Source organism: Streptomyces yokosukanensis, from assembly GCF_001514035.1.
Classification (GTDB): domain Bacteria; phylum Actinomycetota; class Actinomycetes; order Streptomycetales; family Streptomycetaceae; genus Streptomyces; species Streptomyces yokosukanensis.
In genome coordinates, this window is the sequence record NZ_KQ948207.1 from 225017 (window position 1) to 280862 (window position 55846).

The following is a 55846-nucleotide window of genomic DNA, read 5'->3' on the forward strand; positions in this document are numbered from 1 at the left end:
CTCGGATCACCGTACGCGCCGCTGCGCGGAGCGGTCGCCGGGCTCGGTCCGTTGTCAGTGGTGGGCCTTACGGTTTGATCAGTGAGGACCTGCCGGAACGGCCGCGGGTCCGTCCCTGGGGAGGGGTCTGCCATGGCCACGGCGTCCGCGGTGTCGACGACGTATCTGGAGCTGTCGCAGGAGGGCGACGGCGCCCACAAGTTCTACGAGGTGACCGTCGACGGCCTGGTGGTGACGGTGCGGTACGGCAGGATCGGCGCGGCCGGGCAGATCCAGACGACGACGTTCCCGACCGCCGAGAAGGCCAGGGCGGCCGCCGCGAAGAAGGTGGGGGAGAAGGTCCGCAAGGGCTATGCCCCGGCCGTCCAGGGGCAGCGCGCCCCGCGCGCCGTGACCCGGCGTCAGGTCACCTCCGCCCCGTCGACCGCGCGCGCCGTGGCGCCCGTGCTGTGGCGCTTCCGGACCGGTTCCGCCGCGTTCGGCATCCATGTCGACGACGAGCACTGCTGGGTGGGCAACCAGTCGGGCGACGTCTACACCCTGGACCACGAGGGCGCACTGCTCGCGCGGTTCAGCCTGCCGGACGGGGTGAAGTGCCTGGTCGCCGACGACTTCTGGATCTACGCGGGCTGTGACGACGGCAAGGTCTACGACCTGTCCTCCAAGCTGCCGTTCGCCGCGTACGACATCGCCGCCGACGTCGACATCTTCTGGCTGGACATCCACGAGGGCATCCTGAACGTCTCGGACCGCGCCGGCCGGCTCACCGTCATCGACCACGAGGACGAACACCAGTGGGCCCGGCGCAGCCAGGGCGAGCACGCCTGGATGGTCCGTGCCGACGACCGCGCCGTCTACCACGGCCACCACCGGGGCGTGACCGCCTACGCACCCGACGGCGGCGGGGAGTTGTGGCACACCACCACCCGGGGCAGCGTGCTCTTCGGCTGGCAGGAGGACGACGCCGTCTACGCCGGTACCGGGCACCGCGTGGTCCAGCGGCTGTCGAAGGCGACCGGCGTGATCGAGGCGACGTACACCTGCGACAGCCCGGTGTACTCGTGCGCCACCTCCCCCGGCGGCCGGTTCGTCTTCGCCGGGGACTCCGCCTCGTCCGTCTACTGCTTCGACCAGGACGGCACGCGCCTGTGGAAGCTCGGCACGGGCGGCGGCTCGGCACTGTCCATGCAGTACCGCGACGAGCGGCTGTACCTGGTGACCACCGAGGGCTCGCTCGTGTGCGTCGACGCGAGCGAGTCGGCCATCACCGCGGCCCAGCAGGGCACGGTGCCGGTCGCGCGGGACGTCAAGCTCGCCGCCGCCCTGCCCACCTACGCGCCCGCCACCGCCGTCGCCGCCGTCTCCACGGTCACCCGGGCCCCGGCCGGCGCCGTGGTGGTCGAGTGCGTCCAGGACAGCGGCCGCCTTCGCGTGCACGTGGTGTCCGAGGGCTACGACGCCTCCTGGAACGTGCAGTTCCCGCGCGCCATACGGGAGCCGGGCGCCCGCTACGTCGTGGACGCCCTGCACCCGGCGGCCGGCGGCTTCTACCGCGTCCGCGGCGACATCCGCCGCCTGCTCTGACGCTCCCGCTCTCCGCCGCCCGCCCGACGGCCGCCGCGACGCGGACGGCACGTCCCGGCGGCTCCCGCCGGCCACCCCAGCTCGGGAAGAGGCGCTTGCCGCACCCGGCGAGCCGGGCGGCGCGTCAGCGCCGGGTGGTCGCCGCCTCCGCCAGCACCTCCCGCGCCAGGGACAGCGCCTCGGCCCGGTCCTGCGGTACCAGTCCGATGCGGGTACGCCGGTCCAGAAGGTCGGACTCGTCCAGGGCGCCCTCGTGGCGGACGGCCCACAGCAGTTCGGCGCGGGTCACCGGGTGGCCCGGCACGGGCTCGGCCAGGGCGGGGTCCTCCACCGCGAGGGCGTGGACGGCCTCGGCCTCGGTGCCGTAGCGGCGGACCAGCCGCTTCGGTGCGGACAGGGTGCGCAGCCGTTCCGGCGCGGCGGCGCCGACCAGGGGCAGTGCGGCGGTGGGGGAGGGCGCGGCGGAAAGACCGCGGGCGGCGGTGGCGGCGTCCACGGCGTCCTGCGCCATCCGCCGGTAGGTGGTCAGCTTGCCGCCGACGATCGTCGTGATGCCGTCGGGAGTCGTCAGCACCGCGTGCCGCCGGGAGATGTCGGAGGTACGGGCGGGCGCGCCGGCGCGGCCCTCGTGCCCGGACGTGTCCAGCAGCGGGCGCAGTCCGGCGAAGGCACCGACGACCTCCTCCCGGGCCACCGGAGCGTCCAGAACCGATCCGAGCACGTCCAGCAGGAAGCCGATGTCGGTCTCGGGCACCTCCGGGACGTCCGGGATCCCACCCTCGACCGGCTCGTCGGTGAGGCCGACGTACACCCGGCCGTCACCCTGGGGCAGGACCAGGACGAAACGGTTGGTCTCGCCGGGGATCGGGATGTGCAGTCCGGCCGGCAGGGCGCCGAGCCGCTCCGAGCGCAGGACCAGATGGGTGCCGCGGGACGGCCGGATCCGGATGCCCTCGACGAGGTCGCCCGCCCACACCCCGGCCGCGTTGATCACCGCGCGGGCCCTGATCTCGCCCTCCTCGCCGGTGAGTTCGTCGCGGACGCGGGCGCCGGTGCCGGTCAGCTCCAGCACCCTGACCCGGGTCAGCACCCGTGCCCCGCGCGCGGCGGCCGTCCTGGCCAGCGCGGTGACCAGCCGGGCGTCGTCGGTCACCTTGCCGTCCCAGGACAGCAGTCCGCCGCGCAGCCCGGCCGAGCGCACGGAGGGTGCCAGATGCCGGGCCTCCGTGGCCGACAGCCGACGCGGGGCGGGGAGCACCTGCCGGGGCGTCCGGGCGGCCATCCGCAGCACGTCCCCGGCCCGGAATCCGGCCCAGGCCAGCGAGGCCTGGGACCTGGACACCAGCGGGGTGAGCGGCAGGACGAACGGCTGGGCGGCCACCAGGTGCGGGGCGGTGCGGGTCATCAGCACCCCGCGCTCGACCGCGCTCTCGTGCGCGACGTCGAACTGCGCGGAAGCCAGATAGCGCAGCCCGCCGTGGATGAGCTTCGAGCTCCAGCGGGAGGTGCCGAAGGCCAGGTCGTGGGCGTCCACGGCGACGACGTCCAGCCCGCGGGCCGCCGCGTCCAGTGCGGCTCCGGCCCCGGTGGCGCCGAGTCCGACGACGAGGACGTCGGCGACCCTGCCGTCGGTGGCCTCGGCCAGTTCCCGGCCGCGGCGGTGTGCGTTGAGGGACGAGCCGGTGTGGGCGCTGGGGTGGCTCATGGCGTCAGGGTCCTCTCCAGGAGGGTGCGCAACTCGCCGAGGAAGGCGGCGGAGTCCAGCTCCGGATCGTCCTCGTCGGTCATGGTGCGCAGGGACAGGGTGAAGGACTGCACGGTCAACAGCAGGGCACGGGCCTGCCGTTCGACATGGCCGGGGCGTACCGACCCGTCCGCGTGGCCCGCGCGCAGTGCGTCGGCCAGCAGGGCCAGCAGCGCCTCCTGGCTCGCTCCGCGCCGGTCGAGGACATAGGGCAGCAGCAGTTCCGGATCGACGTCGACGATCTTGTGGAAGAGCGGGTGCGCCCGGAACGCCTCGATTCCCGCCACCAGTCCGTCCACGATCCGGGTGAGCGTGTCGATGCCGGCGGCGGGCTCCGGGATCGCCCGGGTGGCCACGTCGATCCACTCGCGGGTCATCAGATCGCCCACCAGGGTCCGCAGGTCCGGCCAGCGCCGGTAGAGCGTCATCCGGGAGACACCGGCGCGGCGGGCCACGTCGGCGAGGGTGGTGCGGCGCACTCCGACGGCCAGTACACAGTCGCGTACCGCGTCGAGCACGTGATCGTTGTCCGAACCGTTGTGACGAATAGGCGTCATGTGTCACAGTGTAACGCCCTGGGGGCCGGACGGAAGCGGCACACCGTCGCCCCGGGCACGGCCGCCGGGCCGTCGCGCGAACCGAGCACATCGACCTGTGAGGACGACCGTTCAATGGACATGCTGTGGAACGGCTGGGGCGACCCGGCCAAGGCGGCACCGCTGCCCGACTCGGTGACCGGACTGCTGCGCGACCTGCTCGGCGTCAAGCCCGTCACCACCCCTGCCCTCGGCCTGGACGACCTCCGCCTGCCCGGCACCACGGCCGACCCCGCCGCGCTCGAAGCGCTCGCCGAGGCCGTCGGCGGCGACCACGTCCGCACCGACAGCGAGAGCCGCATCCGCCACACCCGCGGCAAGTCCACCCCCGACCTGCTGCGCATGCGCGCCGGAGACTTCTCGGACGTGCCGCAGGCCGTGGTCCTGCCCGCCTCCCACGACGAGGTCCTCGCCGTGCTCCGCGTCTGCGCCCAGCACGGCCTCGCCGTCGTCCCCTTCGGCGGCGGCACGTCGGTCGTCGGCGGACTCGCCCCCCGGCGCGCGGCGTTCATCGCCCTGGACCTGCGCCGTATGAACGGCATGCTGGAGCTGGACCCCGTCTCGCGCACCGCGGTCCTCCAGCCCGGCCTGCGCGCCCCCGAGGCCGAAGCCCTGCTCGCCGAGCACGGCTTCACCCTCGGCCACTTCCCGCAGTCCTTCGAATGGGCCACCATCGGCGGTTTCGCCGCCGCCCGCTCCAGCGGCCAGGCGTCCGCCGGATACGGGCGCTTCGACGAGATGGTCCTCGGCCTGACCCTCGCCACCCCCGAGGGCACCCTCGAGACCGGCCGTGCCCCGCGCTCGGCCGCCGGACCCGACCTGCGCCAGCTGATCCTCGGTTCGGAGGGCGCCTTCGGCGTCATCACCGCCGTCGTCGTACGCATCCGCCCGCTGCCCGAGGTACGCCTCTACGAGGGCTGGCGGTTCGCCTCGTTCGAGGAAGGCGCCGCCGCCCTGCGTCGGCTCGCCCAGGACGGTCCCCGGCCGACGGTCCTGCGGCTGTCCGACGAGACCGAGACGCTCATCGGCCTGGCCCAGCCCGACGCCATCGGCGGCGACCTGGCCCAGAGCGAGGCCGGCTGCCTGGCCATCGCCGGCTACGAGGGCACGGCCGAGGACACGGCACAGCGCCGGGAGCAGGCGGCGGCCGTCCTCACCGCCTGCGGCGGCACCCTCGTGGGAGCGGAACCCGGCGAACGCTGGGCCCACGGCCGGTTCTCCGCACCGTATCTGCGGGACGCCCTGCTGGACGTCGGCGCCTTCGCCGAGACCCTGGAGACCGCCACCTTCTGGTCCCGTGTCCCCGACCTCTACACCACCGTGCGCACCGCACTCACCGAGACCCTCACCGAGGCCGGCACGCCGCCGCTCGTCATGTGCCACATCTCCCACGTCTACGAGAACGGCGCCTCGCTGTACTTCACCGTCGTCAGCGCGCAGGGTGAGGACCCGGTGGCCCACTGGGCGCCCGCCAAGCACGCCGCCAACGAAGCGGTGCTGGCAGCAGGTGGCACCATTTCCCATCATCACGGCGTCGGCATCGACCACCGCGACTGGTACGTCCGCGAGGTCGGACCGCTCGGCGTCGCGGCGCTGCGTGCCGTGAAGCGGTGCCTGGACCCCGAGGGCCTCCTCAACCCAGGCGTCCTGCTCCCCACCGACTGACCCCGCCCGAACCGACCGACCCGATCCGACACGATCCGATCCGATCCGATCCGCCTGCTTCGGAGGCACACCGATGCGACAGTTCACCGCCGTCGTCAACCCCACCGCGGGCGGCTCCACCGGGGCGGCGACACTGCTGCAGCTGGCCCGGCTGCTCCGTGAGGCCGGGGCCGAGCTGGAGACGGAGTACAGCCACAGCCTTCCCCACGCCCAGGACATCGCCCGCCGCGCCGGAGAGCGCGGCCGGATCGTCCTGGCCGTCGGCGGCGACGGCATCGCCGGCGGCATCGGCGGGGCGCTGAGCGGCACCGGAACCGTCCTCGGCCTGGTCCCCGCGGGGCGCGGCAACGACTTCGCCCGCGCCCTGAAGCTGCCCGACGACCCCGCCGCGCTGGCCGACATCCTGCTGCGCGCCGAGCCTCGGCCGGTCGACACCATCGAGGTGGAGTCGGCCGTCCACCCGCGCACCGTGGTCCTGGGCAGCGTCTACGCGGGAGTGGACGCCGTGGCCAACCGGCACGCCAACCACGCCCGACTGCTGCGCGGCGCCGCCTCCTACTACGCGGGCGGCCTGCGCGCCGTCACCACCTGGCGCGCCGCCGACTACCGCATCACCGTCGACGGCGAGGACCACACCCACCGCGGCTACACCGTCGTAGCCGCCAACTCCCCCTACTACGGCTCCGGCCGGCTCATCGCCCCCGACGCACGCGTCGACGACGGACTGCTGGACGTGGTGATGATCCGCGACGCACCGCGCCGGCTCTTCTTCGCCCTCATGAACGAGCTGAAGACGGGCGCCCACGTCCACCGCCCCGAGGTGCGCGTCCTGCGCGGGCGCGAACTGCGCATCGAGGCCAGCCGGCCCGTCCCCTACGGCGCCGACGGCGAGGTGGATGCCACCCTCCCCGTCACCGTGCGGGTACGGCCCGCAGACCTGCCGATGCTGTACTGACCGCGCGCTCGCCCTGCGGGACACACATACGTGTGCCCACGAATTCCCGGCGCGGATCGAGAAGTGGCACCGCGTCGGTGCATGACCGGCCGGCCCTGGGTAGGGGGAGGGGAACCCGGCCGAGCGTGCCGGGGGAGGGGTTGGTCCGCCATGGCGCTGGAGCCCGCCGAGGGCGTGGTGCAGGCCGTCGTCCTGTACGACGGACGGCTGCTGCTGGTGGCCGACGGCGACGGCTGGGCGCTGCCGTCGGGTGATCCCCAACCGGCCGAGCCGGCCGAGGCCACCGCCGCGCGGGTCGTCTACGAACTCACCGGGTACCTCGTCGACGGCACCGAGAGCCTCGCCCCGCGCGCCGGCGCACGGCCGGACGAGGCGTCCGCCGTGGTGTGCCAGCTGCTCAGCGAGTCCCCGTCGGACTCGGCCGGCCGCGCGCGGGAGCAGGTGCGCTGGGCGCCGATCCCCGAGGCCGACGGTGCCGCACTCCCGGCAGCCGTGCGCGACTACCTTCGCGGCCACACCCCCGCGTGAGACCGGCCGGTCCCACCGGTCACCGATCCGGCGCCGGGTCCGCCGCCGCGTCCGTCGCGTGCGTCAGGAAGCGCTGCCGGTCGACGACCGCCCGGTCGATCTCGCCCGTCGCGACCAGCCGGCCCGCGCCGTCGACGGCCCGGACCACGAACGTGACATGCCCGCCCGCCCCGGAGGCGACGGGTTCGGCGCTCACCTCGATCCGGCCGCCGACCGGTGTGGCCCGCAGATGCCGGATCCGCACCCCCGTGCCGACGGTCGTCCGGCCGGACCCGGTGAAGCGGGCGGCGGCCCGCACGGTGGCCGCCTCCAGCCACGCGATCAACCGCGGGGTGGCGAGAACGGGCACGTCCCCGCCGCCCACCGCCACCGCGGTGTCGGCATCGGTCACCTCGTGGTGCATACGTTCACGCTAGTGCCCCGACGGGCAACGTTCGCCCCGGCGGCCCGCACGCGCCCGCCCTCCGGCCCCGCCGACCGCACGATCGACACGCCGGGCCGGCACATCAGGTGCGAGCGCCCCGCCGGCCTCACCGGCGGGGCAGCTCCACCACGTCCACGGTGTCGCCGGCCGGTACACCGCCCGGCGGGACCACCGCGAGACCGTCCGCCAGAGCGAGGCCCCGCAGCATCGCCGGACCGTCGAACGGCAGCGGCGTCACCTTCTGCCCCGCGGTGAACACCGGCAGCAGCCGGGTGTCGCGCGGATGCCCCGGCAGCGCCGAGCCGGCCGTCAGCTGGACCGGCTCGGGCGCGCAGTGCCCGCCGAGGTGGCGCAGCAGCGGCTCGGCCAGGGTGACCATGCCGGCCACGGCGGCCAGCGGGTTCCCGGGCAGCCCGACGAGCCGGCGCGCCCGCCCGTCGGCGGTGGCCGGCAACTCGGCGAGCAGCATGGGGTGACCTGGGCGTACGGCCACGGAGTCGACCAGCAGCCGGGCATCCAGCGCGCGGAGCGTGTCGTGCAGGAAGTCCACCGGTCCCGACGCGGTGCTCCCGGTGGTGACCACGACATCGGCGGGCGAGCGCCGCACGGCTTCCCCGAGCGCGGCGAGGTCGTCGGCGACCCGTTCATGGCTGATCAGCTCGGCACCGCAGGCCCGCAGCCACGGCGGCAGCAGCGGGCCGAGCGCGTCACGGACCCGTCCGCCGCGCGGCACGCCCTGGGCGAGCAACTCGTCGCCGAGGACGAGCAGTTCCACGCTCGGACGGCGGTGCACCGTCAGCCGGTCGTACCCGGCCGCCGCCGCCAGGCCCAGCACCCGCTCGGTCACGGTGGTGCCGGCGGGCAGCAGCGGTTCTCCGGAGCGGCATTCCTGGCCCCGCGGACGGATGTCCTGGCCCTCGGGCACCGGGGCGGGGGAGCGGTCGTGGAGCAGGCCCCGCTCGGTGTCCGCCGCACCGTGCTCGTGCCGCAGTACGGCGGTCGCGCCCGCCGGCAGCGGTGCGCCGGTGGCGAGGGGGACGGCCGAGTCCGGCCCGAGCGGTCCGGGCTCCCGGCCGGCCAGGACGCCCGCGCCACCGAGCCGCCACGGGCCCGGTCCGGACACGGCCCAGCCGTCCATCGCGGCCGTCGCGAAGGGCGGCAGGTCGGTGAGGGCCACGAGCGGTTCGGCCAGCGCGTGTCCCAGGGCGTCGGCGAGGGTGCGGGGGACCGCCGGCAGCGGCTGCCCGGCGCACGACCGGGCGATCGAGCGGGCCCGTTCCCAGGTCCGGGCGGCCCGGAGCGAGCCGGGCTCGGTCTGCGATCCGTGCGGTGCCGGGCCATCGGCCGTCCGGGATGCCGTCATGCGGATCATCGTCGAACAGCCGTCCGAGGAAGTCAAAGAGGCCTGGTTTGTCTGCCGATAGGCGGCGCCTATCTGATAACCCGCACTTGTCAAATGATCGAGAACACCTCTTTGACGCGCTGCCGCGGAGGGGCGGATGCTGCCGACGCGTGCCTGGAGGACAACGGAAAGAGGCGGACCGGATCATGAGCGAGATCGAGGACCCCGGCGACGATCTGTCGGTCACCCCGCCCAAGCGCTGGGCGACCGGTGTGCCGGCGGTCACGCACGCACTGGAGTATTCGCTGGGCCAGACGACCGTACGACGCACCGCGCTGACCCTGCTCAACATCAACCAGGTCAAGGGATTCGACTGCCCGGGATGCGCCTGGCCCGAGCCCGCGCCCGGCCGACGGCACCGGAACGAGTACTGCGAGAACGGCGCCAAGCACATCAGCGACGAAGCCACCTCGCGGCGGGTCACCGCCGAGTTCTTCCGCCGGCATTCGATTGCCGAACTCGGCGCCAGGTCCGACTACTGGCTCAACCAGCAGGGCCGGCTGACCGAGCCCATGGTCAAACGGCCCGGCGCCACGCACTACGAGCCGATCGGCTGGGACAAGGCGTTCAGCGTGCTCGCCGGGGAACTGCGCCGGCTGGACTCCCCGGACGAGGCCCTGTTCTACACCTCCGGCCGGCTGAACAACGAAGCCGCCTTCCTGCTGCAGCTCTTCGCCCGCGCCTACGGGACCAACAACCTGCCGGACTGCTCCAACCTGTGCCACGAGTCGAGCGGCTCCGCGCTGCAGGAGACCCTGGGCATCGGCAAGGGCAGTGTCTCCCTGGACGACATCCACACCGCCGACCTCGTCTTCGTCGTCGGACAGAACCCGGGCACCAACCATCCGCGGATGCTGACCGCGCTGGAGGAGACCAAGCGCAACGGCGGAAAGGTCATCGCCGTCAACCCGCTGCCGGAGGCCGGACTCATCCGCTTCAAGCACCCGCAGAAGGCCCGCGGAGTGCTCGGCCGGGGCACACCGATAGCCGACCAGTTCCTGCAGATCCGGCCCGGCGGCGACCTCGCCCTCTTCCAGGCGCTGAACCGGCTCCTGCTGGAGGCCGAGGACGAGCGCCCCGGCACCGTACTCGACCACGCGTTCATCAGCGCCCGCACCACCGGCTTCGCCGACTTCGCCGACCACGCGCGCAAGGTCCCGTGGGAGGACGTCCTCGCCGCGACCGGGCTCACCCGAGAGGAGATCGAACGCGTCCACGACCAGGTGCTGCGCAGCGAGAAGATCATCGTCTGCTGGGCCATGGGACTCACCCAGCACAAGCACGGCGTCCCGACCATCCGTGAGGTCGTCGACTTCCTGCTGCTGCGCGGCAACATCGGCCGGCCGGGCGCGGGGGTCTGCCCGGTGCGCGGCCACAGCAACGTCCAGGGCGACCGCACGATGGGCATCTGGGAGCGCATGCCCCGGACGTTCCTCGACGCCCTGGGCCGCGAGTTCGGGTTCACCCCGCCCGCGCACCACGGACTGGACTCCGTGGGCGGCATCCGGGCCATGCGTGACGGCACCGCGAAGGTCTTCCTCGGAGTGGCCGGCAACTTCGTGCGGGCCACGCCCGACAGCCATGTGACCGAGGAGGCGATGCGGCGCTGCCGGCTCACCGCACACATCTCCACCAAGCTCAACCGCTCGCACACGGTCTGCGGGGACATCGCCCTCATCCTGCCCACCCTCGGCCGCAGCGACCGCGACATCCAGGCGTCCGGCGAGCAGTTCATCACCGTCGAGGACTCCATGAGCGAGGTGCACGCCTCCCGGGGACGCCTCGCGCCCGCCTCCCCGCACCTGCTCAGCGAGGTCGCGATCATCAGCCAGCTGGCCCGCGGCACCCTGGGTGACACACCGGCCATCCCCTGGGAGGAGTTCGAGGCGGACTACGACACCGTCCGCGACCGCATCGCCCGCGTCGTACCGGGCTTCGAGAACTTCAACGCCCGGGTGGCCGAGCCCGGCGGCTTCCGGCTGCCCAACCCCGTCAACCGGCGTGTGTTCCGCACGCCGAGCGGCAAGGCGGTCTTCACCGTCAACGAGTTCACGATGCCGGACATCCCCGAGGGCCATCTGCTGCTGCAGACGCTGCGCTCCCACGACCAGTGGAACACCGTGCCGTACGCGATGAACGACCGCTACCGCGGTGTCCACAACGCCCGCCGGGTCGTGCTGGTCAACCCCGACGACCTGGCCGCCCTCGGATTCGCCGACCGCGACCGGGTGGACCTGGTCGCCGTCTGGCACGACGGGCTGGAACGCCGCGCGGAGGACTTCCGCGTCGTCGCCTACCCGGCCAGCCGCGGCTCCGCCGCCTCCTACTATCCCGAGACCAACGTCCTGGTACCGCTGGACAGCGTCGCCGACATCAGCAACACCCCCACCTCCAAGGGCGTGCTGATCCGCATGGAGCCCACCCGCGCCGGCACCACCCCCGCCACCTGAAGCCGAGGCCTCCCCGCCGCCCCGCACGGACGGCTCCGCGCGGTACGTCGGGGAGCGGGCACGCCGGTGCCGTCGCGGCTACCGGCCCGGGTCGCCCGGCACACGCTCCAGTGCCGAGGCCACATCGGTGGAGCGGGCGATGTCCGTCAGGGCCCTCGCCATCACCGAATCCGGCTCCCGGGCGGCGGTCACCAGCCCCACCGGCACCGCCGCGGCGGGCTCGACCAGCGGTACCGCCCGCATGCCCGGCGGAACGCCGAACACATGCAGCCAGGCGTGCGGCACGACACTCGCCCACCGTCCCGTCCGCACATGGGCGAACAGCGCCGCCACGGAGTCGGTCTCCAGCCGTGGCGAGGGCTGTGTCCCGGCCCGTGCGAACAGCTCGTCCAGCACCCGGCGCCCCTGCATCGCCCCGGTCAGCAGGCACAGCGGCAGCCGCGACGCCTCCGCCCACGTGGCCGTCGTACGCCGGGCCAGACCGTCGGCGGCCGTGAGCAGCAGGACGTACCGCTCCTGGTACAGCGCAACGGTGTGGAAGTTCGCCGACAGATCCTCCCGCAGATAGGTGATCCCGGCGTCGAGCTCGAAGTTCTGCAGCTGCCGCAGGATGTCCACGGACTGCAGATCCGCGATCACCTCCACCGTGACCAGTGGATGCGCCGCGCAGAACGGACCGGTCAGCTCGGCGACGGCGGCGGACGCCGTCGGCACGGAACCGATCCGTATCCGGCCGCTCAACCCGCTGCGCAGAGCGTCGACCTCGTCCTTCAGGGCATCGCGGTCGGCGAGGATCCGCTGCGCCCAGACGACGATGCGTTCCCCCTCCGGGGTGAGGCCCTCGTACTTGCGGCCGCGCCGCACCAGCGGCATGTCGAGTTCCTCCTCCAGCTTGCGCAGCGCCTCCGACAGTGCGGGCTGGGAGACATGGCAGGCCTGGGCGGCACGCGCGAAGTGCCGCTCCCGGGAGAGGGCGACGAGGTATTCCAGCTGACGAAAGAGCACGGCACGGGTGTACCCGACCGCTGCTCGCAAAGCCAGTCCCGGACCGCGCGCACGGCCCGCGCCGTGCCGGGTACGACCTGCCGAGTCGGCGGGGCGGCGCCATGCTGGTGCGAGGACCTGACAGCGACCCGGCGCCGAGCAGGCCGAGGAGTCCCACGGCGACCGGGGCCCTCCGAGGCCTTGTGAGGAGGCGGACTCCCGTGGTCGAACCGCAGCCCGTCATCGTCCCGCCGGCCAGAGCCGCCGTGTTCCTCGTCGTCACCGTCGTACCGGGCGGTGAGGACACGGTCCGCGACCTGCTCGAGGACGTCTCGGCCCTGCGCCGCTCGGTGGCCTTCCGCGCGCCCGCCGAAGAACTCAGCTGTGTCGTCGGCATCGGATCGCAGGCATGGGACCGTCTGTTCGGCGGCCCGCGCCCACGGCAGCTGCACCCCTTCGTGGACCTCCTCGGGCCCCGCCACCGAGCCGTCGGCACACCCGGCGACCTGCTCTTCCACGTCCGCTCCCGCCGTATGGACCTCTGCTTCGAACTGGCCCGGCTGCTGGGCGAGCGACTGGAGAAGGCGGCCACGGTGGTCGACGAAGTGCATGGCTTCAAGTTCTTCGACGAACGCGATCTGCTCGGCTTCGTGGACGGCAGCGAGAACCCGGAGGGAAGGGCCGCGGAGGACGCCGTGTTCATCGGCGACGAGGACGCGGACTTCGCGGGCGGCAGCTATGTGATCGTGCAGAAGTACCTGCACGACATGACGGCCTGGAACGCCCTGTCGGCCGAGGAACAGGACATGGTCATCGGACGTACCAAGCTGGCCAACATCGAACTCCCCGGCGATGTGCAGCCCGCCGATTCCCATGTCGCCCTGAACACCCTCACCGACGACAACGGCGTCGAACGCAAGATCGTGCGGGAGAACATGCCCTTCGGCACCATCGGCACCGGCGAATTCGGCACCTACTTCATCGGCTACGCCCGGACCCCGGACGTCACCGAGGACATGCTGAGGAACATGTTCCTCGGCCGCCACCCCGGCCAGCACGACCGGATTCTCGATTTCTCGGTGCCGGTCACGGGCTGCCTCTTCCACGTGCCCACCCTGACCTTTCTCGACGACCTGCCGGCCGCTCCGCGGGGCGCCACCGGCTGAGGCCGCGACCCAGTGTCACCGGCGACGACAACGCGTGCCCTCCGTTTGCGGTGCCGTGCCCGGCGGGGTTCAGTGATTACGGACCCCGGAACAACGACCCCTGTGGATCGCCGCCCCCGCGGATCACCGCCCCGTGGATCAACGGCCTCCCGCGTCCAGGAGCAGTCATGTCGATGTCGTTCGGTGCACCGTTCGGTTCGTCGGATCCCTTCAGCGAGTTGTTCAATCGGTTCTTCGGGACGTCCCCGGCGTCATCGCCTCCCGCGGTGCAGCGCGTACCGATCGGCCGCCTGCTGACGGACTCCTCGCAGGAACTGCTGAGCCTCGCCGCGCAACGGGCGGTCGAAGACGGTACGTCCGATCTGGACACGGAACATCTGCTGTGGGCGGCCACGAAGGTCGAGCCGTCCCGCAGGCTCCTCTCCCAGGTGGGCATCGATCCCGACGCGCTCGCGGCAGAGATCGCCAAGATCCTTCCGCGCGAGTCCGGCGAGCCCTCCGCGCAACCGGGCCTCACCCCGGCCGCCAAGCGCACACTCGGTGCCGCCTACGCCCAGTCGCAGGCCGCCGGAGTGTCGTACATCGGCCCCGAGCACATCCTCGGCGCGCTCCTCGGTGACAGTGACACGGGTGCCGCCAAGCTGCTGCGCGCCGAGGGCAAGGACACACAGCGACTGGCGGACCTGACCGAGCAGGCCGCCCGCGCCGACGCCCTGCCCGCCGAACGGAAACAGCCGGCCACGACGCTGGACGAGTACGGCCGCGACCTGACCGAAGAGGCCAAGGCGGGCAAGCTCGACCCGGTGGTGGGGCGTGGCGAGGAGATCGAGCAGACCGTCGAGATCCTCTCCCGCCGCTCCAAGAACAACCCCGTCCTCATCGGCGAGCCCGGCGTCGGCAAGACCGCCATCGTCGAGGGACTCGCGCAGCGGATCGTGGCGGGGGAGGTGCCCGACACCCTGAAGGACAAGAGGGTGGTGGCGCTGGATCTGTCGGGCATGGTGGCCGGGGCGCAGTACCGCGGGCAGTTCGAGGAACGCTTGAAGAAGGTCATCGAGGACGTCCAGGCCGCCAAGGGCCAGATCATCCTCTTCATCGACGAGATGCACACCGTCGTGGGCGCGGGCGCTACGGGCGAGGGGTCGATGGACGCGGGCAACATGCTCAAGCCCGCGCTCGCCCGCGGTGAGCTGCATGTGGTGGGGGCCACGACGATCGACGAGTACCGCAAGTACGTGGAGAAGGACGCCGCGCTGGAGCGCCGCTTCCAGCCGGTGATGGTGCCCGAGCCGACGGTGGAGGAGACCGTGCAGATCCTGGAGGGCCTGCGCGACTCCTACGAGGCCCACCACCAGGTCCGCTTCGACGACGCGGCGTTGGCGGCCGCCGCCGAGATGTCCGACCGCTACATCACCGATCGCTTCCTGCCCGACAAGGCGATCGACGTGATGGACCAGGCCGGGGCGCGCGTGCGGTTGCGCGGCGCGGGCCGTTCCACGGAGATCGTCAGTCGTGAGGACCGCATCGCCAAACTCCGCCGCGAACTCGAACACGCCGTGTCCGTCGAGGACTTCGAGAAGGCGTCCGAGGTGAAGCGGCAGGTCGCCGAGGTGGAGGGCGAACTCGCCGGCATCGAGGAGCGCCGTGAGGGCGTGGTGTCGGTGACGGCGGCGGACATCGCCGACGTGGTCTCGCGTCGTACGGGGATCCCGGTGTCGCAGCTGACGGCGAGCGAGAAGGAGAAGCTGCTCAAGCTGGAGGAGGAGATGCACGCCCGCATCGTCGGCCAGGACGAGGCCGTCACCGCCGTGTCCCAGGCGGTTCGGCGCAACCGGGCGGGCATGGGGGATCCGAACCGGCCGGTGGGATCCTTCCTCTTCCTCGGCCCCACCGGAGTCGGCAAGACCGAACTCGCCAAGACCCTGGCCGCGTTGCTGTTCGGGGAAGAAGACCGGATGATCCGGTTCGACATGAGCGAGTTCCAGGAGAAGCACACCGTCGCCCGGCTCGTGGGCGCCCCTCCCGGATACGTCGGCTACGAGGAAGCGGGCCAGCTCACGGAGAAGGTACGCCGCCGGCCCTACAGCGTGGTGCTGTTCGACGAGGTGGAGAAGGCGCACCCGGACGTCTTCAACACACTGCTGCAGATCCTCGACGACGGCCGGCTCACCGACGCCCAGGGCCGCACGGTGGACTTCCGGCACTGCGTGATCATCATGACCTCCAACATCGGGGCACACCGGATCCTGGACCACAAGGGCGATGTGTCGGAGCTGAAGGACGAGTTGATGGAGGATCTGCGGACCAGGTTCCTGCCGGAGTTCCTGAACCGCATCGACGACATCATCATCTTCCACGGGCTGACCCAGGACGATCTGGGGGAGATCGTGGAGCACCTGCTGGAGCAGAGCAGGCGCCGCGTCCACGCGCAGGGGATGACGCTGGAGGTGACCGAGGCGGCGAAGAAGCTGCTGATCGCCCACGGTCATCAGCCGGAGTTCGGCGCCCGGCCGCTGCGCCGCACCATCCAGGCGGAACTCGACAACCGAATCGCCACCCTGCTGCTCAGCGGCGAGGCCGAGCCGGGAGACACCATCGTCGCCGACGTCCAGCACGACTCGCTGCACTGCATCGTGCGCAAGAGCAGCGGATCCGGCGAGCCCGCCGAGGCCGGCGCCCCGGCGGCGGAGCAGTGACGGAGGATCCCATGACGCACCATCACCACAAGTCCAACGAACAGGTCGAGGGAGACCCGGACACCGGTCACGGACGGGGCATGCCGCGCCGGCCCGACGAGGCCCGACTCGAAGAGCGCACCCGGGAGGACCGACGGGAGGCGGGACTGCCGGTCGGGAAGTGGGAGGACTCCGGGACCCGGCAGGAGGAGGAACCGGCCGAGACCGACCACGAGCAGAGCTGACACCGACACGGTGTCCGGGCGCTTGCCCCCATCAGATTCCCTCTCCCCACAGGAGGTTTCGATGTCCTCGAAGCGACGCCGGAAGAAGAAGTCGCGGCGCAAGCACGCCGCCAACCACGGCAAGCGGCCCCAGTCCTGAAGACAGGGAGGGCGCCGGCCCCGGATGCTGCCGGCGCCCTCCCTGGGAAACAGGCCGGTGCACCGGCAGACTCGGACCCATGCGACCGATGACGCCCCCTCGCGCCCCTTCGAACGCGGTCACGTCGAGGTGCACGGCATGACGTCCGCCGTGGTGGTCGGCGGTGGGCCCAACGGGCTCGCCGCAGCCGCCCTGCTCGCCGAGGCGGGACTCGACGTCACGCTGCTGGAAGCGGCCGACGAGGTCGGCGGCGGCACCCGCAGCCATGAGGCACTGCTGCCGGGTCTCCTGCACGACCACTGCTCGGCCGTCCACCCCACGGCCGTCACCTCCCCGGCCCTGCGCGCGCTCGGTCTCGAACGACACGGGCTGCGCTGGCTGACGGCGGACATCGACTGCGTGCACCCGCTGGACGACGGAAGCGCCGGGGTACTGCTGCGTTCCGTCGAGGACACCGCCCGCATGCTCGGCCCCGACGGCGCCCGCTACCGCGCCCTCTTGGCCACTCCGGTACGGCACTGGGACGCGCTGGCGCGCGAGGTGATGGGTCCCCTGCTGCGGATCCCCTCGCAGCCACTGCTGCTCGCCCGCTTCGGGCTGCCCACCACCCTTCCCGCCACCCTCCTCGCCCGTCTCTTCACCACTGCGCGGGCACAGGCCCTGTGGGCGGGCGTCGCGGCGCACTCCTTCCGCCCGCTGTCCCGTCCGTTCACCTCGGCGATCGGGCTCGGGATCCTCACCGCGGGCCACGCGGCCGGCTGGGCCGTGGCCGAAGGCGGTTCACAGTCCATCGCCCGCAGCATGGAAACGGTGCTGCGCGAGCACGGCGGCACCATCCACACCGGCGTCCGCGTCACCGACCACCGGCAGCTCCCGCCCGCGGACGTGACCCTGCTCGACCTCGACCCCGGCCAGATCGCCAGCCTCTACGGGGACCGGCTCCCGGCCCGGGTGCGCGGAGCCTACCTGCGCTTCCGGCGCGCACCAGCCGCCTTCAAACTCGACCTGGCCGTCGAAGGCGGCGTGCCCTGGACGAACGAGCACGCGCGACGGGCCGCCACCGTGCACCTCGGCGGCCGGCTGGCCGAGGTGGTCCGTGCGGAGCGGGATGTGGTGGCCGGCCGCATGCCGGAGCGCCCGTTCGTGCTGGTCGGCCAGCAGTATCTGGCCGACCCCTCCCGCTCGGTCGGCGACGTCCACCCCGTGTACACCTACGCGCACGTCCCCTACGGCTACGACGGGGACGCGACCGGGGCGATACTCCGTCAGCTGGAGCGGTTCGCCCCCGGCGTCCGCGAGCGCATCGTGGGCCGACAAGCCACCCACCCCGCCGGGTTCGCCACCGCCAACCCCAACTTCACCGGCGGCGACATCATCACCGGTGCCCGGACGACCCCCCAGCTCCTTCTCGGACCCCGCCCGACCCTCGACCCGTACGCGACGGGCCTGCCCGGTGTGTTCCTGTGCTCGGCGGCGACCCCGCCCGGCCCCGGTGCGCACGGCATGTGCGGCGCCGGAGCCGCGGCCGCCGCACTGCGCCACCTGGGCGTCAGCGGCCACGGCGCCCCGACGTCGGGTCGAGGTGGACGCACCTGACCGCAGGACCGGGCGCACCGGATACCGCGCGGGTTGTACGTGGCCTGCTGCTACCGCGGCCGGTGGAGCCAGGATTCAACTCCTGGGTTGGCGTCGGCGAAGGCTCCGATGCGTACCTTCTGTGGCGTGCCGAGAGGCACTCGACAACAGGGGGAAGAAACCATGCGAACGAACCTCGTCACCAGGACGCTCCTCACCGCCGCGACCGCCGCGACCGCCGTGGCCCTGGCCGCCGGCAGCCTCGCCGCCGCGGGCACCAGCTTCGCCGCGCCCTCGGCCGCCCACTCGGCGGTCACCACCGAGGCCGTAGCCCCGCAGGCGGTGAACAACCTCGGTCTGAACGCCACTCAGGCCAAGAAGGTCCAGCGCTGGCTGAAGACGTACTGGGGTTACACCGGCGGCATCGACGGCCGGCTCGGCCCGAACAGCTGGAAGGCCTTCCAGCGCTGCCTGAAGAAGTACTGGGGCTACACCGGCCCGATCGACGGCGTCGTCGGCAACGGCACGGTCAAGGGCCTGCAGCGTCTGCTGAAGAGCAGCTGGGGCTACCACGGCGCGATCGACGGCATCGCCGGCTCCGGCACCCAGGCCGCGTTCAAGCGCTTCGCGAACGCCCACTGAGCGCACTCCGAGCCGGGACCCGGGCCCACCGCACGGACATGGCCGCACGGACATGACTGCACAGAAATGACTGCGCAGACACGACTGCACAGACACGACTGCGCAGCCATGTCCGGTGAACCGGGTGTCGCCGACGACGCGCCCTCGCCGGGCCGCCTCTAGGAGTGGGTCGCTCCGCCCACGGCGAGGGACGTCAGCCAGGCCGCGGTGTTGTCGGGGTGGCGGAAGCGGAGGACATCGAGTGGGGCGAAGCGGGGATCGCGGGCGCGGTGCTCGATCTCACGGCGCCTGGCGGCGTGTTGGGACCAGGCCCACCGGACCGGATGCTCCCTGCTCAGCCAGCCCGCCCAGGTCTCCCTGTTGCCGCCGAAGAGAACCTCGCGCGTCACCGTGCGCCGCAGGGACCTGTGCAGGATGCGCGGCATGATCACGCCTCTGGGGTAGTCCAGCCATATGACGGTGTCGGCCCGATCCCAGAGCAGGTCGCGGACCTGCGGATAGCCGAGTGAGTCGACGATCCAGCGGGATCCGGCCGCGACATGTGACACCTCCTCGGTGAAGCGGGAGTTGACGGTCCACTCGGGGCCGGTGAAGTAGAGCGCGTCCATCTCGTGGTAGGGAAGGTCCAGCACACCGCTCACCCTGCGGGCGAGCGTGGACTTGCCCGCACCGGTGATACCCGCCACCAAGATTCGCTCCATGGGTGCATGCTAGGCCCGGGGCCCCGGGCCATGGATGTTGCTCAGGGGCGCCTTGCGCCCCGCTCACTCACGCCGCATACCCCCCGTCCACCGAAAGCTCCGCTCCCGTCACGTACACCGCCTCCGGTCCCGCCAGGTAGGCCACCGCGGTCGCCACCTCCTCCGCCGTGCCGTAGCGGCCCAGGGATGTCATGGCCGCCTGGTCCGGCGCGAAGGGACCGTCCGCGGGGTTCATGTCGGTGTCGATCGGGCCCGGGTGCACGACGTTCGCCGTGATCCCGCGCCCGCCCAGCTCGCGGGCCAGCGCCTTCGTCAGGCCTGTGACCGCCGACTTGCTCATCGCGTACAGCGTGGCGCCGGGGCCCGGTGTGCGCCGGGTGACGCAACTGCCGACCGTGATGATCCGCCCGCCGGGTGCCATGAGCGCGGCCGCGGCCTGGGCGGCCAGGAAGACCCCGCGTACGTTCACGGCGATCACGCGGTCGACGTCGGTGAGGGACATGTCCTCCAGCGGTTGCATCAGCCCGACGGCCGCGTTGTTCACGAGGATGTCCAGGCCCCCGAGTGCCTCGGCCGCACGGTCCACGGCGCCGGCCGCCTCCATTGCGTCCGCCGCGTCGGCACGCAGGGCCACCGCCCGCCGCCCCAGTGTCTCCACGGCCCGCACCACGTCCTCCGCGGCCTCCTTCCCGTGCACATACGTCACGACCACATCCGCGCCCTCCCGCGCCAGTCGCCGTGCCGTCGCCGCTCCGATGCCCCGGCTGCCGCCGGTGACAAGGGCCTTCTTCCCACTCAGGTTCGCTCGTGAAGTCATGTCCCCATCTCACCGGCCACGCATGAGGCACGCTGGCGGCGAACGGACCTCGACGTGGCGGGGAGACGGGCCACGACACCATGGCAGAGGCGCGCGGCGCCGGTCCGCCGGATGGCACGGCGACCCCGAGCCGGCGCTGTCAGCTCTGCCGCAGCGCGCCGGGCAGGACGAGACCGCTCTCGTAGGCCAGGATGGTCGCCTGCACGCGGTCGCGCAGCCCGAGCTTGGACAGCATGGCGTTGACGTGGCTCTTCACGGTGCCCGTGGTCACGCCGAGTTCGGCTCCGATCTCGGCGTTGGTCAGGCCGGCCGCTATCTTCAACAGCACTTCCCGCTCTCGCAGGGTGAGTTGGCCCAGGCCGGCCGCGCTGCCCGGCGCCGGGGCGCCGCGCGCGAAGGCGTCGATGAGGCGGCGGGTCACGGCGGGAGCGAGGATGCCGTCGCCGGACGCGACGACGCGGATGGCGGACAGCAGTTCCTCGGGCTGGGCGTCCTTCAGCAGGAACCCGGACGCCCCGGCGCGCAGCGCCTCGTACACGTACTCGTCGAGGTCGAACGTGGTGAGCACCAGCACCCGCGGACCGGCTTCCAGCGCGCTGATCAGGCGGGTCGCGGTGAGGCCGTCCATGCCGGGCATCCGGATGTCCATGAGGACCAGGTCGACGTCCCCGGCGGAGGCGAGTGACACCGCCGTCGCCCCGTCACCGGCCTCGGCCACCACGGTCAGGTCGGGTTCGGCGTCGACGATGGCGGCGAATCCGGCGCGGACCACGGCCTGGTCGTCGACGACGATCACGCGTACGGCGACGGGGACACCTCCTGGTCGGGGACCGGAACGGGTCCGGTGGGCAACGACACCCGTAGGGTACCGGTCGGTTCGAGGGCGATCCGTCCCTCGCCCGCGGCGACCTGCACCCGCAGGCGCTCGGCGACCGGGCCCGCGACGGCGAGCCGTACGCCCGTCACCGTGATGCGCACGGCGTCGCGCCGTCGCCGCAGAGCCACCCGTGCCGGACCGCGGTCGCCCGCGGCGAGTGCCGCTTCGACGATGCGGTACACCGAGATCTGCAGCGACGGCGGAAGGTCTCGCGCGGCCTCGGGCAGGCCCCGCAACCGCACCTCGCGGCCGCCGGCACCGAGGGTGCGGCAGAGGGCTTCGAGGTCGGCCGCGGTCGGCGAGGGAGCGAGCCGGCTGCCGGAGTCCTCCGCTCGGCCGAGGCCGTGCAGCATGTCCCGCATCGCGGACAGGGCCGCTCTGGCCGCCTCGGCCACGTCCTCCAGGCTTCCCTGCCGGGCCGTCTCGACCAGCGTCGCCGTGTGCCGCAACACGGCGTCGCGCAACGTGGCCGCGAGCCGTCGCCGTTCGGCCTCCGCGGTGCGGTCCGCGTGCCAGATCGTGCTGGCGAACGCGAAGTCGTCGTAGGCCAGGGCGCGCAGCCTGCGACGCCGTACGAGGAGACCGGCGACCCACACACAGGCCAGGGCCGGAGCCAGCAGCACACTCAGTGCCATGGTCGTCGCGACGACGTCGCCCCAGCCGGCCGGCTCACCCGCCACCGCACCGTCGGCGCAGGCCGTGGCCGCGAGCACGGACGCCATCGCGAACGACGCGGCAGCCACCGCGGGCCAGGTGCGCGCGGCACCCTGCCCGTAGGCGGCGACCGCGTACAGCGCGAGCGGTTCCACCAGCGTGCCCCCGGCCAGGAACTCCACCACGTGCGACGGCGGATGGAGCGGGACGACGCTCACCGCGGCGAACAGGGCCGTGACCGGCACGGCGAGGAAGGCGGCACCCGGGGCACGTCTGCGCCAGAGCAGCGGCAGGGCGTGCAGTCCCAGGAGTACGGCGATGACGAGCAGTTGCGGAGCGGCCGCGCCGCGCGTGCGGGCCGGCCAGTCCTCCGCGACGGCCAGGGCGCAGACCACGGGCAGGACCCATGCGGTGAAGGCCAGGGCGGGGTCGGCGAGCCGTTGCTCCCGCAGGACGTCGCGCCGCCACGCCTGCTGGTGCCGCGGCTCGGCGGTGTCGGGCAGGGCCGCGTGGACGCGCCAGCCGCCGTCGCGCGTCGGCCCGGCGGTCAGCTCGCCGCCGGCCGCGGCGGCGCGGTCCCGCATCCCGGACACCCCGCGTCCGCCGCCGAGGCCCGTGACGCACGGCTGGGCCGAGGTGCGCGGCGAGCCGTTCTCCACGGTCAGGTCGAGCAGTCCGTCCTTCCGCCGGACGGCCACGCGGGCGGCGGCGCCGGGCGCGTGCCGCAGCGCGTTCGTGAGGGCCTCGCGGACGATGCCGTGGACGGCCTCGGCCGCCGTGCCCGCCAGGTCGGCGGGGATGTGCGCGGTGACCGGTCGGCCCAGGCGGCCGAAGCCGGCGACGAGTTCCTCGATCTGCGCGCTCGACGGCCGTGGGCCCGGACCGTCGGCGTCGCGCAGGAGACCGACGAGTCGCTGCAGCGCCGTAAGGGTCTCGGCTCCCGTGCGCTCCGCGAACCCCCGTGCCTCGGCGGCCAGTTCGGGCCTGCTGTCCTTGAGCCGGCACGCGGCGTCGACGGTGACGACGACCGAGGTGAGGTGGTGGGCGCTCACGTCGTGCAGTTCGCGGGCGAGTCGCCGACGTTCCTGATCGGCCGCCTGCAGCCGGGTCTGCTCCGCCCCGGCCAGCCGTCGTACGGCGGTGAGTCGGCCGGCGAGCCACTGGCGCCGCGCCTCGCCGAGCCCGGCGCACAGGACGTACGCGCCCAGGGCGACCGCCAGCTCGCCCAGGAGCGGGACACCGAAGCCGTCCTGCGCCACGACCAGCAGCCACTCGACGCCCACGGCGGCGGCGAGCGCCCGTACTGTCACGGGCAGCGGGCAGTGGACCGCGACGGAGTACAGGGCGACGAGCACGCTGATGCCGAGATAGCCGGCCGGCCACGCGAGCGTGCCGAGGACGAGGGTGACGAGTGTGCAGGCCAGTGCCCGGACCGGGGTGTGCCGGCGACGGCCCAGCGCGGCCGTCTCCACGGCCAGCACGCACACGACGCCGATGACACCGGTGCCAGGTGTGTCGTACAGGCCCGTCCCCGGCCACAGGAGCACTCCCTGCCCGGCGGCCAGGAGCAGGGGCAGGGCCCAGTTGCGTATCGTTTCCATGTCGCCGACGAGCCTAGGCGGCGGCCGGGGCACCGGGCATCTGACCACAGGCCGAGGCGCGTCCCCAACCAGCGATAGAGACCCCGGTCGTGCCGTGGGCCGACGAGGTGCCCCAACAGCGTGGGGCAGGCTGGGGACATGGCACACGCACCGCTTCCCGAACCGCTTCCGTACCACCGACTGGCCCGCCTGTCGGCACGCCACCGATGGTGGCGTCCACTGGTGGGAACCCTCGTCGTGACGGTCGGGTACACCATCGCCGTGCTCGTCGTCCTCGGTGTCGTGTTCGCGCTGGGCGCCCGCAGCGGACGCCCGAAGGACCCGGACGGCTTCGTCGACTTCGGACCGGTGTGGGGCACCGCCGTGGACCTGCTCCTTCTCGCCGTGGCCATACCCGTGGTGCTGGTGGCCGTGCGCTGGATCGGGGGCCGCCCGGCCGGCACGGTCTCCTCCGTCACCGGGCGGCTGCGATGGCGCTGGCTGGGACTGTGCCTGCTGGCGGCCGTACCGATCCTCGCCCTCACGACGGGCGCCATGCTGCTGCTCCCCTCCGACGGCGGGACGGCGACCCGGTGGGCGGGATGGTCCGTGTTCGGACCGGCGCTGGCCATGCTCGTCGTGCTGGTTCCGCTGCAGGCGGCGGCCGAGGAGTACGTGTTCCGCGGCTGGCTGACGCAGGCCGTCGGCGCGTTCCTGCGCTCGCCGTGGGGTGCGTTCCTGCCGCAGGCCGTCCTGTTCGCCGCCGCCCACGGCTGGGGCACGCCCTGGGGCTTCGCCGACCTGGTGGTCTTCGGCGCGGCGGCGGGCTGGCTGACCTGGCGCACGGGCGGCCTGGAGGCGTCCATCGTCCTGCACACGGTCAACAACCTCCTCTCCTTCGGCATTTCGGCCGCCGTCGTCGGCGGCCTGGACGGCGACGAGACGGCGGCGGATGCGACATGGCCGCTGGTCGCGGTCGACGTCGCGGGCATCGCGCTCTACACCACCGCCGTGGTGTGGCTGCTGCGCCGCCGCACCCTGGACCGTACGGCCCCGGCACCGCTGCCGCCCGTACCACCGCTCCCCTTCGCCGCCCCGTACCCGTACGTCGCGGGCGCTCCCGTGCCGTCCGCCTGGGCAGGCCAGGACCGGGCGCGCTGACGCGGGTGGGCCGGGGCGTTGTCAGTGCCGGGCCGTAATGTGCCGAGCATGGCCCGTTCCTGGAGGCGATGGGGGTAATGACGGTGCGCAGGCCGGTCGAGGGAGAAGTCCACGTCCACTACGGTCAGATGTACGTCGAGAGCGATCCGGACAGCTACGGCCCGGATCTCGCGGAGTCGTTCGCCGGCCAGTCCTCCGGGCTGTGCGGCGCGGCGATCCCCGGAACGCTGTGGCTCTCCACCGGGTTGCACACGGGCGACGTGGGTTTCGTGGCCGAAGTGCACGACGAGGCCCCGCCGCTGGACCCGAGCTGGGAGGACGTCGTGGAGGTGTCCTTCCGCCCCGCCTCGGACGGCACCGCGCTCGTCCTCTGGGGAGGCGAGGGATCCTGGGACCTGGGCCTGGATGAGACCGACTACCGGGTGCGGTACTGCGCCAAGGGCATGGACGCGGCGCAGGAGGCGGACACCCGGCTGACCGGTGAGCCCCGACTGGACCGCTACCTGCTGCAGTTCTGGCCGGCACCACCCGCGCCGGACCGGGTCGTCGTCCAGACCTCGGCGTCGGCGGCCTACTGGCACGACTACGCCCGCCGCTTGCCGCCGCCGCCCACACCGGCCGAGCGCGCCGAGGCCCAGCGGCAGGCCCGCCTCGCCGAGGAACAGGCGGAAAGAGAACACGAAGCGGCCTACGAACGCTGGGAATGGGGCGGCCGGTCCCCGAGCCAGGCACTGCGCGACGTCGACGGAAACGTCCGCGGCGTGCTCGACTTCGACGCGGCGCTCGTGCACGCCGTGGACGCGGCCGGCCCCGCCGCACAGCGGGCGGTGGCCCTGCTGGCCGCGCGCCGCGCGTGCGAGGCGGCGGGTCTGGCGGAGCTGGACTGGATCGCCGCGGGGCTCGCCGCCGTGGCCGAGGGACGGCCGCTGCCGCCGCCGCTCGACGACGCGGACCGGGTGTGGCAGGCCCTCGACGCCGACCCGCGGGTCCCGGACCGGGCCGTCGGCCGGGCGGTGCCTCCAGGGCGCCCGCCCTTCGAAGCGCCGCGCGTCGGGGAAGAGGTGTCCCTGCCGATTCCCGTGCCCGACGCGATCGCGTCGGTCGTGGGTCCGGCGACCGCGTGGCTGCGCGAGGCGGCACCGGCCGAGCCGCCGACACCCGAGGTCACCACGGGTACCGGGCACACCCTGCGGGTCGTGATCGGCGAACCGGACCGCTCCCTGCCCGTGTCCCAGCCGCACATGGCCGTCCCCGCGCTGCTGGGCGCCGCCGCCCCCGACCCGTTGCAGGCGGCCCTGGACGCGGTGTACGCGGGCATCCACACCTATGGCGAGGACTACCCGGTCCTGCTGCGGGAGGTCTGGTCGATGTGCGACGGCGGCCGCTCGTGGCGGACGGGCCGCCGAGGCCCGTGACCTCAGGTGGTGTGCAGGGCCGCACCCAGAGTGCGTGCGGCCAGGTCGGTCGCGGTCCGGGCCGCATGAGTGTCGCGCAGGGCGTCGAGCATCACGAAGTCGTGGATGACGGCCTGGAAGCGCACGGCCGTCACCGGTACGCCGGCCTGGCGGAGCTTGTCGGAGTCCCCGGCCACGGCCAGCCGCGAGCCGTCCAGGTCCTTGGTGGCGCCCTGCTCGACGACCCACTGGGCGACGGGGAAGCTCTGCTCGATGGCGACCGGGTAGCGGGCCTCGGGGGAGAGGTCGTACTCGGGGAACACGACGGCGGCAGCCGCACCGACCGCCAGCTCCCGCACCAGGCGGTCGTGGGTGTGGGCGTCGCCGAACACCCGGCCGGCGCCGTGGATGTAGAGGACCACCGGAAGGGCCGTCTCGGTTCCGGCGGGTTTGACGATGCGGGCCTGGACACTGCCGGCCGGGCCGCCCGAGATGATGATCCACTCCTCGTCGACGGCGGGCTTGCGGACATCGCCGGCCTGCAGCTCGTCGAGTGCCATGCGCCCCTCGGCAGGCGGCAGGCGGCAGGTCGAAGATGTAGAGGCGCGGGGAACGGCCCATGGTGTGCCGCCGCAGCCTCCACACCGCACGGTTTCCCCCTGGTCCGCACGCGGTGCGCTGCGGGGAGCCAGGTAGGTGTGGCACCGGCCGGACGCGTATACCGGGGGATCGGAGACCTGACGGGCGCAACGCGGAGCACCCGACAGATGCCGGATGATACGTGTAAACCATAACGATCTCGGCCCAGGCCTTGTGCGACCACCGATCCGCCCTAATCTCCGGCCATGGCATTTCTTTCAAGTCGCCGCAGAAGAGCCCGCCTTGCCCCGGAACTCGACGACCAGGACCTGGGCAAGCTGCTGAAATCGCTCGTGGCGACCACCAGGACCGGCACCATCGCGACCACCGAGCTGTGTGTGGCGCAGATGTCCCGCCTCCTGGAGCAGGACCCGGGCGACTGGGACCGCCGTACACATCGTATGGACGTCCTGGCGGGCTATCTCGCCGGCTCCCATCTGCCGCGCTCCTGGGTCACGCGCGAGCCGCGCAGCGCCGACGCACTCGTCCTGCACGCCTGGACCCAGGTCGCTCAGGGCCGCGCCCACGGGCGTCTGGAGGACCCGGCCGCCACCATCGACAGCTGTCTGCGGGCCGCCGAACTCGCCCCGGACGACCCCACCCCATGGGTGGCCCTCCTCGCGGTGGCACGTCTGGAACGCCGGGAGCAGTCCCAGGTGTTCGGGGTGTGGAACGAGGTACTCGTGCGTGATCGCTGGAACCGCGAGGCGTACCTGAGCATGCTCGACTACCTCAGCCCCGCAGAGGCGGGCTCGCGCGTCCAGGTCCTGGACTTCGTGGACTCCCTGCGCGCCCGCATGCCCGCCAACGCGCCGTGCGTGGCGACGGAACTGACCGCGCAGGTCCGCCAGTACCACGCCATCCTCGACCGCGGCGGCTTCGAGGCACTGGTCGCGCGCAACCACTGGTCGCAGGAGATGGCCGCGCAGACCCTCGACCGCGCGTCACACACCTGGGGCCGGCCCGGGTTCCTCCGGCACGCCAAGGCGCTCGCCGACCTGAACCTCCTCGCCTACGCGCTGATGGCGGCGGACCGGCGGGGAGAGGCGCGTTCCGTCTTCGAGACCGTCGGTGGCATCGTCACCGCGTGGCCCTGGCAGACCGGCGGCGACCCGGTGACGGAGTTCGACCAGACGCGGCAGAAGACCACCGTCGGCCGATGAGCCGCGGGCGGCCGGGCCCGACACATCATCCACATCAGCGATGCGGCGGACGACCGTCGGCGGTGCGAAGAACACACCTGCACCGGACATGCCCCGCCCGGGACTCCACGGCCACCCCTCGGTGCCGGCCGGGACCGGCCCCGAGCGGGCCGAGACAGTCCTCGTGCACCAGGCACGGTCAGGACGGGGCGATGTGGCCACGACTCACTCGCCGGTGCCCGGCAGGGACTCCTTCGCGTTGGCCGGCGCGGGCACCGAAGGCGTCGCAAGCGTGTAGAAGACGGACGAGCCCTGCTTGCTGCGCTGGGCGCTGTTGCGGGCGACCAGGTTCTCCAGGGTGGTGCGGATGACCTTGGTCTGGATCTCCCGGTCGGGATGTGCCTTCCCCAGCGCCTCGGTGACCTCCGCCGCGGAGCGGGGCTCCTGCTGACCCGCGAGATGACGGCGGACAAGCTCGACGAGCGTGGGCTGAGCCACCTGTCCGGTGGCCTTCTTGGCCGCGGGCTTGGCCACCGCGGCCTTCTTCGCGGTGCGCTTCCCGGCCTCGGGCTGCTCCGTCGCGGCCTTCTTCGGCGCGCGGCGCGTGGTTGACGGCGTGGTGCTCTGCTTGCGCGGGGCGGGAACCACGGGGGCCTCGGCGGCGGCGGGTACGCCCACCGGCGTCACGACGCCGAGCGCCTCCTGCATGCTCACGAGAATGGTGTGATCGTGCTGGAGACGGGCCAACTGCTCCTGCAGAGAACCGATTTCGTCGGTGATGCGTTCCTGTTCCTTGACGTTGCGCTCGAGGTCGTTGGTCACCTGGCTGACGTACTGGGAAGCCAACTCGGTGACGGGTGCGCTGGGCTCGGGCATCTGCCGCTCCAATCGTTCATGTGGGGCGCCCCATGGCCTGCGGGTTGCGGCAAGCGGGAGGCGGGAGTTGTAGGTGCGGGTCCCCCGCAGTGCGAATGTCGTCCTGCGGGATGTGCCGACACATGGATGATACGGATGTGCCGACGTGTTTCTACTCAGTGAATCCTGTGCGTTGCGTGGATCAGGGCTCGAGAAGAGGCGGCGGATTCCCTGAATTCCCGTATCTCCTGTTCCGTGTTCGGCCCCACAGCCGATAGTCGCAGGCCTTCGCGGCACAACCCAAGCAATGGCCAAGGGATGGCGCGACTCGCAGAATGCGGCCATGAAATCGTTGCCTGCCGGTGCGACCGGCGTTCGCGGTGCTGGAGGTGATCGTTGCGGGCGCGGCCACGAGCGCGAACCTCCGGGCCATCGCGCCGTTCTCCTACGGCCGTTGGGACGAGGCGGCCGAGGCATGCCGAGCCGCGGATGCTCGTGGAGCGCGGCGATCGTGCGGGCTCCACGAGCAGGTTGTACGTGCTGCGGGGCAGCCGGGCCCTAGAGGGGGTGCTCGCGCAGCCAGGTGAGGACCTGTCGGGCGTGCTCGTTCGGCGGGAAGACCGGGTAGAAGACATGCTCGACGACACCGTCGCGGAGGACGAGGGTCAGCCGTTTGAACAGCCGCATCCCCTCGACCTCGAACGTCGGCAGTCCGAGCGCGTCGGCCAGGCCGAGGGCGGGGTCGCAGAGCATGTCGAAGGGCAGCCCGAGGCGCTCCACGACCTCGCGTTGGTAGTCGGTGTCCTGGCTGGACAGCCCGTAGACACGCCCGGCGCCGGCTGCGAGGAGGTCCTGGAAGTGGTCGCGGAATCCGCACGACTCGGGAGTGCAGCCACGGGCTCCCGGAATGGAGTTCCAGCCCTCCGGCAGATCGGTGCCGGGACGGCCGGTGAGGGGGTAGACATAGACGACCGTGCGGCGGGGGCCCAGGGCGTCCAGGCGGACCGTACGCCCCGCCGTGTCGAGCAGGGCGAGACGTGGCGCACGGGTCCCGGGCAGATGGTCCGCCGCGCCGTCGTCCTCGGGGACCGGCAGGTCCGCGGGCAGGGTCAGATAGTCCATGACTGCTGTGCCTCTCTCCTCGGGCGGTACGACGCCGCTGCCGCGGTGGGCGGCGGCGTTCAGGTGGGCGATCAGCGTCGTGCGGCGGGCGGTCAGGGCCTCGATACGCCCGGTCAGCTCGTCGATGGCCGCCCGGTAGCTCGCGAGCGAGGCGGGACAGTCGTCCGCGTACGCGCGCCCGGCCGCCAGACACTCCAGGAAGGGCCGGGTGCCCTCGACGGGGATGCCCAGCCGGTGCAGCGCCCTGATCTCCCGTACGAGGCGTACGTCGTCCCCGTCGTAGTCCCGGTAGCCGTTGGCGAGCCGCCCAGGTGTGATCAGCCCCAGCGACTCGTAGTACCGCACCGCCTTGGCGGTCACGCCGGCCTGCCGTGCCAGCTCGCCGATCCGCATGCCGTTCACCTCGCTCACACGCTAAACCCTGCCCCCCGGGGCAAGGTCAAGCGGGCGGCGAGACGTGCGAAGGCTCAGGAGGCGTCTCGCGCCAGTCGCCGGAGGACCTCCATGGCCCGCTCGGCGTGCTCGTGGGGCACGAAGAGGTGGTCGTGGTGGAAACCGGCGACGACGTTGCAGCTCAGGCCCGCGTCGGCGAGGGCGCGGGAGACCGCGGCGGTCAGCCCGACCGCAGCCGGCGCGGAGTGCACCCGCAAGGTGATCCATCCGGCGACATAGTCGTACGCCATCCCTGCCGCGTCGGCATCCGCCTGCGGCACGATGAGGGTCAGGCCCTCCCGCTCGGCGACCGTCACCACGGGAGTGACACCGGACGGCACACCGCCCTCGGCCATGGTGAAGACATACGGGCCCGGATTCAGCTCCGCACGCATGTCGCCGAGCAGGATGCGCAGATCAGTCTCGCCGGTCATGGGCCGCAGCCTACGGACCTGCGCACCGCCCGCCCCGCAGGCAAGCGGTGGCGGTCACCTGTCCGGCCCGGTGGCGCCGCGGCGGACTCGGCCTCCCGGCGCCGTCAGGTGCGTGCGGGGGAGTCCTCTGACATGCCCTCGCGGATGTGCAGGACCGCGTCCACCGCGTCGAGCGTCGCCCGGTCGAGCGGGAAGTAGCCCTGCCTCGGGTGGGTGTCGGTCCGTGTGCGGGCGGCCGGGGCCGTGCCGGACGCCTCCAGACCCCAGGTGCCGACACGGCTTTGGAGGCGGCCCTCGTAGGTGTCCGGGTCCGGGTCGCCCAGGCCCAGTGCCTCGCTGCGGCCCAGGCTGCCGACGACGCAGACGTACCGCTCGCCCAGCAGCGAACCCACGATGGCTCCGGCGCAGGACCAGTCGGCGGCCAGGTCTCCGAGGCGCCAGACGCTCGGGTTGCGCTGGACATGGAGGTTGTGGGCGAAGACCAGGGTCGGGCCCCGCTCTTCCTCGATGCCGCGGATGTCCATCAGGTTCTGGGCCATGAGCGCGTCCCGGGTGGCGGCGAGTGCGGCTATCCGCAGACCCGGTTCGAGGGGCCGCGCGCACTGCTTGTGGTAGCGCAGCAGGCCGAGGCCGGCGGTGAGATGGGTCCTGGCCCTGAACCACTCGTCGCGGGAGGTCGCCGCGATGAGTTCCGGGGCGCGCGCGTAGAGCGAGAGGAGCATGTCGTCGGCGATGGACCGCAGCCGCTCGGCCTCGACCGTGGCGCCGGGCGACATGGCGGCGTCCAGGACCGCCTCCGGGCGGCTCCACCGGGTGTCGTCGCCGGTGAGGCCCGCCAGGTCGAGGTCGAGTTCCAGATAGTCGCGGGCGTGTTCGAGGTAGGGCCGGGGGCTGGGGGCAGTGGTGTTCTCCGTCGGCGCGTCGAAGCCGTGGAACGTCAGGCGTCGTTCCGCCGGCCGGTTCTCGTTGTACGCGCGCATCCAGCGGACCAGCTGCCTGTTGGCGTCCTGCGCTCCGAAGCCGTGGGAGAAGCCCTCGCGCATGACCGTGTCGAGGCTGCCGGCTCCGGTCTGGACGTGGTCGTTCACGGCGAGCGCGGCGACGCGGTCGATCTCGAGGGCGATGGAGCGGAAGCCGTAGTCGGCCAGCCGGGCGAACAGTTCGTTGCGGACGTGCCCGAAGGCCGGTTCCTGATGTGTCGGCTCACCCAGTGCCAAGAGGTCGCATGACGGGGTGGCGAAGTCGCGTATGTCCTGACTCATGGACCTCAACCGTATCCTTGAAAGGTCGGTTGAGGCCTGGGATCGGCATCGGTGAGCAGTGCGACGGGTTCTGGGGATCGGACCTGCGGTAAAGTCTCAACCGGTGAGCCCCCTGCGACCCGCCGACCTCGCACGCGAGCACGGCATCTCGACCCAGGCGGTGCGCAACTACGAGCGGCATGGATTCCTCCCTCCCGCCGAGCGCACCGCCAGCGGCTACCGGCTCTACACCGAGGCGCACGCGGCAGCGCTCCGCGCCTACCTCTCGCTCGTCCCGGCCTACGGGTACGCGGCCGCCGGCCGGATCATGAGCGCACTCAACCGGAACCACCTCGACGAGGCCCTGACGATCGTCGACCGGGGCCACGGTCAGCTGCTGCGCGACCGGGACACCCTCGACGCCGTACGTACGGCGCTGCAGCACCTGACGGCGGAGTCCGGGGCCGTTGCGGCTCCCGCCCCGGACACGGGGACCCGCACGGTCGGCGAACTCGCGCACCGACTCGGCGTGACACCGGCGACCGTGCGCAACTGGGAGGACGCGGGCATCCTCACCCCCGCGCGGGACCGGGCCACCGGATACCGGATCTTCCATGCCGACGACATCCGCGACGCCGAACTCGCGCATCTCCTGCGGCGCGGGGGCCATCCGCTGGACCACATCGCCACCGTGGTCCAGCAGATCCGCACGGTCGGCGGCACGGACGCACTCGCCGCCTCCCTGGAGGCCTGGCAGCGCAGACTCACCGCGCAGGGCCTCGCCATGCTGCACGCGGCCACGCACCTCAGCGCGTACCTGACGCACCTCGGCGGCGAGGACCAGGCCGACGCCCGCTGAGCGGGCCCGCATCCTCCCGCTGGGCCGGCCCGCCGTGGCAGCTGCCCGGAACCGTTCAGGCGGTGGTGGCAGGGCCGGTGAAGTAGTGCCCCTCGTCGAGGTCTTCGAGCAGATCCGTGTGGGTGGGCTTCCAGCCCAGCAGTTCGCGGGTCAGGTTGCCCGACGCGGGGATGTCGAGACCGAGGAGGGCGCCCAGCCAGGTGAAATGGGCGCCCGCGGCCTCGGGTGCCACGGAGACCACCGGCACATCGAGGTGCCGGCCGATCACCTCGGCCACGTCACGGATGGCGACGCCCTCCTCGGCCACACCGTGCAGCACCGAACCGGCCGGGGCCTGCTCGACCGCGAGGCGGAACAAGTGCGCGGCGTCGCGGCGGTGGACGGCCGGCCAGCGGTTGACGCCGTCGCCGATGTAGCCGGAGACGCCCTTGTCGCGGGCGACGGCGACGAGCGCCGCCATGAATCCGTTGTCCCCGTCGCCGTGGCAGGTCGGCGAGAGCCGCACCACGGAGGAGCGGATGCCGTGCGAGGCGAGTGCGAGCACCTCCCGTGCCGTGGCCGATCGGATCGTGAACGGCGCGAAGTCGTGCGTGGGCATGTCCAGCTCGGTCGCCACCCGCCCGGGGGCGAGGCCCGCCAGGCCGGAGGCGATGACGAAGGGCCGGTCGGTGCCGGCGAGTGCCTCGCCGAAGGCGTCGATGGCGCGGCGGTCGGCCTCGGCGGCGCCTTGGAAGTCGCCGCTGAAGGCGATGTCGTGTTTGAAGGCGAGGTGGATCACGCCGTCCGACGCGGCGGCCGTGTCCCGCAGGACGTCGAGGTCGTCGACGGTGCCGCGGACGACCTCCGCGCCCGCCGCGGTGAGCGCGGCGGCGGAGGCGTCGGAGCGGGCCAGCCCGACGACCTGGTGTCCCGCCTCGATCAGGTCGGGGACGAGGGCGGATCCGATCCAGCCGGAGGCGCCGGTGACGAAGATGCGCATGGGAGACCCCAAAGAGTCGACGATGTCAGTGACTGTCATAGACGGTACACCTGATGACAGCCCCTGTCATCAGTGGGATGTCAGCCCCTGTCGTCGCGTAAGATCTCCGTATGGGTAGATGGGAGCCGGATGCGCGCGGACGCCTGGCGAAGGCCGCACTGGCGCTCTACGCCGAGCGCGGGTACGAGCAGACCACGGTGGCGGAGATCGCCAAGCGGGCCGGGCTCACCGAGCGGACCTTCTTCCGGCACTACGCCGACAAGCGCGAGGTGCTGTTCGCCGGCTCCGGTGAGCTGGAGGGACGGTTCGTGGGGGCGGTCGCCGGCGCGCCGACGTCCGCGCCGCCGCTCGACGCGCTGACGCTCGGGCTGGACGCCGTGGCCGAGATGTTCGCCGACCAGCGTGAGTTCGCGAGTCGGCGGCAGGCCGTGATCACGGCCAACGCGGAACTGCGGGAGCGTGAGCTGATCAAGCTCGCTTCGCTGGTGGCCGTGCTCACGGACACCCTGCGCAGCCGCGGTGTCGCTGAGCCGGCCGCGAGCCTGAGCGCCGAGGCGGCGGTCGCCGTCTTCAAGGTCGCCTTCGAGCGCTGGATCGCACCGGACGAGGAACGCCCGCTGGCGCAGCTGACCCGGGAGGCGCTGGCCGAACTGAAGGCTGTGACCTCGGGCGCCTAGGGCCTGTCCGACGGGTCCTGCCGGGCACGCGGGGTCTGGCACGCACTCCCCCAGAGGGCTCACGCGGGGCCGGGTTCGCTGATCGCGACGGGAGCGATGGTGGGGCACGGTGAGGGACCCGCTCAGACCGTGCCGCAGTCTGGTTGTGCAGGGGTACGTCCTCCCGGGCCGACGGCACGGCCGGGAACTCGCGCACGACACCGCCCCAGTTGTGCAGCGCCCAGGTGAGGTCGCCGGTCTCGGCGCCGGTGCCCGGTTCCCCCACCCCGCGGTCGGCGAACATGTCGGAGCCGCGGCCGATGCCGGAGCTGTCCGGGTGGCCATCCCGGGGCCGCCCGCGCGGCTGGCCGAGGTGACCTTGCAGAGCTGGATCCAGTGGAAACTCCGCAGTCTCCGGTCCGGGAACGACACGAAGCTCTTGCGGTAGGAGGCGTGCCACCAGCCGGTGTGCCGTCGCCGCAGGGGCGGGCGCGGCCTCGCTGATGCGCCGGGGGTCGGCGAGGACCTCGTCGTGGACGAGGGCGGTGAAGCGGATCCGGTTGGCGCCCGGCTCCTGGTAGACCATGCTGCCCAGCAGTCCGTCCCCGAGGAACGGGCCCTCGCGCCAGAGGGTCGGCAGCCTGGTCCACACGAGATCCTGGCCGCGCACGAATCCGTCCCAGGCGCGATCGGAGGTCATGGTGTCGTGGAGCCTCCAGGGACGTCCGATGTCTTCGCCCCGTGGAGCCGGCGCAGCCGGACGGCTCCGTAGACGCGGACTGTGCGGCGCGGGCCGGTCCGGGCAGCGCCGCCACCGCCGCTTCCTTCGGCCGTCATGACTCGTCGACACCTCCGACGTCTGGGAGGTGATGGGGAAGTCCGCCGGGCGATCGCCGGCCCAGGCGGCGGCGTGGGCGGCCGCACGTTCCGATAACGATCCCTCGACAATGCGGATGCGCATTCATGGAACGTACATACGATCCTGCGCATGAACAGAGCTGTGAAGATCGGCCTCGCCGGTACATGCACCGCGCTGCTCGTCCTCGGGGGGATTGGTACCTACAACATCGTGCATGGCCTGGCCTCCGATTCGTCGGGTGACGGCAACTCCCAGGACGCGCACGGTTTCGACCCTTCCGCGGTTTCGAGCACGCCCCCGTCGGGAGCCGAGGCGAAGAAGCTGACACGCGCGTTCCTGGACAGCTGGTCCCGGCAGCATCTGGACGGCGCGGCGAGCGACACGGACACACCGGACACCGCCCAGCCGGCGCTGCGGGACTACGCGGCCGGCCTGCGTCTGAAGAAGCTGACGTTCGATCACATCCTGGCCGTGGGGCCCTCGTCGGTGACGCCGGGCGCGACCAAGGTCACCTTCGACGTCACCGCCCAGGTCGCGGGCGGCACCTGGAACTACTCCAGCGCCGTGGCGGTGCTGAAGAGCACCGACGGCCAACTGGCCGTCCACTGGAACAACTCGGTGCTCTATCCGGGCCTGGGTGACAGCCAGTCGCTGACCGCGGGCAAGCTGCCGGCCGGTGCGGACGACGTGAAGGTCGTCGCGAGCGACGGCAGGACCGACCTGTCCACGTTCCCGTCGCTGCGGGACGTCGCGGCGACGATCGGCAAGAACGCGAAGCCCACGGGGGGCAGTCCAGGAACGGGCGTGGCCGTGGTCGACGGCGACGGCGCGGGCGTGGAGACGGTGAAGGTCTTCGCCAAGGGCCGGCCGGCGGTCATCAGGACCACCCTCGACGCCGGCCTCCAACGGGTGGCCGAGCGTGCGGTGCAGGACACCCACCTCCAGCAGAAGCCCGCGGGGACCGTGGCGCTGGACTGGCGCACCGGCCACATCCTCGCGATCGCGCACTCGGGCGACGACGGCGACATCGCCCTCGACGGCATCAAGTCCCCGGGCTCCACGATGAAGATCGTCACCGCGGCGGCCCTCTTCGACAAGGCGGGCCTCACGCCGAGCAGCCCGGCGCCGTGCACGGACTCGCTGATGGCCAACAGCCAGTTGTTCCACAACGACTCCGGTGTGCGGGCCGACCCCGGTGCCTCCCTCGCCCAGGCCTTCACGGTGTCCTGCAACACCTCCTTCATCAAGGACGGCTTCCACCACCTGGTGCACGACGGCGACGCCTCCGCGCTCAACGACGAGGCGGTGAACGTCTTCGGGATGGGCAGCTGGTCCATCGGCGGCGGCGTCGCCACCACCGACCCGAGCATCCCGCCGGACGTCCAGGGCGGCGACCAGGCGGCCCAGTTCATCGGCCAGGGCAAGGTCACCGCCACGCCCCTGTTCATGGCGTCCGTCGCGGCCACCGTGCGCAACGGCGGCTTCGAGCAGCCGATCATCCTGCCGGGGCAGCGCCAGGACACCGCGCCCCGGCCCGTCTCCGCCCGCACGGCCGGCTATCTGCAGTCGATGATGCGCGCTGTGGCCACGAGCGGTACGGCCGCCCCGCGACTGGGCGGACTGGTCGGTGTCGGCGCCAAGACCGGCACGGCCGAGGAAGGGGACCACACCAACGGCTGGCTGACGGCCTACAACTCCCGTATCTCGGCGGCGGCGCTCGTCGAAGGAGGCAGCTCCGGCGTGGACTCCGCGGGCTACGTCGTACGACAGCTGCTGACCGGCGGCTGAGCACCGACCCCGCGGCGGACGCCGAAGGCGGTCCGATCCCGCGCACGCAAAAGGAGTTGAGGCCTGCGCCGTGATCGGGAAAGGTCCGCTCCCATGGAGTTCTTCTGCTACCACCGCGACCGGCCCGGCTCCCTGTCCCTGCGCGACGAGCTGGTGGAACGCCACTGGGCCTACATGGACCGGTACGCCGAGGAGATGATCGCCCGCGGCCCGACCTTCGCCGGTGACGGAGAGACGCCCACCGGCAGTGTGCACATCGTGGACCTGCCGGACTCCGCCGCCGCGCGGGCCTTCGCCTTCGACGAGCCCACCTACCAGGCGGGCGTCTACCGGGACGTGCTGCTGCGCCGCTGGCGCAACCTGCTGGGGCGCACCATGTGGGACTTCCCCGGCGGCGCGAGTGAGGGCGAGCGGTATCTGGTGCTCGGTCTCGGCGCCGGGCGGCCTGCCGACGCCGATCTCACCGCGCTGCCCTCGCGACGCAGGGACGAGCTGATCGCGTACGGGCCGCTGCTGTCCGACGACGGGGCGGCCTGGCTCGGCACGGCCGCACTGCTCCGGGCGCCGGACCCGGACACGGCACGAACCGTCCTCACCCCGGACCGGTACGCGGACATCGAGGTCCACGCCTGGACGTTCGGCGGCCGGCGGTGACGCACGGGTCGCGGTGGACGAGCCGGAATGCCGGTCGCCTGCTGCCGGTTGCCCCGATATGAGCATCGGCGTAGCGCTCTCCTTGCACCACCCGATCGACACCACCGTACGGCTCGCGCGCGAGGCCCATGCGGCCGGGCTGCGCTCGGCGTGGTTCGGGCAGACCTTCTCCTACGACTCCCCGGCCCTGGCCGCGATCGTCGGCCGCGAGGTCCCCGGACTGCACGTCGGCACCGCGGCGATCCCCGTCTTCGGCCGTCATCCGCTGCTCGTCGCCGCCCAGGCCCAGACCGCCCAGGCCGCCACCGGCGGCCGGTACCACCTGGGACTCGCGCTCGGCACCAAGCACCTGACCGAGACCGGCTTCGGCATCCCGCACGAGCGTCCCGTCGCCCGGCTCCGCGAATTCCTCACCGCTCTGCGGCCGGTGCTGGAGACGGGCAGCGTCGACTTCCACGGCGAGCTGCTGACGGCCGCCACCCCGCTGCCGGCGGCCGTACCGGGCGCCGAACCGCCGGTGCCGATCCTGGTCGCCGCCATGGGTCCGCAGGCGCTGCGCGTCTCCGGCGCGCTCGCGGACGGCATCCTCCCGCTCCTGGCCGGCCCGCGCGCCCTGGCCGAACACATCGTTCCCGCCGTCACCGCCGCGGCCGAGGCGGCGGGCCGGCCCGCGCCGCGGATCGTCGCCCTCGTCCCCGGCGTGGTCACCGCCGACGTCGAGGCGGTACGCCGCACCGCGACCGACGCCCTCTCCTTCTACGAGCAGTTCCCGTCCTACCGGCGCGTCATCGAGCAGTCCGGCGCCACCCGGGCCGCCGACCTCGCCGTCGTCGGAGACGAGGAGACCGTCGCCGCCGAGGTGCGCCGCTACCGTGACGCCGGAGCGACCGAGGTGGTCTTCACCTCGACCGACCTGGGCGGGGAGGCGGATCAGCGCCGCACCTGGAAGCTGCTCGGCGAGCTGGCGGACGGCTGACCCGCCCGGCCTCAGGACGGCGGCCGGACGAAGTGCGTGACCGGGCGTTCGAGGCGCTCACCGTCCACCGTGATGTCGACGGCCTCGTTGTAGAAGGCGAGCAGCCCCTTGATCGCGCCCACCGCGGGCAGCGGTTCGGGGTAGCTCCACAGGACGTCGGACGGGACGTCCGCCGCGCCGGGCGCGTCCTGCCCGCCGTGCCAGGACCAGTACGCGGCAGTGCCCTTGTAGGGGCAGCCGGTGTGCTGCTCGGTGGGGCGGAACAGGTCCAGGCGGACGTCCTCGCGGGGCAGGTAGTAGCGGGTCGGCAGGCCGGTCTCGAAGAGGAGCACCGGGCGGTGGGTGTCGGCGACCACCCGGCCGCCGATCTCGACGACGACGTGCCGGCTGCTGGGCAGGGCGTCGACCCGTTTGTGCGGGTCGCGGGGGTGGACGAAGATCTCCTCTTCCTCCTCGTACCAGTGGTCCAGGCCCCTGCCGGTGCGCCGGAACCACTCGAAGGCGATGTGGTCGGCGAGGTCGGCGGAGGGAAACGTCCAGGCGGCGTCGGGCAGCAGCTCGCCGTCCAGCTGGAGATCGTAGAAGAGCGTCGATCCGGTGTGGCTTCCGGTCGGCGGGTCCTTCGCGGGGCGCAGCAGCTCCGTACGGACCTCCGCGCGCGGGAAGGCGTACAGCGGCACGGGGACGCCGGGCTCCCACACGAGGACGGGGTGGCGGCTGTCGACGACGGTGACATCGCCCTTGCGGCCGCGCACCCAGCGCTCGCTGGGTTCCCAGAGCAGGCCCTCGGGGGTGGTGCGCAACGGCTGGGCGGTGCTGAGGGTGGTCATGTCCAGGTCTCCTCCTCCCGCCTCCATGCTGGCGCGGACGGGAGCCACGTGCCAGATCGCACCGGGCGGCGGGGCGGCGAGCCGACACGGCTGTACGGGCCGATTGGCGCCACGGACTATGCATGGCCATACGGAATGATGCATACTCTTCCTATGTCCAAGGTCCTCACTTCCCTTCCGGTCGGCGAGCGCGTCGGCATCGCCTTCTCCGGCGGCCTCGACACGTCGGTCGCCGTCGCGTGGATGCGCGACAAGGGTGCCGTCCCGTGCACCTACACCGCCGACATCGGCCAGTACGACGAGCCCGACATCGCCTCCGTACCCGGCCGTGCGACGGCCTACGGCGCCGAGATCGCGCGCCTGGTCGACTGCCGTGCGGCTCTCGTCGAGGAAGGGCTGGCCGCGCTCTCCTGCGGCGCGTTCCACATCCGCTCGGGCGGGCGTGCCTACTTCAACACCACGCCCCTCGGGCGCGCGGTCACCGGCACCCTGCTGGTCCGGGCGATGCTGGAGGACGACGTCCAGATCTGGGGCGACGGCTCCACCTTCAAGGGCAACGACATCGAGCGGTTCTACCGCTACGGCCTGCTCGCCAACCCGCACCTGCGGATCTACAAGCCCTGGCTGGACGCCGACTTCGTGACCGAGCTGGGCGGCCGCAAGGAGATGTCCGAGTGGCTGCTCGCGCACGGGCTGCCGTACCGCGACAGCACGGAGAAGGCGTACTCCACCGACGCCAACATCTGGGGCGCCACCCACGAGGCCAAGACCCTGGAGCACCTGGACACCGGCGTGGAGACCGTCGAGCCGATCATGGGCGTGCGGTTCTGGGACCCCGCGGTCGAGATCCCCGCCGAGGACGTGACGGTCGGCTTCGACCAGGGCCGCCCGGTCACGATCAACGGCAAGGAGTTCGCCTCGCCGGTCGACCTGGTCATGGAGGCGAACGCCATCGGCGGCCGGCACGGCCTCGGCATGTCGGACCAGATCGAGAACCGGATCATCGAGGCCAAGAGCCGCGGCATCTACGAGGCGCCCGGCATGGCGCTGCTGCACGCCGCGTACGAGCGCCTCGTCAACGCGATCCACAACGAGGACACCCTCGCCCAGTACCACGCGGAGGGCCGGAAGCTGGGCCGGCTGATGTACGAGGGCCGCTGGCTGGACCCGCAGGCGCTGATGATCCGCGAGTCGCTGCAGCGCTGGGTCGGCGCGGCGGTCACCGGCGAGGTGACGCTGCGCCTGCGGCGCGGTGAGGACTACTCGCTCCTCGACACCACGGGCCCCGCGTTCAGCTACCACCCGGACAAGCTGTCCATGGAACGGACCGAGGACTCCGCGTTCGGCCCTTCGGACCGGATCGGCCAGCTCACCATGCGCAACCTCGACATCGCCGACTCCCGCGCGCGCCTCGAGCAGTACGCGGGCCTCGGCATGGTCGGCACCGAGCACCCGGCACTGATCGGCGCGGCCCAGGCCGCCTCGACCGGTCTGATCGGCGCGATGCCCGAGGGCGGCGCCGAGGCGATCGCCTCCCGCGGCGAGGCCCCGGAGGAGGACGAGCTGCTGGACCGCGCCGCGATGGAGTCCGGCACGGACTGACACCGCCGCACCGGCCGTCCCCCCTGGACAGCGGGCCCCGTCGGTACCCCACCGACCGACGGGGCCCGCCGTCGTACGGCGCTCGGGCCGGTTCTCGTACCCTGAGTCCCGTGCCGTCCCCCCGCCTGCAGCGCGTCGCCGTCCTGGTGCTCGAAGGTGCCAAACCGCTCGACGTCGGGATTCCCGCGCAGGTGTTCACGACACGGGCGAGCATGCCGTACGAGGTGCGGGTGTGCGGGGCCGCGCCCGGACCCGTGGCGGGCGGCGACGGGCTGTCGTATCACGTCGCCCACGGCCTGGACGAGCTCGCGCGGGCGGACATCGTCTTCATCCCCGGGTACCGGTTCCCGGACCGCGAGGACCCGCCGCCGCCCGTCGTCGACGCGCTGCGCACGGCCCACGCACGGGGCACACGGCTCGCCGCCATCTCGACGGGGGCGTTCGCGCTCGCGGCCACCGGGCTCCTCGACGGCAGGCGCGCGACCACCCACTGGCACTACGCGCGCGCCCTCGCGGCCAAGCACCCCCTCGTCCGGGTCGACGAGAACGTGCTCTTCGTGGACGAGGGCAGCGTGCTGACGTCGGCCGGCGCCGCGTCCGGCATCGATCTGTGCCTGCACATCCTGCGCACGGACCTCGGCGTGGCCGTGTCGAACCACGCGGCGCGACGCCTGGTGGCCGCCCCCTACCGCAGCGGAGGCCAGGCCCAGTACGTGCCGCGCAGTGTGCCCGAGCCGCTCGGCGAGCGGTTCGCCGCGACCCGCGAGTGGGCGTTGCACCGCCTCGGCGAGCCGCTCACCCTCACGATGCTCGCCCGGCACGCGGCGGTCTCGGCGCGCACGTTCTCCCGGCGCTTCGTCGAGGACACCGGATACACGCCCATGCAGTGGGTGATGCGCGCCCGCGTCGACCTGGCGCGCGAGCTGCTCGAACGTTCGGAGCGCGGCATCGAGCAGATCGCCGCCGACGTCGGCCTCGGCACCGGCACGAATCTGCGCACCCAGTTCCAGCGGATCCTCGGCACCACCCCGAGCGAGTACCGGCGCACCTTCACCCGGGGCGAGTAGCCGACCGGCTGGCGAGATCCTTGCGAACCGTGGCGCTCGCGACACTGCCGTGACCGGACGCGGCACGCGACGCTGGTGGGAAACGACGCAAGCGGAAGGGCCCCACTCATGACGCGCATCGCCATCAATGGATTCGGTCGCATCGGACGCAACGTGCTGCGCGCGCTGCTCGAACGCGACAGCGCCCTTGAAGTCGTCGCCGTGAACGACCTCACCGAACCCGCCACCCTCGCACGGCTGCTCGCCTTCGACACCACGGCCGGTCGGCTCGGCCGTCCCGTCACCGCCGACGGGGACGCCCTCGTCGTGGACGGCCGGCGCATCACGGTTCTCGCCGAACGCGAACCGGCCCGGCTGCCCTGGGCCCAGCTCGGCGTGGACATCGTGCTGGAGGCGACCGGCCGCTTCACCTCGGCGAAGGCCGCCCGCGCCCACCTGGACGCGGGCGCGCGGAAGGTCCTCGTGAGCGCGCCGTCCGACGGCGCCGACGTCACGCTCGCGTACGGCGTCAACACCGGCGCCTACGACCCGGCCCTGCACACCATCGTCTCCAACGCCTCCTGCACCACCAACGCGCTCGCGCCGCTCGCCGCCGTGCTGGACGAACTCGCCGGGATCGAGCACGGGTTCATGACGACGGTGCACGCCTACACCCAGGAGCAGAACCTGCAGGACGGCCCGCACCGCGACGCCCGCCGGGCCCGCGCCGCCGCCGTGAACATCGTGCCGACCACGACGGGCGCGGCGAAGGCGATCGGTCACGTGCTGCCCCGCCTCGACGGCAAGCTGTCGGGCGACTCCATCCGGGTACCCGTCCCGGTGGGCTCGATCGTCGAACTCAACACGACCGTCACACGCGAGGTGACCCGCGACGAGGTGCTGGCGGCGTACCGCGCCGCCGCCGAGGGACCGCTCGCCGGCATCCTCGAGTACTCGGACGACCCGCTCGTGTCGTCCGACATCACCGGCAACCCGGCCTCGTCGGTCTTCGACTCGGCCCTCACCCGCGTCGACGGCGGTCGGCACGTCAAGGTGGTCGCCTGGTACGACAACGAGTGGGGCTTCTCGCACCGTGTGATCGACACGCTCGAACTCCTCGCCGGGAGCTGACCACAGGGCGAGAGCGGGCGCGGCCTTGTGAGAAGACCGAGGTCAGCGGCCTGGAGTGGTGTCAACACCCCGTGGCGTACTAGGGAAAGCCCCCCATCCGGTCCGGTGACTGCCCGGCTGTTCCGGCCGCACGCGGGTGCCGAGACTCGACGGCATGACGATTTCCACTCATGCCTCGGTCGAGGCCGGAGCACCGGACACCCCTTCCCGTACGGCCGGTTCCGGAGCGTCCGGCTCTGGAGCCGGCAGCGACTTCGCCCGGCTGTCCCGGCGTGTCGCCGAGGCGGGGCTGCTGGACCGGCGCCCCGGCTACTACACGGCACGACTCGCTCTGGTCATCGGGATGCTGGCGGCGGGCTGGGCGACCTTCCTGACGCTCGGCGACACCTGGTGGCAGCTGGCCGTGGCCGCCTTCCTGGCGCTGATGTTCGGACAAGTCGCCCTGGTCGCACATGACTTGGCGCATCGCCAGGTCTTCCGGCGCGGCCGCCCGAGCGAAACCTGGGGCCGCCTCTTCGGGAACCTCGGCATCGGCATGAGCTACGGCTGGTGGATGAACAAGCACACCCGCCACCACGCCAACCCCAACCACGAGGAACTCGACCCGGATGTGGCCCCGGACATCCTGGTGTGGTCCACCGCCCAGGCCCGCAACAGTCGGGGCCTGGCCCGTCTCATCGGCGGCCACCAGGCATGGCTGTTCTTCCCGCTGCTGACGCTGGAGGGCTTCAACCTGCATGTCTCGAGCGTCCGCGCGCTGCGCTCCGCGTCGATGAAGCACCGCACACTGGAAGGCGTTCTGCTCTTCCTCCACCTCGTGGCCTATGTGTCCGCGCTGTTCCTGGTGCTCTCGCCCGGCAAGGCGATCGCGTTCCTCGCCGTGCACCAGTGCCTGTTCGGCGTCTACCTCGGCTGCACCTTCGCGCCGAACCACAAGGGCATGCCCACGTTCACCGGTGACGAGCGCCCCGACTTCCTGCGCCGCCAGGTCCTCACCTCCCGCAACGTACGCGGCGGCCGGCTCACCGATGTGATGCTCGGCGGGCTCAACTACCAGATCGAGCACCACCTGTTCCCGAGCATGCCCACCCCCCATCTGCGGCGCGCGCAGGTCGTCGTGCGCGCATACTGCGCTGAGGTCGGCGTGCCCTACCACGAGACCGGACTGATCCAGTCGTACCGCGAGGCCCTCACCCATATGCACCGGGTGGGAGAACCGATCCGGCGCCTGCGCAGGGCGGCCTGACCACGGTCCTGAGGGCACGGCGATCACCGGCCTCCGAGGAGGAGCGCCCCGGCGGCGCGGAGGCCGACGCACCGTCATGACGCTGCCGCCCACGCCGAGGAAGGCCGCCACCGCGCCGATCGGTGTGCCGAGCGCGGCGGGCAGGGGGCGGCCCGCGTCCCGGGTTCTGCCGCGCGTACCTCGCCGACCCGGGACGCCGGCGTCACCAACGCCGCACGGGTCGCGCGGACGGCCATGAGTGAACGGGCCTTCACCCGGCGGTTCCGCGCCAGACGGGGGAGAGCCCGGCGGCCTGGCGCACCCGGGCGCGGCTGCTCGCCGCCGGGCCGCTGCTGCGGACGGCATCGGTCACCGAGGTCTCCGGCCGCCTCGGCTACGCCTCTCCCGCCGCACTGACCGCCGCCTTCGCCCCCGCCTTCGGCCTGCCACCGTCCCGCTTCACCACGAGTAACCGCGACGGCGGCAGCGGCAGCGGCGCCGACCGCCGGCCGTGGTGGCCGCGCCGTTCCTGCCCTCACGCCCGGCGAACCGGCGTCCGCGCACCCCGCGTTCCGCCCGGCCTCGGTTCACCATGCCTCTTCCAGCAGGCGCGTCACCGCCTCCGCGTCCGGCACCCGGGGATTGGGGTAGGGCTGGGCGGCGACCCGTTCTGCGACGGCCCGCAGCCCCTCTCGGGGTACGCCGAGGGCGCGCAGTGCGGTCGCACCCGTGTGGCCGCGGGCCAGGGCGCCGACGACCGCCACCGGGTCCCCTCCCGTGACCCGCTCCAGCCGGGCGGCGGCTCGCGGCGCCGCGGGCAGGTTGAAGGCCAGCACATGCGGCAGCAGCAGGGCGTGCAGCTCGGCGTGCGGCAGATCGAAGGTGCCGCCGAGGGCATGGGCGAGCTGGTGGTGCAGGCCCATCCGCGTCTGGGCCAGGCAGAGGCCGGCCAGCCAGGCGGACTGCTGGAGGCGGGCGCGGCCCGGCAGTCCGCCGGGATCGGCGAGCACCTCCGGGAGCACGGTGAGGATGCCGTCGGCGGCCTCGGTCGCCAGGGCGTCGCTCACGGCCGTCGCGTTCGCAGCCCACAGCGCCTCGACCGCATGGGCCAGGGCGTTGAGGGCGCTGGTCAGGGTGAGGCCCGGCGGCATGGCGAGGGTCAGTTCCGGGTCGTGGACGACCGTGCCGGGCGCGATGGCCGGGTCGCGGCGGGTCGTCTTCACACCGTCCTTCGTCTCGCCCAGTACGGGGGTCGCCTCGGAGCCCGCATATGTGGTGGGGACGGCCACCTGTGGCAATCCGGTGCGCACCGACAGCGCCTTGGCGAGGCCGATGGCCGAGCCGCCGCCGATGGCCACCACGCTGTCGGCGTCCGTCGCCCGCACCAGCTCCAGGGCCTCTTCGGTGACGGCGACCGGGGTGTGCACGACGGGCCGGTCGAAGCGCGCCGCGAGGCGGGGGCCGAGGGCCCGGACCAGCTCCTCGGCGGCGGCCCGGGCCGAACCGGTCGCGACGAGCAGCACCCGGCGGGACCCGAGCCGTGCGGTCTCCTCGGGCACGGCGCGGCGGGCACCGGCGCCCACGAGGACGCGGGAGGGCAGCGTCTCGTGGACGGTGACGTGCCCGCCGGCGGCGTCGTCGGGACCGGTCACGACTGTGCTCCCCGCCGGACGGTGACGGGGAAGTCGACGTGACGGAAGGGGTTGGGCAGCCCGAGCTCGGCGGCTCGGACCGGATCGTCGACCTCGGCGAAGGTGCGGATCAGGCTCTCCTTCACGCCGAACACGGCGTCGGAGTCCAGATACGGAGAACCGTCGACGAAGAGGTGGGTGGTCAGGGTGGGGACGCCGGGCGCGGACACCTCGACGTGGATGTGCGCGGCTCGGTACGTATGGCGTCCGGCGGCCTTGAGCAGGGCGCCGACCGGCCCGTCGGAGGGGACGGGGTAGTGGCGCGGCACGATCGTGCGGAACCGGAACCGGCCGTCCTCGTCGGCGGTGAACAGTCCCCGCAGATTGCGCTCGGGAACCTCGCCGGGCCGCTGCACATCGTAGAAGCCCTCGGCGTCGGCCTGCCACACATCGATCCTCGCGCCGGCCACGGGGCGGCCGTCGCCGTCCGTGACCCGCCCGGTGACCAGACACGGCTCGCCGCCCCGACCGGCCTCGTCGATGCTGTCGCCGAGAGCCCGGGGCGGCGAGTCGACGAGATGGAAGGGGCCTTCCACGGTCGACTCCGTGAACTGCTCCTCGGACGGGTGGTTCACGGTCTCCACCAGCATCGACACCCCCAGCACATCGGACAGCAGGATGAACTCCTGCCGGGTGTCGTCGCACTTCTGGCCGGTCTCGGTGAGGAAACGGACACCCGCCGCCCACTCCTCGACGGTGAGTCCGACGTCCTTGACGAAGTCGTGGGCGTGCCGCACCAGGGACGTGAGGATCTCCTTGAGTCGCTCGTCCGTCGCGTCGGCGAAACTCGCGGCGACGATCTCGGCGGACCGCTCCGCCTCGAACAGTCCCGACAGCGGGGCCGTGCCGGAGCCGTGTGTGCGTTCTCCTCGGGAGTGTGTGTCCCGGGTGTGTGCGGCCTGGGCGTGTGCGTCGTCGGTGTGTTCGCTCATCTCTCCTGCTTCCTGTGCGTGACGGTGCCGGGCAGGCGCTCGACTCGGCTGGATCTGCGGGGAGTTGGACATGCCGTTCTCGCCCCTCGCCGAACCGGACGACCAGGAGCCGGTGTCGGCGTACGTCGCCGAGCACTACCCCGACCGGCCGGGCACGCGTCCGGACCTGGAGGCACCGCGCAAGCACCCGGCCCGGGTGCGGCGCGCCGGGTTCGCGGTCTCGTCCGGCACGTCCGCCAGTCGGCGCGGACGGGGGAGCGCGGCAGCGCGCGGCCGGTGCGCTGCCGAGCGGGCCGCGCGGAGGCGCTTGGGGACCTGCGAGACGGCCGGCCCGTCCTGCGCCTGCGGCATCCCCGCGGCCCGCGGGGCGTGGTCGACGCTGCCGACGGCGTACGACGACGGGTCCTTCAGCGGCTTGTCCACGGCGCTCCCACTCTCCTGACCGCGGTGGTTCTGCTCCGCAGAATCTACCCGTCCGCACGGCGGACACGGAGGACTCCGAGCCCGTGACCGACACGTCCTTCTGCGCGCATGCTTCTGCGCACACGACGCGATCATGCAGGCGCGGGACACCTGCGGGACGCGTGAGCGGCAGCGGCGGGAATGGGGCGGCGTCCCGCGGTGTTCCACTCGTCGCTGGCATGCCCGGGTCATCACCGGGCTGTGGGTGAAAGGAGATCCTCATGGCACGCAGCACCGTGCGTCCCGTCGTCAGGCTGACGTCGACGGCGGGCACCGGCGTCACCTACGTGACGCGCAAGAACCGCCTCAGCGATCCGGACCGGCTCGTCCTGCGCAAGTACGACCAGGTCGCCGGCCGGCACGTCCTCTTCCGCGAGGAACGCTGAACCACGCCGCCCCCCTCGAACGGACGGAGAACCCGATCATGAAGGTGCGCACGTCCCTGCGCTCACTGAAGTCCAAGCCGGGCGCCCAGCTGGTCCGTCGCCGCGGCGTGGTCTTCGTCGTGAACAAGAAGAACCCCCGCTTCAAGGCCCGCCAGGGCTGACAACCACCGCCCCCGACCACGGCAGGCCCGGCTTCCCGGGCTTGCCCGCCGACATCGGCTCGCGCTCGATTCTGGAGGTCCTCTTACCGCCGTCTTCACGGCCGGAGGACGTCCGCTGCGTACGGTTGCCGTCGTGGGCGGTCGTCGGCCGTGACGGCCTCCGATCAGGTGTGGGAGAGCGGATGACGGCTGGTCGCCGTGCGGTGCTGGCCGCCATGGCGGGAGGACTCCTCGCCGGTTGCGCGGGTCCGCACAAGGACGGCGGCAGCCCCGCCTCCCCGGGTTCGCCGGAGTCCGGCGCGGGCACACCGGCCGGGCAGGACCGCAGGCCCGCTCCCTCGGCCACGGCCTCCACCGACCGACCTCCCGTCACCCGTGCGCAGATCGTGGCCCGCTACGGCCGCAGCGTCCCGCACACCTGGGGCTTCGACGCCCCGGGCGTGGTGCGCTCACTGCCGCGTACGACCCGAGACATCGCGCTGACCTTCGACGCGTGCGGTGGCCCCGGCGGCAGCGGCTACGACCAGGCGCTCCTCGATCTCCTGCGCGCCCGGCACGTTCCGGCGACGCTGTTCATCAACTCCCGTTGGATCGCGGCCAACCCGGCGGTGTTCCACCGGCTCGCCGCCGATCCCCTCTTCGAGATCGCCAACCACGGCACCCGGCACCGCCCGCTGTCGGTCACCGGCCGCTCCGCGTACGGCATCCCCGGCACCCGCGGAGCCGGCGAGGTGTACGACGAGATCGCCGGCAACCACGCCGAACTGACCCGTCTGCTCGGCGCCCCGCCGCGCTTCTTCCGGTCCGGCACCGCCTACTGCGACGACGTCGCGGCGCGGATCGTCACCGACCTCGGGGAACGCTTCGTCAGCTTCTCCGTCAACGGTGACGGCGGCGCCACCTTCACCGCCGAGCAGGTGTGCACCACCGTCACCGCGGCCCGGGCCGGTTCCATCGTGCTGTGCCACATGAACCATCCCGAAGGGGGCACCGCCCGGGGCATCGCCGCCGCCGTCCCCCGCCTGCTGGCCCGCGGCCACCGCTTCGTCCGCCTCTCGGACGCCCTGCACCGAGCCTGAACCTCCCTCGGGGGCGGCACACACACGGCGGATCGCCGCGGAGCGGCCGGAGCGCACCGAACGTGACCGGTCCTCGCGCGGCGTGACGCACCGGAGCCGGGGCGCGGCCGTACGGCGGCCGCGCTCGTCCCGCTGCCCGGTCTCCGCCCCGGCAGTTGTGCCGTACCGCTCGTCACCGCGCCCACCTCGGAGAACAATGTGTCCCAGAGGCAGGCCGGCCGCCGGGAGGCGTGATGAGCACATCAGCGGAGCCAAGGGTGTCCGGCCTGGAGGTCCGGTCCATCGACTACGTCCCCCTGGACGAGAGGCACGGCAAGCTCTGGCATCTGGGGCCGCTGTGGTTCATGTCCAACGCCCAGATCGCGACCCTGGCCGTCGGGCTGATCAGCATCACCGGGGGCGGCAATCTGATCTGGTCCCTGCTGGCCATCGTCGCCGGCACGGTCATCGGCACCTTCTTCATGGCCTTCCACTCGGCACAGGGACCCCAGCTGGGCCTGCCGCAGATGATCCAGTCGCGCCCCCAGTTCGGCTATCTCGGCGCGCTGCTGGTGTGGCTCTTCGCCTATGTCCAGTACGCGGGGTTCAACGTCTTCAACAGCGTCCTCGCGGCCGACTCCCTGCACACCACGCTGCACGGCAGCGTCAAGCTGTGGGTGGTCGTGGTGACCGTGGTCGCGCTCGTCATCGCGCTGGTGGGCTACGACATCATCCACAAGGCCGAGCGGATCCTGACGTACACCTTCCTGGTCGTGTTCGGGATCTTCACCGTGGGCGTCCTCGTCACCCTGCACTACCCGGCGGGCTCCTTCGACCTCGGCGCCTTCAAGTGGACCCCGTTCCTCGCGCAGTTCGGCGTGGTCGCCGGCTACCAGATCAGCTGGGCCATCTACGTCTCCGACTACTCCCGCTACCTCCCGCCGGACGTGACGGTCCGCAAGACCTTCTACTGGACGTACTTCGGCTCCGCGCTCGGCGGCATCTGGCTGATGGTGCTGGGCACGCTGCTGGCTGCCTGGGCGGGCAAGGACTTCGACACGATCAAGTCGATCGACGCCGCCGGTGACAAGGTGTTCAGCGGCTTCGGCGCGATCGTGCTGCTCTTCGCCTCCCTGGGCCTGGTGTCCGTCACCGCGCTGAACATGTACGGCGGTTCACTGACCCTCATCAGCGGCATCGACTCGTTCAAACGGGTGCGCCCGACACTGGCCGTACGCCTGCTCACCCTCGCGCTGACCGCCGCCCTCTCACTGGTCGGCGCACTGGCCGCGACCGCCAACTTCCTGGCGAACTTCAACAACTTCCTGCTGCTGGTGCTCTACCTGTTCATCCCGTGGACCGCGGTGAACCTGATGGACTACTACGTCGTACGCCGCGGGCACTACGCCATCGCCGAGATCTTCAACCCGCGTGGAATCTACGGCCGTTGGGGGTGGCACGGCATCATCGCCTACGTGGTCGGCTTCGCCGTCATGATCCCCTTCTTCTCCGTCGGCACCCTGTACGTCGGCCCCGCCGCCAAGGCGCTCGGCGGAGCCGACATCTCCCTGTTCATCGGCCTGCCCGTCTCGGCGCTGCTGTACTGGTGGCTGACCCGCTCCCTCGACGTGGCGGCCGAGACCCGGCTGGCCCTGGCCGAGGCGGCGGAGCTGGAGCGGGCCGCACACGAACACCGCGAGCCCTGACCCGGGCATGAGCTGCGACGACCAGAGGTCAAAGACATGCGCTGGACCGACCGTAGGAGACCGTCGGATCCTGTCCGGGTGCCCGAGAACCCTTCCGCTCCTGCGACGCCGCCATGGTCGTCGCGCCCCGGTGCCCGCACCTGGCGATGTGCACCCGCACCCGCCGAGGTGCGGGACTTCCACGCCGCGCTGCCCGGCTACGCACCCACTCCCCTGATCGAACTTCCGGCACTGGCAGGGGAGTCGGGGGTCGGCCGGGTCTTCGTGAAGGACGAGTCGTGCCGTCTGGGCCTGCCCGCGTTCAAGGCGCTCGGCGTCACCTGGGCAGTGCACCGCCTTCTCGCGGAGCGGGCCGCGAGCGGCACGGAACCGGGCCCGGTCACCCTGGTGACCGCGACCGACGGCAACCACGGCCGCGCGGTGGCCCGCACGGCCCGCCTGTGCGGACAGCGCGCCCACGTCTTCGTCCCACGGGGAGTGCATCCGCGGGCCGTCGCGGCGATCGTGGCCGAGGGGGCCGAGGTCACCCGGGTCCCGGGGCCGTACGACGAGGCTGTGCGGCGTGCGGCCGGGGCGGCCGTCGCCCGGGACGCGGTCCTGGTGCAGGACAGTGCCTGGCCCGGTTACGAACGGATCCCGGGGTGGATCGTCGAGGGGTACTCCACGCTCTGCGCCGAGATCGACGAGCAGTTGGCGGCCACGGGCGTGCGCGCGGGCCCCGACCTCGTCTCCGTCCCGGTGGGCGTGGGCTCACTGGCCCAGGCCGTCGTCACCCACTACCGCGGCCGTGGCCTCGAATGCCCTCCGGCGCTGCTGGCGGTGGAACCGGAGGCCGCGGCCTGTGTCCTCGCGAGCCTCGTGCGGGGTGCGGCCGTCAGCGTGACCACCGGTGAGACCGCCATGGCGGGACTGAACTGCGGTACCCCGTCGAGCCTCGCCTGGCCCGTGCTGCACGGCGGGCTGGACGCCGCCGTCGCCGTCCCGGACTCGGCCGCCGCCCGTGCCGCCGACCGTCTCTCGGCACTCGGTGTCTCCTCGGGCCCCTGCGGAGCGGCCGCGCTCGCCGGTCTGCGCGCCGTCCTCGGCGGCGCGGGCGCCGACGAGCGCCGTACGGCTCTGGGACTGGACGCGGCCTCCGTGGTCGTGCTGCTGAGCACCGAAGGGCCGTCCGCCAACCCCCACCCCCTGTCCGGACGGTGAGAAGCCTACGGCCCAGGGACCTCCGCGCCGATCCACCGCACGCCACCCATATGACATCCCCGCAGGCCAGCGGCGTCACCAGGAGGCCGACGCACGGAAGGGCTAATAGATGCGACAAATGGGTACCTTCCATAAGGGATGGCGCAGGCGAAGGGATGCCGGTCATGAACGAGGACACGAGGAGCCCCCACCCGCGACAGGCGCGCGCCCGGCGGTGTCCGGCGACCCCGCCCCGCTGGGCCTGGCCGGCTTCGCCCTGACCACGCTGCTGCTCTCGATCGTCAACACCAACCTGTTGAAGGAGGGCGCCGCCATCATTCCGGTGCTGGGTCTGGCCGCGTTCTACGGCGGTCTCGCCCAGTTCGCCGCAGGCTTGTTCGAGTTTCGCCGCGGCAACACCTTCGGCGCGACGGCGTTCGTGTCGTACGCGGCCTTCTGGATGGGCTACTGGTGGATCGCGCCGCGGGCTAGGCAGGAAGCGGATCCACGTCGGCGGGCCCCCGCTCAGGCCGACGTGGATCCTCCCTGACCGGCGTCCCGGTTCTCGCCGCCGCACACCCGGGCGGAACAATCCTCGTCATGAACGAAGACATGGATGACGCCCGGAGGCGGCTGGCGCGGATCGAGCGGCTGTGGGCGACCGGCGAGCGCGAACTGGTCCCCGCCTGGCGCCGGGCCACCCGGGGCGAGCCGCGCTGGACGGTGACGGTGGTGATCCTGGCCGCCGTCGCCCTGCAACTGACCCTGCCGCACCGGCTCATCCTCCTGCACCCCGCCTGGGCGCTGCCCGCACTGGAGTTGGTGCTGCTGGCCGCGCTGATCGCGGGCAGTCCCCGGCGCGTGGAGCCCCGTACCCGACTGCTGCGCTCCCTGGGCCTGACCCTGGCCGGTGTCATCAGCCTGGCCAACGGCTGGGCGGCGGTCCGGCTGGTCGCTGATCTGGTGAACGGCAGAGGGGAGCACGGCGCGGTCCCGCTGCTGCTGACCGGCGGTGTCATCTGGGTGACGAACGTCATCGTGTTCGCCCTGTGGTACTGGGAGTGGGACCGCGGCGGCCCGATGGCCCGGGTCCGGGGACAACGGCAGTACGCCGACTTCCTCTTCACGCAGATGCAGAGCCCGCAGGTCGCGCCGCCGGACTGGGAACCCGCCTTCCTCGACTATCTCTATCTCTCCTTCACCAACGCCACCGCCTTCAGTCCCACCGACGTCATGCCGCTGTCCCGCTGGTCCAAGATGCTGATGATGCTGCAGTCCTCGGTCTCCCTGGTGACCGTGGTCCTCGTCGTGGCCCGGGCGGTCAACATCTTGAAGTGACCGGCGCCGACTCCCGCCTCGCCCATGTCACAGGCGGCCGGGCTGTCTCGTCCAGATCTCGAAGCGCGATGCCGGGATCGGGAAGGTGATGGTCATGCGGGTGTTCATGGCGGGCGGAGCCGGGGGGCCGGGATGACCCTGCTCCCACACCGGGGCCCGAGGGGAACGCGGCCGGCACGCGAGCCGTCCCCCGCGCCGGCAGAGCCGCACGGCGCGGACGGCGTGAGCCCGGCCGAGGAGTTCGAACAGCTGCGGCCGCTGCTGTTCTCCATCGCCTACCGCATCCTGGGCAGCGTGACCGAGGCCGAGGACGCGGTCCAGGAGACCTGGCTGCGCTACGACCTCTCCCCGACCCGGCCCGTGTCGCTCAAGGCGTTCCTCTCGGCCACGGTCACCCGCATCTCGATCGACGTGCTGCGCTCGGCCCGCGTCCGACGCGAGGAGTACGTCGGACCGTGGTTCCCCGAGCCGTTGCTCTCCGATCCCTACCAGGACCCGGAGCACTCGGCGGAGCTGGCCGACTCGCTGTCCGTGGCGTCGCTGCTCCTGCTGGAGCGGCTCAGTCCGCTGGAGCGGGCGGTGTTCGTGCTGCGCGAGGTGTTCGCCTTCGGCTTCCCCGAGATCGCCTCGGCCGTCGAGCGCTCCGAGGCGGCCTGCCGCCAGCTGGCCGTCCGCGCGCGCCGCCACATGGACGCGGGCCGACCCCGCTTCGAGGCCGACCGCGAGGAACGCGAGGAACTGGCCGGACGCTTCTTCGACGCCCTGAAGGAGGGGCGTCTGGACGCGCTGCGGGAACTCCTCGCGGCCGACGTGCAGATGGTCGCGGACAGCGGCGGCAAGGCCCCGCGGCGGGCCGCCGGATTCTTCGGCGTGGACCAGGTGTGCGGCATGCTGGACGCGTTCCTGCGGCCGTTCTTCACCATCGGCGGCGTCATGGTGCCCCGCCCGGTGAACGGCCGGCCCGGCGCCGTCTTCCGCGACCGCGACGGCAAGGTCGTCAACACCTGGACCCTCGACGTCCTCGGCGGGCGGATCCAGGCGATCCACGCGGTCACCAACCCCGACAAGCTCACCCACATGGGCCCCGTCGGGGACGCCTGGGCCCTCCTGCGCGAGGCGCAGCGGGCCCGCCGGACCGTGGGCCGCCCGGAACCGGCCGGCCCGGTCACCGTACAAGAACCGGTGGCGGAAACAGATCAGGAGAATCGGACGTGAACAGGATCGGCATCATCATCGCCAGCACCCGCCCCGGCCGCAACGGGCACCGGGTGGCCGAGTGGGTACGGGACGTCGCCGCAGAACACGCAGGCGACACGGCCGACTTCGAACTCGTGGACCTGAAGGACCACATGCTGCCCCTGCTCGACGAGGCGGTCCCGGCACGCATGGCTCCGGGCGCCCGGCCGCACACCAGGCGATGGGCCGAGCGGATCGGTGCGTGCGACGCCTTCGTCGTCGTCACGCCCGAGTACAACACCGTCCCTCCGGCCTCCCTGACCAACGCCATCGACTACCTCTACGAGGAGTGGGGCGGCAAGCCGGTCGGCTACGTCGGATACGGCGTCTTCGGCGCGGTCATGGCGGTGCAGAAGCTGCGCGCGCAGGCGGGCGTGCTGCGCATGGCGGACATCGGCCCGCAGGTGGCCCTGTCGCTGCACGAGGACTTCGTGGACTTCACCGACTTCCGACCGCGGCGATCGCGTGTGCCCGAGGTGCAGGCGCTGGTCGACGAACTGCTGACGTGGACGCGGGCCCTCGCCCCGCTGCGCACGGCGTATCCGGCCACAGCCTGAATGCTCGGAGACCGGTCCCCAACTGCCTTGTGGATATGGGCTGATGGGGACCGGCGGCAGCGTCGGGGCACGGACGGACACCGTCCGCCGACACCACGCGGCGCGGTTCTACGCGGTGCCGTGGAGGTCGAGGAGCCGCAGCAGTACGGCGGCCTCCTCGCGCAGCCTGCTCGCGCGGTCGGCCTGCGCGGGCGCCGTGAACCGCGCCGCCTGCGCGAGCCGTTCCTCGGCTTCGGCGCGCACCAGGTCGGTGACCGTCCGCTCGCTCAGCTCGCGCCGGTCGGCCTCGGTCGCGCCGACGCCGACCGGCACCTCCTCGATGGCCATGCCGCGCAGCTGCGCCGCCCCCACCGGCACCGCCTCGGCGTTGTCCAGCACACCGAGCGTGGAACGCAAGGCGCTCACCGCGACCCTGTCGCGAGCCGACATCGCTTCCCGCAGGGCTTGACGCATGTGAAGGCGCAGAGACATGCCCTCGACCCTACGGCTGTGCCCCCGGCTCCTCAACGGGATATCACCGCAGGCGCAGGACGCCGGGCGCGCGTTGCTCGAAGATCTCGATCAGCCAGTCGAAGGCGGTCGCTCCGCGGCCGGCACGGGCCTCGGCCAGATCGGCACTGACATACGGCCGGTTCTCGGGGTGACACCGTGTCAACCGGATCTCCAGCTGGCGGGCCGTCTCCGGGTGTCCCAGATGCCCGCGGGAGACCTG

51 protein-coding genes and 4 pseudogenes (1 of these 55 only partly in view) are annotated in these 55846 nt (G+C 72.5%); 34 read left to right on the top strand and 21 right to left on the bottom strand.

Going from position 1 to position 55846, the window contains the following annotated elements; translation table 11 throughout:
• The first annotated feature begins 132 nt into the window (after positions 1-132).
• Positions 133-1584: a WGR domain-containing protein gene (locus AQI95_RS04305; RefSeq protein WP_067117550.1), complete on the top strand. Its 1452-nt coding sequence runs from the start codon at positions 133-135 to the stop codon at positions 1582-1584.
• Positions 1585-1708: 124 nt separating this feature from the next.
• Here the strand turns inward: AQI95_RS04305 and AQI95_RS04310 are convergent, their stop codons facing one another.
• A complete protein-coding gene (locus tag AQI95_RS04310) occupies positions 1709-3289 on the bottom strand; it encodes a glycerol-3-phosphate dehydrogenase/oxidase (protein ID WP_067117553.1) in 1581 nt (526 codons plus the stop codon).
• Positions 3286-3885, bottom strand: coding sequence for a TetR/AcrR family transcriptional regulator (locus AQI95_RS04315; RefSeq protein WP_067117556.1), 600 nt, complete (start codon positions 3883-3885; stop codon positions 3286-3288). Before AQI95_RS04315 ends, AQI95_RS04310 begins: the two co-directional genes overlap by 4 nt.
• 114 nt (positions 3886-3999) lie before the next feature.
• Between AQI95_RS04315 and AQI95_RS04320 the strand changes: the two genes are divergently transcribed.
• The 3 genes from AQI95_RS04320 to AQI95_RS04330 all read left to right on the top strand — a co-directional run bounded on the left by AQI95_RS04320 (position 4000) and on the right by AQI95_RS04330 (position 7072).
• Positions 4000-5589, top strand: a complete 1590-nt coding sequence (locus tag AQI95_RS04320) for an FAD-binding oxidoreductase (protein ID WP_067117559.1) — start codon at positions 4000-4002, stop codon at positions 5587-5589.
• A 73-nt stretch (positions 5590-5662) separates the two neighbouring features.
• Positions 5663-6544, top strand: coding sequence for a YegS/Rv2252/BmrU family lipid kinase (locus tag AQI95_RS04325; RefSeq protein WP_067117562.1), 882 nt, complete (start codon positions 5663-5665; stop codon positions 6542-6544).
• A gap of 150 nt (positions 6545-6694) precedes the next feature.
• The gene (locus AQI95_RS04330) at positions 6695-7072 is read left to right on the top strand and encodes an NUDIX domain-containing protein (protein ID WP_067117565.1); all 378 of its coding nucleotides are present in this window, start codon (positions 6695-6697) and stop codon (positions 7070-7072) included.
• Between the two features lie 19 nt (positions 7073-7091).
• On the opposite strand, the gene AQI95_RS04335 is transcribed toward AQI95_RS04330, so the two are convergent.
• Together AQI95_RS04335 and AQI95_RS04340 are read right to left on the bottom strand one after the other, a co-directional pair.
• Positions 7092-7475: a thioesterase family protein gene (locus tag AQI95_RS04335; RefSeq protein ID WP_067117568.1), complete on the bottom strand. Its 384-nt coding sequence runs from the start codon at positions 7473-7475 to the stop codon at positions 7092-7094.
• A 127-nt stretch (positions 7476-7602) separates the two neighbouring features.
• Positions 7603-8859 carry a molybdopterin molybdotransferase MoeA gene (locus tag AQI95_RS04340; RefSeq protein WP_067117571.1) on the bottom strand — a complete coding sequence of 419 codons (1257 nt, stop codon included), beginning with the start codon at positions 8857-8859 and terminating at the stop codon, positions 7603-7605.
• A 185-nt stretch (positions 8860-9044) separates the two neighbouring features.
• Here AQI95_RS04340 and AQI95_RS04345 point away from each other — a divergent pair, with 185 nt between their 5' ends.
• Positions 9045-11348, top strand: coding sequence for an FdhF/YdeP family oxidoreductase (locus tag AQI95_RS04345; protein ID WP_067117574.1), 2304 nt, complete (start codon positions 9045-9047; stop codon positions 11346-11348).
• A 78-nt stretch (positions 11349-11426) separates the two neighbouring features.
• Here the strand turns inward: AQI95_RS04345 and AQI95_RS04350 are convergent, their stop codons facing one another.
• Entirely contained in the window at positions 11427-12353 is a 927-nt protein-coding gene (locus AQI95_RS04350; RefSeq protein ID WP_067117577.1) for a LysR family transcriptional regulator, read from the bottom strand.
• Between the two features lie 200 nt (positions 12354-12553).
• Between AQI95_RS04350 and AQI95_RS04355 the strand changes: the two genes are divergently transcribed.
• From AQI95_RS04355 to AQI95_RS04375, 6 genes and pseudogenes are all read left to right on the top strand, one after another.
• A complete protein-coding gene (locus tag AQI95_RS04355; protein WP_067117580.1) occupies positions 12554-13498 on the top strand; it encodes a Dyp-type peroxidase in 945 nt (314 codons plus the stop codon).
• 167 nt (positions 13499-13665) lie between these two features.
• Complete coding sequence (locus AQI95_RS04360) at positions 13666-16194, top strand: ATP-dependent Clp protease ATP-binding subunit (RefSeq protein WP_067117584.1); 2529 nt, start codon at positions 13666-13668, stop codon at positions 16192-16194.
• Between the two features lie 11 nt (positions 16195-16205).
• Positions 16206-16418: a hypothetical protein gene (locus tag AQI95_RS04365; RefSeq protein WP_067117587.1), complete on the top strand. Its 213-nt coding sequence runs from the start codon at positions 16206-16208 to the stop codon at positions 16416-16418.
• Between the two features lie 61 nt (positions 16419-16479).
• On the top strand, positions 16480-16557 hold the full coding sequence (locus AQI95_RS50290) for a 50S ribosomal protein bL37 (protein ID WP_373287922.1): 78 nt from the start codon (positions 16480-16482) through the stop codon (positions 16555-16557).
• Between the two features lie 21 nt (positions 16558-16578).
• A pseudogene (locus AQI95_RS04370) lies at positions 16579-18153 on the top strand (phytoene desaturase family protein); the annotation flags it as partial.
• A gap of 162 nt (positions 18154-18315) precedes the next feature.
• Positions 18316-18774 (top strand): peptidoglycan-binding domain-containing protein, encoded by a 459-nt coding sequence (locus AQI95_RS04375; protein ID WP_067117590.1) that lies wholly within the window; start codon positions 18316-18318, stop codon positions 18772-18774.
• A 158-nt stretch (positions 18775-18932) separates the two neighbouring features.
• Here AQI95_RS04375 and AQI95_RS04380 read toward each other — a convergent pair whose 3' ends face one another.
• The 4 genes from AQI95_RS04380 to AQI95_RS04395 form a co-directional block, all read right to left on the bottom strand.
• A complete protein-coding gene (locus AQI95_RS04380; protein WP_067117593.1) occupies positions 18933-19475 on the bottom strand; it encodes a P-loop NTPase family protein in 543 nt (180 codons plus the stop codon).
• 67 nt (positions 19476-19542) lie between these two features.
• Complete coding sequence (locus AQI95_RS04385; RefSeq protein ID WP_067117596.1) at positions 19543-20292, bottom strand: SDR family oxidoreductase; 750 nt, start codon at positions 20290-20292, stop codon at positions 19543-19545.
• Positions 20293-20431: 139 nt separating this feature from the next.
• Positions 20432-21088, bottom strand: coding sequence for a response regulator (locus AQI95_RS04390; protein ID WP_067117599.1), 657 nt, complete (start codon positions 21086-21088; stop codon positions 20432-20434).
• Positions 21085-23424, bottom strand: coding sequence for a histidine kinase (locus AQI95_RS04395; protein WP_067117602.1), 2340 nt, complete (start codon positions 23422-23424; stop codon positions 21085-21087). Before AQI95_RS04395 ends, AQI95_RS04390 begins: the two co-directional genes overlap by 4 nt.
• Positions 23425-23562: 138 nt before the next feature.
• Here AQI95_RS04395 and AQI95_RS04400 point away from each other — a divergent pair, with 138 nt between their 5' ends.
• Both AQI95_RS04400 and AQI95_RS48280 read left to right on the top strand, forming a co-directional pair.
• Complete coding sequence (locus AQI95_RS04400; RefSeq protein ID WP_067117606.1) at positions 23563-24564, top strand: CPBP family intramembrane glutamic endopeptidase; 1002 nt, start codon at positions 23563-23565, stop codon at positions 24562-24564.
• A 77-nt stretch (positions 24565-24641) separates the two neighbouring features.
• Positions 24642-25979 carry a hypothetical protein gene (locus AQI95_RS48280; RefSeq protein WP_067117609.1) on the top strand — a complete coding sequence of 446 codons (1338 nt, stop codon included), beginning with the start codon at positions 24642-24644 and terminating at the stop codon, positions 25977-25979.
• Positions 25980-25981: 2 nt separating this feature from the next.
• Here the strand turns inward: AQI95_RS48280 and AQI95_RS04410 are convergent.
• A pseudogene (locus AQI95_RS04410) lies at positions 25982-26539 on the bottom strand (alpha/beta hydrolase); the annotation flags it as partial.
• 264 nt (positions 26540-26803) lie between these two features.
• Between AQI95_RS04410 and AQI95_RS04415 the strand changes: the two are divergent.
• Positions 26804-27760, top strand: a complete 957-nt coding sequence (locus tag AQI95_RS04415) for a hypothetical protein (RefSeq protein ID WP_067117616.1) — start codon at positions 26804-26806, stop codon at positions 27758-27760.
• Between the two features lie 204 nt (positions 27761-27964).
• Here the strand turns inward: AQI95_RS04415 and AQI95_RS04420 are convergent, their stop codons facing one another.
• The 4 genes from AQI95_RS04420 to AQI95_RS04435 form a co-directional block, all read right to left on the bottom strand.
• Positions 27965-28615, bottom strand: a complete 651-nt coding sequence (locus AQI95_RS04420) for a hypothetical protein (RefSeq protein ID WP_067117619.1) — start codon at positions 28613-28615, stop codon at positions 27965-27967.
• 537 nt (positions 28616-29152) lie between these two features.
• Positions 29153-30127: a MerR family transcriptional regulator gene (locus AQI95_RS04425; RefSeq protein ID WP_341849451.1), complete on the bottom strand. Its 975-nt coding sequence runs from the start codon at positions 30125-30127 to the stop codon at positions 29153-29155.
• A gap of 56 nt (positions 30128-30183) precedes the next feature.
• Positions 30184-30582, bottom strand: coding sequence for an ACT domain-containing protein (locus AQI95_RS04430; RefSeq protein ID WP_067117626.1), 399 nt, complete (start codon positions 30580-30582; stop codon positions 30184-30186).
• A 104-nt stretch (positions 30583-30686) separates the two neighbouring features.
• The gene (locus tag AQI95_RS04435; protein WP_067117629.1) at positions 30687-31844 is read right to left on the bottom strand and encodes an erythromycin esterase family protein; all 1158 of its coding nucleotides are present in this window, start codon (positions 31842-31844) and stop codon (positions 30687-30689) included.
• A 103-nt stretch (positions 31845-31947) separates the two neighbouring features.
• On the opposite strand from AQI95_RS04435, the gene AQI95_RS04440 reads away from it, so the two are divergent.
• Positions 31948-32682 (top strand): TioE family transcriptional regulator, encoded by a 735-nt coding sequence (locus AQI95_RS04440; RefSeq protein ID WP_067117632.1) that lies wholly within the window; start codon positions 31948-31950, stop codon positions 32680-32682.
• 55 nt (positions 32683-32737) lie between these two features.
• On the opposite strand, the gene AQI95_RS04445 is transcribed toward AQI95_RS04440, so the two are convergent.
• Positions 32738-33661 (bottom strand): SDR family oxidoreductase, encoded by a 924-nt coding sequence (locus AQI95_RS04445; protein WP_067117635.1) that lies wholly within the window; start codon positions 33659-33661, stop codon positions 32738-32740.
• Between the two features lie 110 nt (positions 33662-33771).
• Between AQI95_RS04445 and AQI95_RS04450 the strand changes: the two genes are divergently transcribed.
• A complete protein-coding gene (locus tag AQI95_RS04450) occupies positions 33772-34338 on the top strand; it encodes a TetR/AcrR family transcriptional regulator (RefSeq protein ID WP_067117639.1) in 567 nt (188 codons plus the stop codon).
• A gap of 208 nt (positions 34339-34546) precedes the next feature.
• Here AQI95_RS04450 and AQI95_RS50565 read toward each other — a convergent pair.
• Positions 34547-35154, bottom strand: a pseudogene (locus tag AQI95_RS50565) (hypothetical protein); the annotation flags it as partial.
• A gap of 151 nt (positions 35155-35305) precedes the next feature.
• Here AQI95_RS50565 and AQI95_RS04460 point away from each other — a divergent pair.
• The 3 genes from AQI95_RS04460 (at position 35306) to AQI95_RS04470 (ending at position 38594) form a co-directional block, all read left to right on the top strand.
• On the top strand, positions 35306-36964 hold the full coding sequence (locus AQI95_RS04460; RefSeq protein WP_067117644.1) for a penicillin-binding transpeptidase domain-containing protein: 1659 nt from the start codon (positions 35306-35308) through the stop codon (positions 36962-36964).
• A gap of 93 nt (positions 36965-37057) precedes the next feature.
• Positions 37058-37618, top strand: coding sequence for a YciI family protein (locus AQI95_RS04465; RefSeq protein ID WP_067117647.1), 561 nt, complete (start codon positions 37058-37060; stop codon positions 37616-37618).
• A gap of 58 nt (positions 37619-37676) precedes the next feature.
• Entirely contained in the window at positions 37677-38594 is a 918-nt protein-coding gene (locus tag AQI95_RS04470; RefSeq protein ID WP_067117650.1) for a TIGR03564 family F420-dependent LLM class oxidoreductase, read from the top strand.
• Positions 38595-38605: 11 nt separating this feature from the next.
• On the opposite strand, the gene AQI95_RS04475 is transcribed toward AQI95_RS04470, so the two are convergent.
• Positions 38606-39424 (bottom strand): DUF427 domain-containing protein, encoded by an 819-nt coding sequence (locus AQI95_RS04475; protein ID WP_067117654.1) that lies wholly within the window; start codon positions 39422-39424, stop codon positions 38606-38608.
• Between the two features lie 153 nt (positions 39425-39577).
• On the opposite strand from AQI95_RS04475, the gene argG reads away from it, so the two are divergent.
• From argG to AQI95_RS44455, 5 genes and pseudogenes are all read left to right on the top strand, one after another.
• Positions 39578-41026, top strand: a complete 1449-nt coding sequence (argG, locus tag AQI95_RS04480; RefSeq protein ID WP_067117657.1) for an argininosuccinate synthase — start codon at positions 39578-39580, stop codon at positions 41024-41026.
• 110 nt (positions 41027-41136) lie between these two features.
• The gene (locus AQI95_RS04485; protein WP_067117660.1) at positions 41137-42093 is read left to right on the top strand and encodes a GlxA family transcriptional regulator; all 957 of its coding nucleotides are present in this window, start codon (positions 41137-41139) and stop codon (positions 42091-42093) included.
• A gap of 108 nt (positions 42094-42201) precedes the next feature.
• Entirely contained in the window at positions 42202-43203 is a 1002-nt protein-coding gene (gene gap / locus AQI95_RS04490) for a type I glyceraldehyde-3-phosphate dehydrogenase (protein WP_067117663.1), read from the top strand.
• Positions 43204-43357: 154 nt separating this feature from the next.
• Entirely contained in the window at positions 43358-44449 is a 1092-nt protein-coding gene (locus AQI95_RS04495) for a fatty acid desaturase family protein (RefSeq protein ID WP_067117665.1), read from the top strand.
• A gap of 167 nt (positions 44450-44616) precedes the next feature.
• Positions 44617-44889 (top strand): annotated as a pseudogene (locus tag AQI95_RS44455) (helix-turn-helix domain-containing protein); the annotation flags it as partial.
• 126 nt (positions 44890-45015) lie between these two features.
• Here AQI95_RS44455 and AQI95_RS04500 read toward each other — a convergent pair.
• A complete protein-coding gene (locus AQI95_RS04500; RefSeq protein WP_067117668.1) occupies positions 45016-46080 on the bottom strand; it encodes a maleylacetate reductase in 1065 nt (354 codons plus the stop codon).
• Positions 46077-47051 (bottom strand): dioxygenase family protein, encoded by a 975-nt coding sequence (locus tag AQI95_RS04505; protein WP_079071045.1) that lies wholly within the window; start codon positions 47049-47051, stop codon positions 46077-46079. The genes AQI95_RS04500 and AQI95_RS04505 overlap by 4 nt, the downstream gene beginning before the upstream one ends.
• Positions 47052-47121: 70 nt before the next feature.
• On the opposite strand from AQI95_RS04505, the gene AQI95_RS04510 reads away from it, so the two are divergent.
• From AQI95_RS04510 to AQI95_RS04555, 10 genes are all read left to right on the top strand, one after another.
• A complete protein-coding gene (locus AQI95_RS04510) occupies positions 47122-47493 on the top strand; it encodes a hypothetical protein (RefSeq protein ID WP_067117671.1) in 372 nt (123 codons plus the stop codon).
• A gap of 241 nt (positions 47494-47734) precedes the next feature.
• The gene (rpmG, locus tag AQI95_RS04515) at positions 47735-47899 is read left to right on the top strand and encodes a 50S ribosomal protein L33 (protein WP_067117673.1); all 165 of its coding nucleotides are present in this window, start codon (positions 47735-47737) and stop codon (positions 47897-47899) included.
• 38 nt (positions 47900-47937) lie between these two features.
• A complete protein-coding gene (ykgO, locus tag AQI95_RS04520; protein WP_067117676.1) occupies positions 47938-48060 on the top strand; it encodes a type B 50S ribosomal protein L36 in 123 nt (40 codons plus the stop codon).
• A gap of 182 nt (positions 48061-48242) precedes the next feature.
• On the top strand, positions 48243-49139 hold the full coding sequence (locus AQI95_RS04525; RefSeq protein WP_067117679.1) for a polysaccharide deacetylase family protein: 897 nt from the start codon (positions 48243-48245) through the stop codon (positions 49137-49139).
• Between the two features lie 233 nt (positions 49140-49372).
• Positions 49373-50824, top strand: a complete 1452-nt coding sequence (locus AQI95_RS04530; protein ID WP_208614069.1) for a purine-cytosine permease family protein — start codon at positions 49373-49375, stop codon at positions 50822-50824.
• Positions 50825-50902: 78 nt separating this feature from the next.
• Positions 50903-52024 (top strand): diaminopropionate ammonia-lyase, encoded by a 1122-nt coding sequence (locus AQI95_RS04535; protein ID WP_067117685.1) that lies wholly within the window; start codon positions 50903-50905, stop codon positions 52022-52024.
• A 214-nt stretch (positions 52025-52238) separates the two neighbouring features.
• Complete coding sequence (locus AQI95_RS04540; RefSeq protein ID WP_067117688.1) at positions 52239-52553, top strand: acetate uptake transporter; 315 nt, start codon at positions 52239-52241, stop codon at positions 52551-52553.
• Between the two features lie 50 nt (positions 52554-52603).
• Positions 52604-53341: a DUF1345 domain-containing protein gene (locus AQI95_RS04545; protein ID WP_067117691.1), complete on the top strand. Its 738-nt coding sequence runs from the start codon at positions 52604-52606 to the stop codon at positions 53339-53341.
• 222 nt (positions 53342-53563) lie between these two features.
• Complete coding sequence (locus tag AQI95_RS04550) at positions 53564-54556, top strand: RNA polymerase sigma-70 factor (protein ID WP_067117694.1); 993 nt, start codon at positions 53564-53566, stop codon at positions 54554-54556.
• Entirely contained in the window at positions 54553-55134 is a 582-nt protein-coding gene (locus tag AQI95_RS04555; protein WP_067117697.1) for an NADPH-dependent FMN reductase, read from the top strand. Before AQI95_RS04550 ends, AQI95_RS04555 begins: the two co-directional genes overlap by 4 nt.
• A 108-nt stretch (positions 55135-55242) precedes the next feature.
• Here AQI95_RS04555 and AQI95_RS04560 read toward each other — a convergent pair whose 3' ends face one another.
• Both AQI95_RS04560 and AQI95_RS04565 read right to left on the bottom strand, forming a co-directional pair.
• Complete coding sequence (locus tag AQI95_RS04560; RefSeq protein ID WP_067117700.1) at positions 55243-55563, bottom strand: hypothetical protein; 321 nt, start codon at positions 55561-55563, stop codon at positions 55243-55245.
• An 85-nt stretch (positions 55564-55648) separates the two neighbouring features.
• Positions 55649-55846, bottom strand: partial view of a barstar family protein gene (locus tag AQI95_RS04565; protein WP_067117703.1) — the 3' portion only. 189 nt of this gene lie beyond the right edge of the window; 198 of the gene's 387 nt are visible here — the last part of the coding sequence; its start codon lies off the right edge, out of view; the stop codon is at positions 55649-55651.

Excerpts from the sequence above, each read along its gene's own strand:
- AQI95_RS04460 (WP_067117644.1), top strand. The coding sequence starts at position 35,306 with ATGAACAGAGCTGTGAAGATCGGCCTCGCCGGTACATGCACCGCGCTG.
- AQI95_RS04525 (WP_067117679.1), top strand. The coding sequence starts at position 48,243 with ATGACGGCTGGTCGCCGTGCGGTGCTGGCCGCCATGGCGGGAGGACTC.
- AQI95_RS04505 (WP_079071045.1), bottom strand. The coding sequence starts at position 47,051 with ATGAGCGAACACACCGACGACGCACACGCCCAGGCCGCACACACCCGG.
- AQI95_RS04545 (WP_067117691.1), top strand. The coding sequence starts at position 52,604 with ATGAACGAAGACATGGATGACGCCCGGAGGCGGCTGGCGCGGATCGAG.
- AQI95_RS48280 (WP_067117609.1), top strand. The coding sequence starts at position 24,642 with ATGACGGTGCGCAGGCCGGTCGAGGGAGAAGTCCACGTCCACTACGGT.
- AQI95_RS04530 (WP_208614069.1), top strand. The coding sequence starts at position 49,373 with ATGAGCACATCAGCGGAGCCAAGGGTGTCCGGCCTGGAGGTCCGGTCC.
- rpmG (WP_067117673.1), top strand. The coding sequence starts at position 47,735 with ATGGCACGCAGCACCGTGCGTCCCGTCGTCAGGCTGACGTCGACGGCG.
- AQI95_RS04320 (WP_067117559.1), top strand. The coding sequence starts at position 4,000 with ATGGACATGCTGTGGAACGGCTGGGGCGACCCGGCCAAGGCGGCACCG.
- AQI95_RS04395 (WP_067117602.1), bottom strand. The coding sequence starts at position 23,424 with ATGGAAACGATACGCAACTGGGCCCTGCCCCTGCTCCTGGCCGCCGGG.
- AQI95_RS04420 (WP_067117619.1), bottom strand. The coding sequence starts at position 28,615 with ATGCCCGAGCCCAGCGCACCCGTCACCGAGTTGGCTTCCCAGTACGTC.
- AQI95_RS04305 (WP_067117550.1), top strand. The coding sequence starts at position 133 with ATGGCCACGGCGTCCGCGGTGTCGACGACGTATCTGGAGCTGTCGCAG.
- AQI95_RS04450 (WP_067117639.1), top strand. The coding sequence starts at position 33,772 with ATGGGTAGATGGGAGCCGGATGCGCGCGGACGCCTGGCGAAGGCCGCA.
- AQI95_RS04435 (WP_067117629.1), bottom strand. The coding sequence starts at position 31,844 with ATGAGTCAGGACATACGCGACTTCGCCACCCCGTCATGCGACCTCTTG.
- AQI95_RS04315 (WP_067117556.1), bottom strand. The coding sequence starts at position 3,885 with ATGACGCCTATTCGTCACAACGGTTCGGACAACGATCACGTGCTCGAC.
- ykgO (WP_067117676.1), top strand. The coding sequence starts at position 47,938 with ATGAAGGTGCGCACGTCCCTGCGCTCACTGAAGTCCAAGCCGGGCGCC.
- AQI95_RS04445 (WP_067117635.1), bottom strand. The coding sequence starts at position 33,661 with ATGCGCATCTTCGTCACCGGCGCCTCCGGCTGGATCGGATCCGCCCTC.
- AQI95_RS04380 (WP_067117593.1), bottom strand. The coding sequence starts at position 19,475 with ATGGAGCGAATCTTGGTGGCGGGTATCACCGGTGCGGGCAAGTCCACG.
- AQI95_RS04470 (WP_067117650.1), top strand. The coding sequence starts at position 37,677 with ATGAGCATCGGCGTAGCGCTCTCCTTGCACCACCCGATCGACACCACC.
- AQI95_RS04400 (WP_067117606.1), top strand. The coding sequence starts at position 23,563 with ATGGCACACGCACCGCTTCCCGAACCGCTTCCGTACCACCGACTGGCC.
- AQI95_RS04310 (WP_067117553.1), bottom strand. The coding sequence starts at position 3,289 with ATGAGCCACCCCAGCGCCCACACCGGCTCGTCCCTCAACGCACACCGC.
- argG (WP_067117657.1), top strand. The coding sequence starts at position 39,578 with ATGTCCAAGGTCCTCACTTCCCTTCCGGTCGGCGAGCGCGTCGGCATC.
- AQI95_RS04365 (WP_067117587.1), top strand. The coding sequence starts at position 16,206 with ATGACGCACCATCACCACAAGTCCAACGAACAGGTCGAGGGAGACCCG.
- AQI95_RS04345 (WP_067117574.1), top strand. The coding sequence starts at position 9,045 with ATGAGCGAGATCGAGGACCCCGGCGACGATCTGTCGGTCACCCCGCCC.
- AQI95_RS04415 (WP_067117616.1), top strand. The coding sequence starts at position 26,804 with ATGGCATTTCTTTCAAGTCGCCGCAGAAGAGCCCGCCTTGCCCCGGAA.
- AQI95_RS04325 (WP_067117562.1), top strand. The coding sequence starts at position 5,663 with ATGCGACAGTTCACCGCCGTCGTCAACCCCACCGCGGGCGGCTCCACC.
- AQI95_RS04335 (WP_067117568.1), bottom strand. The coding sequence starts at position 7,475 with ATGCACCACGAGGTGACCGATGCCGACACCGCGGTGGCGGTGGGCGGC.
- AQI95_RS04340 (WP_067117571.1), bottom strand. The coding sequence starts at position 8,859 with ATGACGGCATCCCGGACGGCCGATGGCCCGGCACCGCACGGATCGCAG.
- AQI95_RS04475 (WP_067117654.1), bottom strand. The coding sequence starts at position 39,424 with ATGACCACCCTCAGCACCGCCCAGCCGTTGCGCACCACCCCCGAGGGC.
- AQI95_RS04465 (WP_067117647.1), top strand. The coding sequence starts at position 37,058 with ATGGAGTTCTTCTGCTACCACCGCGACCGGCCCGGCTCCCTGTCCCTG.
- AQI95_RS04560 (WP_067117700.1), bottom strand. The coding sequence starts at position 55,563 with ATGTCGGCTCGCGACAGGGTCGCGGTGAGCGCCTTGCGTTCCACGCTC.
- AQI95_RS50290 (WP_373287922.1), top strand. The coding sequence starts at position 16,480 with ATGTCCTCGAAGCGACGCCGGAAGAAGAAGTCGCGGCGCAAGCACGCC.
- AQI95_RS04430 (WP_067117626.1), bottom strand. The coding sequence starts at position 30,582 with ATGACCGGCGAGACTGATCTGCGCATCCTGCTCGGCGACATGCGTGCG.
- gap (WP_067117663.1), top strand. The coding sequence starts at position 42,202 with ATGACGCGCATCGCCATCAATGGATTCGGTCGCATCGGACGCAACGTG.
- AQI95_RS04510 (WP_067117671.1), top strand. The coding sequence starts at position 47,122 with ATGCCGTTCTCGCCCCTCGCCGAACCGGACGACCAGGAGCCGGTGTCG.
- AQI95_RS04385 (WP_067117596.1), bottom strand. The coding sequence starts at position 20,292 with ATGACTTCACGAGCGAACCTGAGTGGGAAGAAGGCCCTTGTCACCGGC.
- AQI95_RS04330 (WP_067117565.1), top strand. The coding sequence starts at position 6,695 with ATGGCGCTGGAGCCCGCCGAGGGCGTGGTGCAGGCCGTCGTCCTGTAC.
- AQI95_RS04375 (WP_067117590.1), top strand. The coding sequence starts at position 18,316 with ATGCGAACGAACCTCGTCACCAGGACGCTCCTCACCGCCGCGACCGCC.
- AQI95_RS04495 (WP_067117665.1), top strand. The coding sequence starts at position 43,358 with ATGACGATTTCCACTCATGCCTCGGTCGAGGCCGGAGCACCGGACACC.
- AQI95_RS04360 (WP_067117584.1), top strand. The coding sequence starts at position 13,666 with ATGTCGATGTCGTTCGGTGCACCGTTCGGTTCGTCGGATCCCTTCAGC.